This is a genomic window from Sphingomonas sp. BK345 (genome assembly GCF_014193845.1).
Classification (GTDB): domain Bacteria; phylum Pseudomonadota; class Alphaproteobacteria; order Sphingomonadales; family Sphingomonadaceae; genus Sphingomonas.
The window spans coordinates 1-57,361 of the sequence record NZ_JACHZX010000006.1; the positions used below are offsets into that span (position 1 = coordinate 1).

The window sequence follows — 57,361 nt, forward strand, 5'->3', positions numbered from 1 at the left end:
TGCTCTTCCGAAAACTGCTTCCGCTTCATTCCGTCCGTCCCTTCGAGGGGCCGGTCTCTAGTTCCAGATGGATGAAGAAACGGGGGTCACGTCACATCCGCTTAGGCTGGTTTGCTGGCGCACCGACGAGCCCTGCGCGCGAAGGCTGACGAATTCACCACCTCGCCACGATAGCCTTCCGCGGCCAGGCGGCGTAATGGCTAATGCGATCGCGTGTCGCAGCCCGAGCGCAAGGCAGCATGGCACGGGAGCCAGCACCCAGCAGCACCTTGCCCTGGCTCAGCGCATCGAGAAGATCGTCGCCAACTCCGCGTGACTGGGTGTAACCTGGCGCCGATGTCCGGGGATACGAAGCGGAGGATTACAGGGGCGTCGTCCCGGCCGGGTGGCCCGGCCCAGTTACAGCGGCGAGATTACCCAAATGCACGGACTGTCAGCGGTTTAGGTTGAATTGCTTACTTCAGCCCGCGGCTTGTACCGGTGGCCGGTGCCTCGAAGCCGTTGATCATCAGAGTCGCCACGCTGAGGCCGCGTCCGTCCGTCACGTCAATCTGCAAGTGGCCGTCTGCCCAGAAGGAGCCATCGACGATCGCCAGTGCTCGGCTCGCTTCCTCAACCGCCTGAGCCTTTGCGGCTGAAATATCCGGTAGGTCGACAACCTTGTTGCCGACCTCACCTTGGTCATCACGAATGGTGAAGCGGAAGCGTGGCATCGTGCCTCAATGCAGCACAGCTTTGATCGGTACCGCGGCCAGCTTGTATTGTGACGAATGACGGGCACAACCGGTGTTCACTCGAGCGCCAAGCGGCCGGCCACCCTCATCGCGTGCTTCTCGCCTCGCTGTGCCATGCGCTCCCAGCCTTCGGCCGAGTCGATATGGCGCTGACGAACGAAAGGCAGTGTAGCTGTCGAAGCTGCTTGGCGCTCGACCACAGCACGCTCGCGGCAAAACTCAGACGATTCGAGCATCCAATCCCCTCTTCCTATCTGCCTTTACCATGCCGACGCCGCGCGCTGGTACGCCTCGCAGCACTAGCGAGACCAACAACGAGCAAGACCGCGACCAAGGCGGCAATCATCCAGAACGATGTCAGCACGAGAATGAAACGACGAGATGTGACGTATCGGTCCGGGTAATCGTGCTGACCTGCGTCAGGCGGTCAGCCCACGCTGCTTCGGACGCGTCGGCTGCCTTCAGGGGCCCTAATGCACGTTGGCGAGGAAGTCGCGAACATGTGCCAGTCAAAGGACAGGCGTTAACCGAGGTGCACACGTGTTAGGCGGACCGGCAGACCGTCGCATAGAGATACTCGCCGAAGGCTTGCGGACGGCAGCGCGTCTCGCTCGCACGAAGGCGCTCCCTGACCTTGTGGCAGGTGAGCAGGCGGACCACGACCGAGCACTTATCGCCCTGACGCTCGGCACCTTCGCGGACGAGCTGGATGCGACGGCGTTTCGGTTCGAGGAGCTTGCGGACGGGACGTTGGCCGTAATCCGGTGAGCAGAACCCGCTGCGGTAACTAGAGGCGTTTCGGCGGGTGATTGCGGCGGAGGTCCACTCCGCGTCGGCGTCCTATTCGGGCACTCGCGGACGCGAAATCACCGCCGCCCGATCTTTTGGTCAGCCCACCGCAGGAAGGTCTCCATGTTCGGCGCGTCCGTATGCCCGCCCTCGTGCTGACGCCAGGCGAGTTCGCCATCAATCAGCGCGGTGGTCGGCGGCGGGATGACCGCCGCCCGAAAGTCGTTGCCGCGACCGAGATCCCGCTTGCCAAGCAAGGTCCAGGCACGCCCGGCAGCGATCGTCGCCATGTAGCTGCCTTGCTGGTCGAGCCACTCTGCGTCGCCTTGCGCTGGGATGCCGTAGCTTACGAATGCCAACCGCGGCGCGACGAGCGCCAGCAGTTCATGTGCTTCGACCGGTATGTCCGCCGCCGTCTTCCGGCCTAGCCGTCCTTTCTCCGCCCCGTACTTGAGGAAGTTGCCAGCCATCCAGTGATAGCTGCCAGCACCGGTGAGATTCTCGACCTGTTCGCCGAAGGTTCGGCGATGTGGCTTCACCCCACCCTCGCCCGAGGAGCCGATCAGGACCGTCGCGAACCGCTCATCGAATGCTGCGGCGACTAGTGCCGCTTTGCCCCAACGTGACACGCCCTCGACGCCGACGTGCGCCGCATCGACCTCCCGCCGTTTAGTTAGGTAATCCAGAAGTCGGCTGGCGCCCCAGCCCCAAGCCCGCAACGCGCCCCATTGCTCCGGCGTACGAGCGCGCCCCTGATTAGCGAGGCCGATGACGCCTTCGCGCAGGCCTGCGCCATCGTCAGCCTGGATACTAGCGGTATCGAGCAGCGCCACGCCCCAACCGTCGGCTATGAGCGTTGTCACCCGATCATCGCGGGGCGGAGTCGGAGGGAAACTGCCAGGCTCCACGAACGCCAGCCCAGGATGCTTGGCAAAGATCGCTGCGAGCGATGGATCTCGCTGAAGTAGCAGCGCCTTCATCGCTTCGTCCAGGCGAGCGGCGTCGCGCGCGTCGGGCTGCGAAGGCGCGGGGTAACGAGCCGGCGCGAACATGATGAGCAAGGGTACGGGTCCCTTTGCGTTGGCTGGCACGACGAGCGTGGCCCTGATATCGACCGCGATCTGCGGCGCTCCTCGATTGTCGAGATGCCCGATCAGCTGTTGCGCGAGTACTGGCCGGCCTCCGATGAACTCACGATCGGCGCTGTCGACGCGCCAGGTGACCGTTGGCGCAAGGGCGGGTATGCGACCGTAGATCTCACGCTCGAACAGTTCCACCAACTCAGGCCGGCGCTCCCGCTTCCACATGGCCGCGCTGGTCACCGGACGCCCGTCCGCCATCGTCATGAGATCGGGCCAGACCGAATAAGGGTTCGCCTTTGCAGGATCGTAGTTGGCCGCGTTCGGCGCCTCCGGGTCGCCGCTGGGCCCTGGTCGCAATTCCACGATGCCCAATTGTCGCATCATGCCCCGATGGTCCTGTTCGGCGGCGGTGGGTGCGTCACCTGCCGCCGACAGAAACATAGCCGCAAGCAGCAGCCCGCTCGTGCGCCAACCACTTAGCCGCATCCGCTACTCTCCTCGGGTGCTCGTTCCAGCCCAGTGGCACGGTACCGCCCACTTGTGGCGCGGCAAGCCCGCTTGGCGCTCTACAATGCTTTGCCGTCCGACGCCTCGGCATCTGCTCCGCGAGGTTATGTATCCTAGCCGACGGAAGCATAGCTGCACACCCTCGCCGAAAGCAGGTTTCGAGATTGTCGGACGACGTGGTAAGGCAGGCGAACGGCCGAGAATAGCGCACGTGCAGCTGACTTTCGGAGCAGGCCGCGTCGTACTGGATGGGCGAAGGGACGTTGGTGACGGATCGGTCGAAGGTTGTTCCTGAGCGACTTTACATGCAAGTCGCACGCCGTCTGCAACAGTCGATCCGGTTGGGTCACTATCAGGTGAACAGCCGGCTGCCGTCCGAGCGCGAGCTCGCGGATCTCCTCGGCGTAAGCCGACCGACGGTCCGTGAAGCAATCATCGTTCTCGAGCTGCGCGGCGTGGTGGAGATGCGTCACAGCACCGGCGTCTACGTCATCGCAACGGGGCCCGAGGCGACGACACCCGACCTGACGGACAATGTTGGGCCCTTCGAGGTGACGGAGGCACGACGCCTATTCGAAGGTGAGACTGCGGCCTTGGCCGCCGGCACGATCAACGAGGCCGAGCTGATCGAACTGGAAGGCTTGTTGTCGCAGATGGCAGACAACGGATTAGATCCGACGATCCGCGAACGAGCAGATCGCGATTTCCATCTGACCTTAGCTCGATCGACCCACAACGAGGCCATCGTCAGTGTCGTACAATCGCTCTGGGACAAAAGGTACAGCTCGCCGTTGTGCGTCTATCTTTTCTCGCTCGCGAGGCAGATCGGAATCCAGCCGCCGGTGGAAGACCATCGGCGCATACTCGCCGCGCTACGGGCACACGATCCGGATGGGGCTCGTGAGGCGATGCAGGTCCACCTGACACGCGTCACGGAAAGTCTCTACCGCGCGACGGAGCACGATGCCCGGGAGCGTGCGAGACTGAAGATGGATGAACGTCGGCACCTTTTCGCGCGTCGCGCGGGAGTGGCTGAGCCGGCAGAATGATCATGCCAGCATCAACGGGTCCGGTCGCGGAGCGCGCGCGCCTTGAACACTCGAGAGAGATGCCCGTGGCGAGCGGACCGGGGGAGCGCACACGCTTAGGTGCGGACGGTCATTGACGATCGATGCGGAAGGCTCTCGCGATCAAGCCCGTCCATCTAGGTACAACAAACGCTCGCGCGTCGACTTCAAGACCTCGCCGCACATACGCCGGCCTCTCGCCGTCGACGCCGACGTGGTAGCCGCCTCAGCGGTAGCGGTAGAGCCGAAGACGATAAACCTTCCCGTCGCCAGAATCCTTTGAAAATAATCGCAGAGATTGGCCTTGACCCGTCTCGTCGCCGTTCAGCCGACGACCGGTGACGGACTGGCCGTCCCGGAAGATCTGCTCGTCGATGCTTTCGATGCCGACGATTGGTAGGCCAGGGCGATCCGTGGTGAAACTGAGCTGCGCGTCGCCGCTGCCCACGACCAGGAACTCGTCTGGGGCGGTCTGCAGGAACATCGCCGCGACGCGGCTGGTCTGATCGACGTCGCCCTTCGCCCCGCCGGCACGCGTCATGTTGACGACGTAGTCGCCGATGCGGCCGCGTCCGGCGCGCTGCGCTCCGCCCTCCATCAGCACGGTCGTGAGCCCACCTTCCACCTGTTTCTGCAGGATCATGGGCGCGAGAGGGGCAAGCTGGCCGTAGAGCGCCGTCATCGCGGGATCGCCCTCGCCCGCCGCACTGAGCCCGATACTCGCGTCTCCCTGCAACACGACGCCCTCGCCATCGATCCCGAAGGGCGAGAAGCCGACCGCGCCCAGCGTACCGAAGCTGTAGAGCGCGTTCGCCGCCCCGACCGGGCCACCGCGGGCTTCCGGCACGAACAAGGGGTTATCGGGTCGCGTGTATTGCGACGCCCAGCTGGCGTAATCCTCGAAGTAGATGTCGGGCGCCAGAAAGTCGAGCGATGGCGCGCCCGCCTTATAGACATCGATGGCGAAGGGGAGTGGGCCGCCAGAATTGTACTGGCCCGGCTCGTAATTGGGCCGGATCAGCGCCGCGTTGGTGAACATCGGCAGCCGGTACTCCGCCTTCCCCGCCGCAGTGACCCCTTCGATGAAGGTCGCGTAAGCCCATGACATGAACAACGAGTCGGTCATCGACTGATCGCCGAAAACCTCGCGCCACGTTCCCGCAGTGCGGGCTCCAGCAGTCTCCCAGGCGGTCCGCAACGTCGGATGCAACGTGGACCGGTTCGCCGCAAGGTAGCGAAGGAGCGGCTCGGGCACGGCCGCGGCCAGCGCCGCACCGGCGGCCGCCGAATGGTCGCGCGACTCCGGAATGACGCCGACCTCATTCTCGACCTGGACCATCAGGACGGTGTGCTGCGCCCCGTCAACGGCACGAAGGTGCCGCATCAGTTTCCCGAACGCGCGCGCATCCGCGTCCCTCGTGGTCCTCGAGAATGGCGAGAGCCTCTCGGTTCCACGTCCATCGCTGGTCTGCGCGCGCGCGAACCGTGTCTGATCGCGCTTCACCCATGCGGGCACATAGCTCGAGTATGTGTTCTTCCACGCACCAAACCAGAGGAGAACCAGCCGAAGGTTCTGCGCGCGCGCGCCCCTCAGCAAGCCATCGACATTGCTGAAGTCAAAGCGACCCTCCTGCGGCTCGATCGTCTCCCACGCGACGGGTGCGAGCACCGTATTGAGATTCATCGTCTTCAGCCTGGGCCAGATCGGCGCCATATACGCGAGGTCGCTACTGCTCGAATTGTGGAGCTCGCCACCCAGCACGAGGAACGGTTTGCCGTCGACGATCAGCTGCGTTGCCTTGCCGCGCCGCTCAAGGTGCGGTGCGTCCGTGGACTGCGCCTGTGCGACTGTGCCTACGAGCAAGGCGATGCCAGCCAGGATTATTCGGGTAACGGAGAACAGGCTGGACATCGCAGCTCCCTAGGTGGATCTCGCAAATCAACAAAGGGGCCGGCCCCCCGGGGGAGACCGGCCTAGCAACGGCAAATCTCGGAGAAGGGGTCGAGACGCGCCGGAACTGCTTAGAAACTAGCGCGCAGGCCGAAGAGGACCTGCCGCCCAGGATAGTAGACGTTGTACGCGGCATTGTCGTAGCCGAAGGTCGTGCGGATCGGGGCATTGGTGAGGTTGAGCATGTCGAGCGTGAGCCGCACCGCCTTGTTCATGAACGGCAGCTGATAGCCGGCCGACAGGTCGAGTTGGCCGCGCGCGTCCGCCAGCAGCCCGAGCGGGAGGTTGTTCTGCGGCGCGTTGGCCGCGATCACCCCGCCCTGCCAGACGTAATTGAGGCTCAGCGAGAGGCCATAGTTCTCGTAATAGCCCTGGAGATTGTACTGCCAGCGCGGGACGCCTGCGGCGACGAGCCCGCTATCGGACTTCTGCGTGATGTGCGTGCCGTTGGCCTGGAAGCCGAGCCCCTTGAAGACGAAGTCGAGCGGCTGGTTCCACGTGCCCTCGATTCCCTTGATCACGAGGTTGTTGAGGTTGACGGGCAGGTTGACTGTTATCGGCACTGCGGACACCGCCACGCCCGAGGCGGCCGCCCGGTCAAGCAGCGCCTGCCGCTGCGTGGCCTGAAGCGCGTCCACCGGGATGTTGAGCTCGGAGAAGGGCGTCGCCTGCTGGATGGTGGCGGTGAAGCCGTTGATGCTCTTTCGGAAGAGCGCCACGCCGATGTAGCCGGCGCCGCCGGTGTAGAACTCGCCACCGACGTCGATGTTGTCGGACGTGTAGGGCTGAAGCGCTGGATTGCCCGCGGTGGCGATCTGCGCACTAGGATCAGAGAAGGTGACGCCCGGCAGGATCGAGCCCGCGTCGGGCCGCGTCAGCGACTTGGACACGGCGAAGCGAAGCTTCAGATTGTCCAACACGTCGTAGCTGAGGTTCGCCGATGGCAGCACCTCCTCGTAGTTGGAGTCAGCGACGATATCGACGATGGCGGTGCCGATCTGACTGGGGCCGACGACGCGCTGCTTGGTGTAGGTGTAGCGGAAGCCCGCGTTGGCGCGCAGCTCGCGGCCGAATAGCTCGGACGTGCCGTTGATCTCGGCGTAGCCTCCGTAGACCTTCTCGTCGATGTCTCCCGTCGACCCGCCCGTCACGGCACCCCGCGTCTCCGGCGCGGTGTCGCGGAACTGCGCGTAGTTCGTCACCTCCTTCAGGCGATCGAGGTCTGGGACGATGAAGCTCGTCACGCCGAACGAGCCGCGCGACAGATGGCCGAAGTTGCTCGCGGCAGTGCGCATCAGATACTGCGGAATGGCGCTGGTGGGGACGCTGCCGGTGTTGCCGGTGCACGGACTGCCGCACACCGATAGCTGGAACGGGTTGGTGTTGTCATAGGCACGGACGCTGCGCTTGGCTTGGTCGTAGGCCGCGCCGAACTTCACGTTGAGCGTGTCGTCACCGACATAGACGTCGAGGTGTGCGCCGCGCGTTTCGGTCTCGCGACGCACATTCTGGACGTTGACGCGGTACCATTGCCAGCCGAGGTTCGGGTCACCCAGGTCGACGTTGGCAGCGATGATCGGCTGCGGGTTACCGTTGGTGTTGTCGTAGGTGACCTCGACGCCCGAGTTCGGCGCCGTCTGGAACGCGAAGGTCGGCTGCTCGCGAAAGAAGGTGCTCTTGCCGAAGTTGGCCGACAGGTCGACCCTGACCGTCTCGCTCGGCTTCCACGACGCGCTCGGCGTCACGTTCCAGAACTTGGTGTCCTGGTTGAAGATGCTGTTCTCGGAGAAGAAGGAGGAGTTGGCGAACACGCCCGAGGTGACGACGTTGTTCGGATCGACCTCGATGTCGAAGGGCACCATGCCGCCGGTCGACTGGGGTGACGTGCCCGGCCCCGAGTTGCGCACCTGCCAGTTCATATTCGAGCGCAGGTAATCACGCTTCGACCGTGCCCAGATCCCGTCGAGCGCGAAGTGCAGGGCGTCAGAGGGGCGCCACTCGACCGCGCCGACGACCGATATACGCTCGCGGGTGCCCTCGGTCAGCACCGGACGGCCGAGCCGCGGGATGATCGCCTTGGAGAGCTGCGACAGCGACAGCCCCGAAGTCGCCGCGAGGTCCACCGGCGTGCCGGCGACCAGCCCATGGCCGACGTTGGCGGGCGTGATCGAAGCGAAGCTGAAGCCGTTGCTCTCCGGCGGCGAGACGTTACACCCGGCGCCGCAGGCGAGGTTGGCGTCGGTGAAGCCGACCGTGTCATAGCCGTCGACGCGGGTCTTCTGGCGGACGCCGGCCACCCCGAGCAGGACGCCGAACGTGTCGCCGAAGGTGTGGCTGGCAACCAGCGCGCCGCGCGGCCCGACCTTGTCGTTGCTGTCGGTATAGGCACCCTGCGCGACCACGGTGATGTGCGTGCCCGGCTTGTCGAACGGCCGCGCGTTACGGAGGTTGACCGTGCCTGCGATGCCTCCCTCCAGCGTCGAGGCGGTCGGCGTCTTGGCGACGTCGAGCCGGGTGAACAGCTCGGACGGGAAGAAGTCGAGGTCTACCTCGCGGTTGCCGCCGCCCGATCCGTTGGTCCCGCCGTCCGATGCCACCGCGAACTGCGTGCCGTTGAGCAACACCTTGGAGAAGCTGGGGCCAAGGCCGCGGATCGAGACCTGCGTGCCCTCACCGCTGATATCGCGGTTGAGGCGAACGCCCGGGATCCGATTGAGTGTCTCGGCGAGGTTGGTGGCTGGCAGCTTGCCGATGTCCTCGGCGAAGATCGAGTCACCGAACGCGACCGAGTTACGTTTGGCGTTGGTTGCACTCTGAAGCGAGGCGCGGATGCCGGTGACGACGATGTCCGCGCCGGGCTGCCCGGTCTCAGTGACCTGCTCGACGCTCTGCACAGCGGCTGGTGACACCTGCGCGTCCGGGTTGGCGGCGGTATCGACCTGCGTGGCTGGGGAAGGCTGTTGACCACCCGGCCCCGGAGGAACGGCGCTCTGCGCCTGCGCTTCCGCGGCGATTAGAGCCATTCCGGCGGCGGCTGCGAGCAGCGATAGGCGGTTGTTGTGACGACGACGTACGAACACGAAGCCTCTCCTCCAGATTTGATCACGCCTGCTTCGTGCCGGCAGGCTGCGTCGCGCCGTTAGCGCTATCATCCTGTTGGTATGTCGAGTGCGTGCGATCGTCAAGCCGGTAAGATGGTTTTGGCCTGACAATCCCCTTTGCACCTTTTATCCCACGTCGTTCGAAACGTGGATCGCTACGTCTATTAAGTGATCGCTGGGAGTTGCTCGGATGGGTCAGCGAGGGATCCTCGATGCCGGTGATGCGCTGCAACGCCTCGGCGACGTTGCGGCCGGGCAGCTTGCCGATGTCCTCGGCGACGATATGGTCGGCGTTGCGCTTGATCCCTGCGCGCTGCTGAGGCTGGCGCGGACGCCGGTGACGACGAAGTCGCCGCCGCCAACAGCGCTGTTGCCACTGCCGGGATCGGCGGTGCCCTGGTCGTCGCTCGGCACGGTGACGCCGCTGGCGGTGCCTTGTTGCTGAGCCGTAGGCGTCGCGCCCTCCTGCGTCTGCGCAAGGGCGGGGGGCGCTCGCCAGCAACAGCGCCGCTGCCGAGACCGTCAACGCCAGCCGCGCGCACGTGCCGCGCGGTCACAACAAATCAAGCGTTAGGACAGGGCTGTTCTACTGTCCAAATGGGCCCCAGATCGGCCAATCAGGACCTTCCGACGCCCTTCCAATTTACCACGATGCCGATGCCCGACCAGATGGCGTAGGCGATGCCCATAGGACTGAGGCACAGCGCGACGGACAGACAGTAGAAGGCCGCGACATAGCGCAGGACCACGGCGACGGAGAAGAGCGGCCGCGTGAATTCGGCCGCGGCCTTCAGCGTCGAGGTGACGACGATCTCGAACCCGTCCGGCACGGACTTGAGCGGAGGCGCGCCGCCGAGCGTGACGAGGACGATGTGCTCGACTCCGAGTTCGCTTCCACGAGGCGGTGCTACGCGTTACCGAAAATCCCTTCTTTGTACAGTTTCGCGACCTTGTTGCGGCCGCACCGCGCGTCTCCATCAAGTTGACCGACAGGATCGCAGGACACACCGCGCGTGTCGACGAGCATGCCACTGTGTACCAAGCCATCCGGAAGGCGACGGCGTCGCAGCCGCCAATAACATGCGAGCCGTGACCGACGACGTCCTGCTGACAATCGATCAGGTAGACTCGTGATCTGGTAACTGGAGACACGCTATGGGGCGGTCGATCCGCTGTTCTTGCACCCTCGAACCCTCATCCTGTAGCAAGGAAGGCAACAAGCGCGGTGGCTAACCGCGCCCGGCGTTGGTTGTTGCGGCCATCTGAAGGTGCGATCGGAATAGCTCGTGTTCGAGGTGGCCGTGTCCGTTACCAAGCCCCTACTCCAGACAGCCACGACCTCTCTGCCCGTCCGCGTTTCCAGACATCCTTTCATCTTCACCTCTCGCACTGCTTATCTGTTCACTCGCGGAGGTCGTCGCCGGGAGGTTCGCTCACCCGCCATGACTGCTCGATATGGCAAACAGGCCACCCACGCCGAGGGCATAGAGGGTGAGCACCGCGACGGAGTCCACGCCCATCCGCCAGATCTGCCGCTTGGGTCGGAATATCAGGCCAGCAGCGTAGACGCAGGTCAGAAGCACGCCGAGACCCGCCAGATATATGTCGCTCGCCTGCGCATCGGGCAGCACCGCCTTGCCGGAGATGACGACGGCGAGGAGGAAGAGAACCGGGAGGAAGGCGTTCCCGCCGAAGATGTCGCTGACGGCGAGCTGATAATCCTTCATCCGTACTGAGGTGATCCCTGTCGAGAGCTCTGGTAGCGACGTGGCCGCCGCAAGCACCGTCGCGCCGAACAGGACGCCACTGAGACCGATCTGCTGGGCGATAGCATCACCGCTCCGCTCCAGGAGCACACCGGCGGCCAAGGTCGCCAGTGCCGCCGCGCCGAACACCAGTGCGACACGCACCGTGCTTTCGCCGCGGCGCTCGGACGTATCATCCTTCTTGGCCTGCGAGTGACCCTTCGGTTCCTCCTGCCCATCAGGCGCCGTGCCGCTCGCATCGTGCCACGGCAGCCCCTTGCTGGCTCGGCTGGAGAGCCACACGCCGATTATCCATAAGACGGCGATCAACACGGTCCCAGGCGTCAGGCGGACGGCAATCAAGGTGCCGGGCAACTGCGTCGCCATGATCGACACGATCAAGACCGCCACTACTAGCACCGCTTCCACGACCAACGTGAGGCTGGCGGCGCGATAGGTCAGCGGCACCTTCTCCCTCATGGCGATGTCCATCGCCACCAGCACGACCGTCTGGATCGCGATGCCGCCGAGGATGTTGCCGACCGCCACCCCCAGATCGCCCGCGAGCGCGGCGCTGACGGTGATTGCGACCTCGGGCAGGTTGGTGGCCACCGCGAGCACGATGATGCCGCCAAGCGCCTTGCCGAGATGGAGACGCGAGGAGAGGATGTCCGTCGTGTCGGCGAGCTTGACGCCTGCGATCCAGATGACGCCCGCGCAGGCGGCGAAGATCGCGAGCAGGATCGGCAGAGAGAAACCGTTGAACATGCGCGTCCCTCAGATCGCCAGTGAGCCGGTGAACCTGAGCGGTTCATCTCGTCACGCGTTCCATGGCGTTTCACCGCTGAAAGAGGACTGATGGCAGAGATAGGGCTGACCGAGCTCGGCACGATGCTGATCGTGGCTTCGCTGGTGGCGAGGCTATCGCGGTGCATCAGCCTCCCCTACACCGCGGGCCTCGTCCTCGCCGGCATCCGCCTCGCCTATGTGCCGGTCGGCGCCGATCTCCCGCTATCGCGCGAGCTGATAGGCAACGTCCTTCTGCCGCCGTTGCTTTTGAAGCGGCGACGCAGCTGCGGTGGTCATGGTTCCGAACGGAGATGCCGCTCACGGCGGGGTGGCCTTCTCGATCTTCGCTCAGGGATTGACGATGCCGCTACCGCTTCGCCGCTGGGGCCTGACTGTAGCGGCCGACGCAGGACGTTGAGAAGGCTATTCCTGGAACCGGCGCAGCTCGCTACCGCTTGGACACCCGAAGGGGAACGGCATTGACGCGGTGGCAATGGCTCATCCGCCTGCTGACACGCAGGATATGGTTCAGAGCGGCGTTGGTCAGCGCCTTCGGCGGCGCACTTGCCCTCGCAGGTGCATTGGTCGGACACACCATCTCCTACCAATTCGCCGCGACGGTCGGCGCGAAATCGGTCGACGGCATCCTGACGATCCTGGCGTCGAGCATGCTGGCCGTGACCACCTTCTCGCTGACCGCGATGGTGTCGGCCTACTCGGGTGCGACCAGCACGATCACGCCCCGGGCGGTTCAGCTGCTGATCGACGACAGCACGGCACAGAACACGCTCGCCACCTTCCTCGGTAGCTTCCTGTTCGCCATCGTCGGCATCATCGCGCTGTCGACCGGCCTGTATGGCGAGACTGGACGCGTCATCCTTTTGGCCGGCACGATCGCCGTCATCCTCTTCATCGTCGTCACCCTGTTGCGCTGGATCGAACACATCGCGCGGTTCGGGCGCGTGTCCGACACGATCGATCGGGTCGAGCGGGCGGCCATGGCGGCGATCGACACGATCGCCGTCCCGCTGGCACTCGGCACCGAGCAGGCGCAGCCGGACGCCCGCGGCATGACGCCGGTCATGCCGAAGACGATGGCGCGGGTGACCCACGTCGACGTCGCGGTGCTCGGGAAGCTGGCACAGGCGATCGGTGCTGATATCGAGGTCGTCGCGCTGCCCGGCAAGCTGGTCGAACCCGACCGACCGATCGCCCTGATTGCGGGCGGTTGCGATGACGACGCGGTCGCCAAGGTTAGACAGGCCTTCACCCTGGCCCACCACCGCACGTTCGATCACGATCCCCGCTTCGGCTTGGTGGTGCTATCCGAGATCGCCTCTCGCGCCCTCTCGCCGGCCGTCAACGATCCCGGAACGGCGATCGCCGTAATTGAGGCGAGCACCCGCGTGATGTTGCGCCTGATTGATCACCGGACGACAGACGCTACGCCACTGCCCGCCAGGGTCCGCGTCCCGCCGATCCAACTGGCCGAGCTGCTCGACGACTGGTGTCGCCCAATCGCGCGCGACGGCGCCGCGATCGTTGAAGTGGGCATCAGGCTTCAGAAAGCTCTGGTGGCGTTAGCCCGACATGCTGAGGCGGTGCAGTCGCTCGCGAAACAAGAAGCTCGCGATGCGGCAGAGCGCGCGACAGCGGCATTGACGTGTGAGCGGGACCGAGCTGTTATGGAGCAGACGTACCGCGGCCACTTTGCCGCCACGGATCAGTAGGCACTATCGAGCAGGCGAGCCTGACCCAGTATCGGTCGCTCAGGAGCCCCGGCCGGCGCCCGTTGTCCATCCCCCACTTCAAGGCCTCCGGGCAATCTGCGGCGCGGTTCGGTTGGCCCTGCCCGGACCGCGCGCGCTGAACGGCCCGACAGAGATGGTGCGATATGAAGACGCCGCGGGACGGATCGCGGCAGAGATGATCGCCCCGGCACCGCCGCGCGTCCCTCGGCTCGTTCCAGGCCAGCGTATCTCGGCCGAGCACGTCGCCTGATTGGTGGCGCAGCGTGATGCGGGTGCCTTTATCATGGCCCCGGTCGATCCGACCGAGGCTACGCTAAGGGTCGCCAGCTAAGGTGAAGCTTCTCGTCGATCGACCGGGTACCTAGCATCCGAGCTTCGCTGGCATCGCACGCGACGCCGGCAACGCTTGTGGCAGATTCTGGTCCTGATGAGGGGCAGGCGCGCGAATCGGCTGCAGCCGAGCGCTTGTGCAGACTGACTTCAGTAAGCCGTTCGTCACCTGCATCGTGCCGCGGTGGCGACGCGCAGCCTCATCACCGCCTCGCCACACGCCCCACCCTCGGCCCGAACGACGGCGGCCTGGTACGCGTCGCCCAGGAGCGATCCGGCTGACGCGCCATGGTGAAGGAGAGCGTGGCGCCGCGGGTCACCGCATCGGCGGGCAGCCAGGCGCGGTCGCTGGCATGGCCGTCGACGCGCAGCCCGGTGACGTACGGCGCGTCGGGCGCAGCACCGGGCGCGTCGATCACCAGCCGAACGCCGCCGGGGCGCTCGACCGTCGCGCGCGGGAACAGCGGGCTGCCGATCACCAGCTCGGCGCGGCCGGGATAAAGCGGGTACAGGCCCAGCGCCGACCAGACGTACCAGGACGACATCTGCCCCAGGTCGTCGTTGCCGGAAATGCCGGCGGGCGTGTTCGTCCAAATCTGACGCATCGCCGCGCGCACCGTCTCCTGCGTCTTCCACGGCTCACCGGTGAACAGGTAGGTCCAGGGCGAGGCGATCGACGGCTCGTTGTCGAGCTCGGCGTGGAGCGGCCCCGCCTTCGTCACCGCCCAGCCGCCGTCGGGCGCGCGGAAGAAGGCGTCGAGCCGGCGCGACGCCGCGGCACGGCCGCCGAGCACGTCGATCAGCCCCGCCGGATCGAACGGCACCATCCAGAGATATTGCGCCCCGCTGCCCTCCACCATCTCCTCGTCGGACGACGGATCGAAGCGCGGCCAGCCGCCGTCGGCGCGCCGCGGCTGGAGATAGCCGCCCACGGTCGTGGCCGCGGGATTGTACAGGTTTCGCCACCAGCCCGAGCGCGCGCGGAACAGCTTCTCGCCGGCGCGGTCCCCGGCGTGGTGGGCCAGCTCGGCGAGCCCGAAGTCGGCCGCGGCGAGCTCGAACGTGTCGGACACCGTGCCCCAGCCCGGCGCGCCGACGGGCATGTAGTGCAGCTTCAGCCACTGATCGAGCCCGGGCCGCTGCCCGACGCACAGCACGGGGCAGCCCCTGCGGTCGAGGTCCTTGGCGCTGGGTACCGTCGCGGCGCGACGCAGCGAGGCATAGGCGCGCTTGAGATCGAAGGAGCGTCCCCCGAACGCGAAGATGGCGGCCAGCGACGGCGGCGACGGGTCGCCGTTCATCACGCCGGTGGCGCCGGTGAGGTGCGTCCAGCGGTCCCACGTCCCGCCGTTCTGCTCGGCCTGGTTGAGCAGCGACTGGGCAATGTCCGACCCGCGCTGCGGGTCGAGCAGCGTAACGAGATGTAGCTGCGAGCGATACACGTCCCAGCCCGAGTAGTTTGCATATTGCGCCTGCTGCCGCGGCGCGAGCGCGTGTACCGCGGCGTCGAAGCCACGATAGCGGCCGTCGACGTCGCTGTAGAGGTTGGGCGTCATCAGCGCGTGGTACAGCGCGGTGTAGAAGACGGTGCGCTCATCGCGCGCGCCACCCTCGACGCGGATACGGCCTAGCGCCTGCTTCCACGCGGCGCGACCGGCGGCCTGTACCGAGTCAAGGCTGGTGCCCGCCGGGCTCTCGCGTTCGAGGTTGCGGCGAGCACCCGCCTCGTCGACGTACGACACACCGACGCGCATCGTCACCGCGCGCGCGGCGTCGGACCCGAAGCTGATCCAGCCGCCCGCCCCGCGCCCCGCTGGCGGGTGACCGCGGTCGCCGTAGCTGGTGCCCCCGCCCCCGCTCGCCGCGCCCGCGCTGACGCGGTCGTCCCGCCACGTCCCGCCGACGGTGAAGGGCTGGTCGAACTGCGCGACGAAGTGGAGCGTGTAGTAGCTCTCGCGTCGATCTTCCGCGAGATAGCCGCAGAAATTGCCCGAGGTGACGGTGCCGCTGACGGTCTGGGTCGCGGGATCGATTCGGATCGTGGAATCACTGCTGCCGACCTCGCTGTCGGAGGTGCGGAACAGCAGACTGGCGGGCTTGTCCGCCGGGAAGGCGAAGCGGCCGATCGCGGTGCGCTCGGTCGCGCCGAGATCGACCGCGACGCCGTTGTCGAGGGTGACATGGTAGGCCCCGGGCGAGGCGCGTTCGGCGGCGTGGTCGAGCAAGCTGGCGTAGCTCAACCCCGCCTCGACGGAGGCGGGCGAGCGCTCGACCGGGATCGTCACCGGCATGATCGGGACGTCGCCGCTCGCGCCGGCGCAGCCCGTGCCCGAGACATGGGTCAGGCTGAACCCGCGCACGCCATTGCCGCGCCACTCGTAGCCGCCGGGCGCCGCGATCGGCAGCCGCTTGCCCGGCAGCGGCGTGAGCTCGGGGCTGAATGCGACCATGCCGAACGGCCGTGTCGCGCCAGGGAAGACGTTGCCGCCGTTGGTTGTGCCGATGAAAGGATTGACGTCGGCGACGGGCGTCGATGGCGTGCCCTGCTGCGCGACGGCGAGGCCGGTGAGGCTCAGGCAGGTGGCAGCTGCCAGACCATAGCGGAACATCACCGTCTCCGAATAATATGGAAAGACGGTTATCTTAAGTATGGGACAGGCTTGGTCAACCGAGCTCGATTGCCCTGAGACGGTGTTGCTATTCGACGTAGCTCGCTCGCGAACGGACCCGCTGCCACGCCCTCGCGCTAGCCTCAACGCCGTCACCTAAGCTTGGCCGCTCAGCGCTTGCGCTCAAGTCCCGGAAGCGATCGCTCGCTGATCCCGCTGAGGCTTCGTTTCGCGCACCCAGCATGGCAACGCGACAGGACGCGAACGGGCGAGCCTTAGCCGCTTCGTGACGCCGCGCCGGACCAACGCCGGTCACCGGCGCTGCAGGCCAGCACGACCCAGCGTCCGGTTCGACGCACGACGCGCACCTGCCAGCGGCGACCCGTCGCGCGAAGAAAGGCACGCTGCAGATGCGGGGCATGCTGCGCGAAGTCGGGATAGTCGACGCGGTGGTGTGCCAAGACCAGCAAGCCGCCTGGCCGGAGCGCGGTGGCGACGTCCCGTGCGGTGCGCGCCATGTCGCGTGCGGACAGATAGTAGATGACTTCCGCCACGACGGCGATGTCGTAGCGCAGGCGTGGCAGTGCCGCGGGAACGATCAGCTTCAGCGCACGCGCTCGCCGCTGCCCGCTCAGCGCCCTCGCCACCAGGGTCGTGCCGCTCGCGGTGCCCTCGGTCGCGTCCAGACGCAGAGCGCGTGCAGCGATCGCCGCGCTGTTGGAGCCGTTTCCCGCCGCCAGCTCGAGTACGCGGCCCCAGGGGCCTGCCCCCATGGCGTGCAGGATGGCACGACGCTTCAGCGCCTCGTCCCGATTCGTGAACGTGGACCAGGGATCATCGTCATCGACGAACTTGCGATCGAACCCGGTCAGCGTGATCGGTCTCATCGCCGCACTTCCACGAACACTTCCTGCTGGAGCGTGAAGGCCGCGATCTGGCGGCGGGTCATCGCGAAGCCCGCAGGATCGTCCATGATGCGACCGGCCTGGGTGCGATAGCTGCGCACCGCTTGTCGTTTCGCGAGCCGCTCTTGCGTCGTCAGGAAGAGGCAGCGAGCGCCGGCTGGCTGCTGGCCCGCCGGCCACACGGGATAAGCAAGTCGGCGGAGATGGGGGCGGTGCAGCGCCGCCACGCACGCCGCGACCGTGCGATGGTCGGGATGATCGTCACTCGCCGCCGGCGCTGCGATCAACGCCGAGCCGACATGGCCCAGCGCACGCGAGAGGCCACGGCGGGCCGCGGCGGTGCGCGTGTGGAGGCGACCGTCGGGAAGATCGAGGAACGTCACGGCCCCCGCAGCCACGCCGATGCGGCGCATGGCACGACGGCTCTCCCGCTGCCGCTCCGCCACCAGCCGCCGACGCGGCCACCTGAGGCTATTCGGGTGCGATGCAGCCCCGTCGGTCACCACGACCACCCGCACCGACACACCGTGTCGGCGCAGTCGGGACATCAGCGCATGGGCGCCGATCGCCTCATCGTCGGGATGGGGAGCGATGACCAGCAAACGCCGGGGCCCGCCGATCCGGAGCCTCACAGGCATGGCGTCAGCGTCCCCGCCGCCACTGCGGCGCCAACGATCATCCGCTGTGCGTCCGGCGCGGGCTGGCGCAGGTACATCGCCAAATCGGTGATCGCTGCCGCCAGCGGGTGATCGGCGAACAGCGATTGTACCCCCACCGCCTGTTGGGCGAGTTCGATCGCCGGGCCGCCAGCGGCGTAGACGGCCGCACGCGCAGCCGCGACCAGCGGAAGGCGCTTCGCCTCTTCGGCGAACCAGCCGGCCGCGGCGGTCCGGATCGCGCCCGTCGCCGTCTCGGCCAGACCGTATAGGGCGGCGAGGCGTCCCGCTTGGTGCGGATCGCCCGCTCGGTCTGCGGCGGCGAGATGCGCGGCGCTATGGTCGAGCAGCGCCGCGATGCCGCCTGCCTGAACCGCCGCGAAGCGCAACGCGCCGCCGCTGAACCACGGCTCGCGTATGTAGTCGCCCGGTGCGCCGATCAGGTCGTCCGACGCGACCTTCGCGGCGTCCCATCGAACCGAATGCGTTTCCGACCGCTGCATGCCTGCCACTCGCCAGAAAGATCGATCGATCGCCGGCGGGGTGCGCTCGAGATCGAGGAGGAGCAACTGCCGCCCACCCTCGACATCAACACTGACTAAGGCATGGGACAGCAGGCCGGCACCGCTGGCGAAGCTCTTGCCTCCGGTCAGCCGCCCACCATCAAGTCGCAGAGGCTCGCCCGTCAAATCCGCGTTCCAGACGCCGAACGCAGCGCCGCCAGCGACCGCCGCGGCCGCGCGGGCACGCTGTGCCGCATCGCCGTAGCGGTGGATGATCTGCGACGCGTCGACATGCCCCTCCAGCAGTCGCCCGAGCGGCAGGTCGGCTCGACCGACCGCGTAGAGAAGGCGGAGCAAGCGCAGCAGCGTATCGGCATCGGCGGGATCCGCGAGGCCGGCCAACAGCGTCGATCGCGCAGCCAGAGCGCGGCGCAGGTCGCTCATGCCGCGCGCCGCCCGGCGGGGATCGCTGCCAGCTCGACCTCGGCGATCCCCAACGACACCCGCCGCATCCCTCCCGGCGGTGTCGGCACGACCCGCATGGCGAACGACTCTGCGTTGGGACAGTCGCGGGCGACGCCGACGAGATGGTCGATGGTCAGTTCGACGGCCACTGCCAGGCTAGCGAAGTCGGCCTTAGCAAAGGCCAGACGTGCGACCCCGTGACCGCGGTACTGCCAAGCGGCGTCGCGAGGATCGGCTACGTCGATCGCCTCTCCATCGCGATCGAGCGTGCGAAGCGTGCCGGCTAATCCATGCGCGACGCGGCCGAGGCGGCGGTCTGAGGTGTGCACGACACACGTCGCATCGCGCCGCACGCGCAGGCCCGCACGCGCCGCGTCGTCAACCAATCGTCCATCCTCTCCGTTCGCCAGCGGCTGGAAGCCGCCGAGGCTGCGGTAGCTGGCGACACGCAGCCCAAGGTTCGCGCCGCTTGCGTAATGATGCGCTGGCTTGCCCTCCCAATCAACCGGATCGAGTGAGCGTCGCAGCGCGTGAAGCGCGTCGTAATAGGCCTCCAGGCGGTCCAGCAACGGGTTCGACTGAGTGACGGTCCGCACCACCTTTCCAGCCACTACATCAGCCTGGCGCAAGCCCGCTACCATCGCCTGCAACCAGTCGCGTGATGGGATACTGTCCGCGTCCGTCGTGAGCAGTACGCCGTCACCGTCCAGGCTGCGATCGCCCAGCATCATGGCACGGTGCCGTGCGCGGCCCGCGTTTGCGTCGGATGCTGCCACCTCCTCGACGATCACCGGCATCGAGGCGTTGGCGGCATGGTCGCGTACTAAAGCGAGACTTGCGTCATCGCAGCTATCGAGCAGCAGGCAGAGCCTAGGAGCAATGCCCGTTCGCTCCAGCCGCTCCACAGCGGCAAAAAGCTGCGGAAGCACCGCAGCTTCGTTGCGGACGGGCACGCAGATGGCGAGCGGAAGCGCCTTTGCACGCGAAGCCGACGTAGGATTGATCTCGCTCACTTACCTGAATTAGCGGGATCGCGGACGCGTTACGTTGATCTTGATCAGGTTGGAAAGCCCCCTTGCCGCGGCGGGCAGCAGAAGGAGGTCTGCGCACGACCCGTTTGCAAGCGGACCAAGTCTGAATGAATGGGGTGGATGGCCCCCGCTCACGGGATCGAGGTGCCAAAGTGCGAAGGCTGTCAGGCATTCGCGAGCATATGGAAGCCACTCATTATGGAGATTAGCACGATCGATCTTGATCTGGCCAAAGAACGATTTGGCGATACGTGCTCGGCGACAATCAGCTTCGCGAGCGACCAGCCCGCCCACTTAGGTGACATAAGAAGTGTTGGTCACCTTGGAAGATCTAAGGATTTTGCCTTTTGGCCGTTTGCCTACCTATTTGGCGGCGAATTCGCCAGCAACCGCACCATGATGCTGCTTTGCGAAAGCTCGCGCAGCGTGAGCGCTCTCAAAGGTCTCCGGCTGAAGCGCCGACATGACGATCGGATAATGCTGGGAGTTGTATCGAACCTGCCGCAGCGTAAGCCGAAATGCACCTTCGTCATCTTTGGCGATCAGAAATGGCTTGGGAATGCTTCTCGACATGACTCGTGCCTCCAGGTGGTCGGGTGGATACAGAAATTGCAGACTGAAGCGTCTCACACGCACTCAGGTAGCCGGGCTGTCGCCCGGCCACGAGCTTTCTAGGCACCCTGCAGGTTCACCGCTGAGGCCTTACCCCGTCGATCAGTCTCAAGTTCGTAACTGACCCGCTGATCCTTGTTGAGCGTCGGCATGCCTGCACGCTCGACAGCCGAGATATGAACAAAGGCATCGTCGCCGCCACTCTCTGGCGCGATAAATCCATAGCCCTTGTCGTTGTTAAAGAATTTGACCGTTCCGATGATCATAGCGATGTCCTGCCCAATCGTTGACGGGCCTGCGCCAAGAGCGGCACATCCCGGCCTCAGTAATGCTAGAAAGGGACAAGGAGGCGACAACGTCAGCTCGCATATCCGTCACACGCGACGTCAGCCATTTTGATATAAGCTTTTCATCATAGAATGGAAGCGGGAATTGGCTCTTCACCCTACGTATTTATATACGCCCAGACCTCACGGCAGAGACCTAGATCTAGCCGCTAGTATTTCTGACGGCGTCGCAGGCGTTTACATCGTGCAAACCCTTGTGGAAAGCACGCCAAATCGCCATATAACGCTGATCGGTGGTACGTATTCGGTAAGCACCACCGGCTGAGAGTCGCAGCGCTCCCGCTTACGTGTGGAGAATAGCGATGGATCTCATCGAACTGCACCGACGCCAGCAGATCTCAGTCGGCATGGCCGCAGCTGCCGTCACCCCGGAGGCACGATCGTCGCATAGCCGACTTGCCTCGGGCTATGCCGCTCGCATCAAGAATTATGATGCGAGCGCTGAAGAGCGTTTTTCGGCCATACGGGCGAACGAGCACGTGGCAAGTTTGCGTGCTGATCATGCCGGTAAGCTTATCGCCAATGAAAATGCGGCCGGGGCGTCGCCTACAGCGTGAGGCCGTTTTATCCGTTGCGGCGGACACGTAGGTCCCTCGGGATAACAATCCGCCGCACACGATAGCAGCAGGAGGTAAGGGCCGGTGCTGGGTCAATTGACAGTCATGGCCTACGGCGGCCCGGCCGCCGGCACACTGGTGTCGCTGGATGAAGGAGCCGTTCGCCATGTCGTCTACGACGAGCGCATCACGGCCCCCTTCGTCGCTCCTCACCACCAGGCGCCTGCCATGTCACAATTTCCGTACGTGCTCGTACATACATCCGATGGCATCAGCGCGCTCGTTCCAGAACGCGACAACGATTTGCTGCTGGCGTTCCAGCAGAATGCCGCCAGTCTTGGCGCGAGAGAGAGCGACGTACTCTCGGTCGAGGTACATAGTCGAGGCCTTGATTTCTCAGGCGCTGCCTACTGAAATAGATCGACCGCTTCTCGCCGGTGCAGACATAGAGTCTATTGTGGTCGCCGCTCTCGAATACAATAAATAGAAGTCCGAAAAAAAACGACGGCTCTGCCACGCTTGTGGCACGAGCGCTCACAAACTTTTTTGCCCTTGCGTTCTTCGTCTTGCGGTTGCCACCTCTACCTACCTCGCCCATGACGCCTTGAGTAGTCGACGGGAACCTACCAGACGAAGTGCAGGTGGATTTCCTGCCGGAGTGACCATGCCGAGCGCTCGTGCGTTGCTCGTTCAGCCGATTCCTGTTCCTCTTTACACACTGAGCAACGTCAATCCCGCTTTCGTTCATGCACTGGCCTTCACGGAAACGCTCGCCTCCATGCTGACGAAATCGTCGGCATCACCTAGAAAGCCGCCGACCACGGGCAGCACCGCTTCGCTGGTCACGCCGAACGCGGTCGCGACCAGCCCGGCGCTGCCCATCCGACGCTGGGTAGGATCGAAGGCGATCCAGCCCGCCCCTGGAAGGAAGACTTCGCACCATGCATGGGTCGCGCCGACGTCGCCGGCCGAGCTTCCGGGATCGAACAGGTAGCCCGACGCTGCCCGTGCCGCGAAGCCCAGCCGCCGCGCCGCCCACAGGAACAGCGCCGCCAGGTCGCGACACGAACCGCTGCGCAACGCAAGGGTGAGCGACGGCGGCTGGGTGCCTTCCTCGTCGCGGGTACGATACGCGATAGCGATGCCGACAGCCTCGTTGAGCGCGTTCAGCAGCATCAGCGTGTCGTCGGGCGCGGTCGCGCGAAAGCCGGCGAGCCATGCTGCCGCCGCAGGATTGCCTCCTGCCCCCGGATCGAGCAGCCCGGCGCCGAACAGCGCCAGATCGCCCGATGCGTATGCGAATGGATGACGAAACGCGGACGGGTCGAGCCGGAAGATCGGATAGGGGTCAGCGGCATGGAGCACCTCGTGCTCAGCGAGGATCGTCAGCGCCGGTGCGGCATCGGCGATCGGCGCCAGCGCGACCGTATTGCCGGCAGCGTCCTCGCTCCAGACCAGTTCAGACCCGGGGTCGATCGTCACGGTCGAAGAGATCGTAGTGACGTCGCGGCCCGACCTCGGGGTGATCAGCAGGCGATGATCGAGGAAGTGGACCGATCGGGCATAGCGGTAGATGGTGACATGCCGGATCCGCAGCCTCACCGCCTGATCAGCCCGGCGGCGAGCAGCGCGTCGTTGATGGTCGCCGCCGGGTCGAAGCGCGCGGGCGACGCGGGCGCGGTGACGGGCGTCTTCATCGGTCGGGTCGGCGCAGTCGCTGGAACGATGCCCCACGCGGCCGCGATGCGGTAGGTGGACGAGATGCCAGCGTCGAGCATGTGCGGCCCGGGCGTGCCACACGCCTCGTCACCGCGGGTCGCTAGCGGCGTGCCATGTCCCATGCCGACGACCACATACTCCTCGACGACCATGCGGCCGGCGGCGTCGTGCCAGGCCCGGTAGACGCATCCCCCCACCTGCTTGGTCGCGTCAGGTTCGCCGACACCGTGGAGCTCAAGCCACTGCTCGACAATCATCGCGGCGTTGACCACGTCGACCGTCGTGTCGCTGCTGCCGTGCCAGACCGACACGGCCGGCCATGGTCCGCGATGCGACGACGCCGCCCGTACCCGGTTGGCGAGATTTGCGCGATCATGGCCGCGGCCACGCATCCGCTCCAGCGCCTCGGGCACGCCGCATGCGATGCCGAACGGCAGCCCGGCGATGATCGCTCCGCCGGCGAAAAGCTCGGGATGGCAGGCCAGCATCGCCGAGGTCATCGCCCCGCCTGCCGACAGGCCCGTGACGAACACTCGCGCGGGGTCGAGCCGGTGGCGCTCGACCGCGGCAACGACCATCTCGCGGATCGACTCGACCTCGCCGCTACCGCGCCGCGTGTCCGCGGGCGAAAACCAGTTGAAGCAGAGGTTAGGATTGTTCGCCCGCTGCTGCTCCGGAAACAACACCGCGAAGCCAGATTGATCGGCGAGCTCGGACCAGCCCGAGCCGTGATCGTAGCTTGCGGCAGTCTGCGTGCAGCCGTGAAGCACGACGACCAGCGGCGAGCCGGCTGGGAGTCCGGGTGGCACGTGCAGCAGCGCGCGCAAAGCGCCGGGATTGCTGCCGCTACTCTCCACCGGCGCTAGATCCCTACGCGATCCGCCGGCACGAACCATCGGCAGCAACGGCTTCTTCAAGCGGGCGATCGTGTCGGAAATCGAGCGCATACCATGCTCCTAGCCGGCAGTTAGGAGCGACAGACCTGCGATGCGACTGCCGCACACGCGATCATTGTGCGTTGCAGCATAGATGGGGTGTCCGCGATAGTCCTGCAAGAGGAATGACAGATGGTGCCGGCGCAGCGCGTCCGTACGAGCGGCTTCATCGCCGCCAGCTGAGGGCCGCGGCGACCATAACGAAGCGGCGCTCTCGCTCTGTCAGATGCGGCGCTCACCTAGCCCCACGTCCCGTGCTTTCCCGTATAGGATCAAGTGCCAGTGCTTAGCGCTCATCAGGCGCCGTGATGATTCGCTCGTCCGTTCAGCTCGGAGCGCGCAAAGCTATTCGTCGCCGGTCCTGCTGCTGCCGCGAGGCGCTGCGATCGCTTGGTAGATGCATCCACCTCCTCGGGCTTTTGAACGAGCAGCGACCAGATAGCACGCGCCCCCGGCAGCTTGCTCGGCTCTCAGCGCGGCGTACCTACGGCTGCGGCTTTCTCGCCCCGCTTTGAGCGACGGGGTTCACGCTATCCAGCTTAGCCAATAGGTCGTCGAACACGGCGTCGTTCGGGACCGGAAACAGCCGCTTGAAGCCTTTTCCTAGGACAGCCACGTCCTCCTCGGTCAGTAACCCAACCGCTACAATCCGCTCAGACGTCACACCGATCTCCCGTCGGTGTACCAACCGTCGGTTGCGGGTTCAGTGCCTTAGCCGACTTGTCGATTTAAGCCGCTGGTGTCCCGAAAAAAGTAGTGGTGCAGATCGGGAGAGAACCGCTCCAGTCGGCGACGCAGGCGCCAGATGGCTTCGTCTGACGGATGCTCGGGGTCGCACAACTCCATGCTCCAATAGGCGAAATCGCGCTCCGCCACCTCGCGATCGCTAATGACCACGAGGCTATGATGCCGCGGGTCTTCCATAACCCTGGCGAAGGTTGCAGCAACGCTCGTCGCAGGGCCTTCCAGCACCTGGAGGAACGAGTGACCATCAAAGAACATCACGCCAGTAATGCCATCCATGCCGTTGTTCCGCTTCGCGGAGGCGATGATTTGGTCGATGTCCACGTCCTGGCCGTCTACAGCCTGGCTATGATAGAAAATTTGGCGAAGAGGGTCGTCCTGCACGAGGTGCTCATAGCCTCTGCATTCGTGCGCGGCAAGCGGCGGCCACCTACGGCGCCAGCGCAGTCTAGCCAGAACCATGCTAGTGCTGCGACGCCGCGGCAGAATGTCACGATCAACGGCCACCGCGAGAGCAGTTCGCACGATCTAGCGGTCGCACCGTCCGCGTTTCTGAGCTGCAACGCGGGCGCCGCATCGCCGCATCGCAGCGCTTGATCCACCTGCCCGGTGTCGAAGAAAGGACGCTTTCTGCTGATGCCGAGGCGAGCTCAGCTCGACACGATGCGGCGCGCGACGGAAGCGCGGACACGGCGGGACATCCGCTAATGATCTGATGCCGCGACTAATCAGGATCAACATGAGATGTCCGAGCCACTCTTCCTGCGATCTAACGCCGGGATAGAGACGCACAATTTGGGTGCCCCAAGGGTGGCCGCCAACCGCCATGAATCGCGAAGTCGCTGATCTCGTCTGACCGCGACGTCTTTGCGCGGCTACTTAATTTTTTTAGCTACATCAGCGATATCGCGGTTAGACAAGCCGGCATCTTCATCGCGAAGAAAGCGAACCAGCTCGTCCACTTCAGCCGGACCGTAGCTGAGATCGAGCGCATCCATCTTGATCGACGCGGACGTGCGCTCGTCCTGCGGCATGCCCTCAACGATCGCTACGCATTCGCTCAGCGAACCCTGGAAGAGCGGCTTTGAGATGGCGTTGCCGTCGTTATCGCCGACGTAAGCAGTGGCAGGCTCGCTCAAAGGGTAGGTCGTCATGGCAAATCTCCGTATGTTCTTAAGAAACGTTCGCGCTGAGACGTCGGGCTCAGACCGGGAGGGTCGTAATGGTGGGTCGTCCAAGAAAAATTATGGCCCAAGCAAACCGGGCCCGACAGAGGATGTCGGCCGTTCCGTTCTCTCCATCAGGAGGATACCCGCATGACACAGCAAAACGATCACGACCACGTCGAGGATGGCGGCACCAACGATCCCGGTGAGAACGGCGAAGACAGTGATATCCTTGGCAAGGAGCAGGAGGACCTTACCGCCGACGACCTCGAGGGCGACAGCCGCACGGAGGATGGCACTTCTGACCTGCCCGACGCGGAGACCAAGTACCTCGGTGACTTCGCCTAGGCCGATCCTTCGCTCGCCAGAGGCGGCAGCTAGGATGCCGACGGCAGGGCTGCGCCGCCGAAATGGTTCAGACGCGTCGGCGCAGCCTGCCCGCCGGTTCCAAGCCGACAGTTGCGACCTACAAACCAAGGATTCAGTGTCGGCTGAGAGGAAGAGCGTTTACGCTTGTGAGTAACGTCGATGGATCCGATCCTGCGCATTAAACCTGATAAGGACATGATCAGTGGATATTGCATGCTGTTGCTTAACCTACTGGAGGCCCGATCCTTTGACAGCTGGCTTGATTGCCGTTGATCTAGAGCTTGACAATCGGGCGACCAATGTCGCCCGGGTTCGGTGGGTTCCATGACAGGGGTTCGCACCACGAGAACGACAGTCACCTTCGGGTCGCCCTTCCAACTGGCAGGTTTCGAACGGCCCGAGCCTGCTGGTACGTACGACTTAGAAGTCGATGAAGAAATAATTGAGGGAAATGATCGGACCGTATATCGGCGAACCGCCACCCTCCTTATCCTACGCAGCGGCAGTACCACACGTACAATAACAGTAAACCCGGCGGACTTGGAGGCCGCGCTTGCCAGAGATTGCGAATGAAGAACAAGAAGACCCGGCTTGTGCAAATATCGACGTGTCAAGTATCGATCGTGACAAGCGGCTGGGCGCGAAATACCCAGCGAGCGGTTACATTGTTTTTCAATAACGCATAAGGGAAGTCGACCATGACCAATCAACAAGATAGCTCGGGCAAACAGGACCATGTCGCCGATGACAAAGCTGGTAAAGGCATCATGTCACGCGTAAATGCCGCGTCCGATCAAGATACGGATTGCATCCGCCGCGCGCCAGACGCTGCTGATGCCAAGCCTTCCGGCGCCGCCGTCCATGTGAAGTAACTGCTTAAAACGCTGTTGGCGCGACTCCGACAGCAGCGCTTTTTATCAACTTGTTGTATATACGCGTTATCTAATACGACACGGTAATAAATCTTCGGCCCTTCCTCTGACAACCGCGATGTCAACCTATGCCGTAAAATCCGACCGGTCCACTTCCTCGATCATCGCCTGCTGATCACCCCGAGGTCGGGCCGCGACGTCACTACGATCTCTTAGACCGTGACGATCGCGAAGCGGCGCTGCTTTCAGGTTCGGCGGTCGACGAGGTGGCGTTCGTGATTGATGTGGTTGTGGACGTTGGCGTGAACCGAGGCGAACTTCTGTAACGTGCGCATCTGCCGGAAGCGCAGCGTCGCCCGCTCTCATCGCCTGAACGGCAGGTGCGAGTTCTCCACCCGGTTGTTGGCCCAGCGACCCACCTCCTGCTTCTCGCGCGTGCCGAGTTCGCTCAGAGCAGCGCCGTAGGAGCGCAGACCGTCGGTGGTGAGCGCCTCGGGCGAGCCGTGCCGCTTGAGCGCCTTCTTCATGAAGGCGAGCGCAGCCTTCTTGTCGCGCGTTCGGGTGACGTAGCTCTCAAGGATCTCGCCCTCATGATCCACCGCTCGCCACAGGTAGACCATCTCGCGGATCAGCTTCACGTACATCTCGTCCAGGTGCCAGCGCCAATGACGAAAGCCGCGCATGTGGCTCGTGCGCTGCCGCCGCACCTCGCCCGCGAACAGCGGACCGAACCTGTCTCACCAAAGCCTCACCGTCTCGTGGCAGATGTCGATACCGCGTTCCAACAGCAGGTCTTCCACGTTCCGCAGCGACAGCGGGAAGCGCACGTACATCAGCACCACCAGCCGGATCACCTCCGGCGACGAGTTGAAGTAGCGGAACGGCGAGGCTGGCTTGCGCGGGCGGGGCATGCCCCTCTCCTACCCCGGCGAGCTCCGGAGGTGCCTAAGCTTTGACAGAGCCGTGTGGTACGTTCTTCCTTCAACACATGACTGGCTGCTGCTCGCCGCGCTGGCGCTCTTCCTCCAGTCGCTCGCGCCGAACAAGCTGGCGGGTTGGGGATATATGGTCTTCTACCTGATTTGCTCGCTCGCGCTGAACAAGCTTGGCTGGCAAGACCCGCACTACCGCTACGGAGCCTATCCCGGCGCGCCACTGCCCCCGGCCTTGAGCGGGGCGCACGGCGTAGGATGGTATCGCCTCAGCTGGGGAACGGCGGCTGCTACCATGATCACGCTGGCGTGCATGCGTGGTCCTCCGCAGCCGCGTTCGGTCCCGTAGCCCTCTTCTGTATCACGCCAAGCTCGAACGCACACGGGTGACTGTGCCGGAGACCACAACCTTGCACCTTGACCGACCGGCGCCGATCGCGAGGCGCCTAGCTAGGCGCCGAGCCGCAACAGACGATAGAGCCATCACACCGCGAGCCTGGGAATCTCTTAACGAAGTCCGCTCGCTCATTTTGAGCGCAAGCTCACCCAGACATAGCCAGGACGCGCTTTCTTCCTTGCGCCTCCAGCTCGGGCAGCGTCATGGTGATTGAGGATGCGCGGCGGAATTCCTCTTCCAAATGGCTTCTCGCCATCAGGGCATATCGCCATCATCACGGCGCCGCTGGCCGGCCACGTCAATCCCGTGCAGGTTCTCGCGAGAGCGCTGGAGGCTCGGGGCTGGCGTGTGTCCTTGGTGCACATGGCAGCTGCCGAAGGCCTGGTGACAGATCCCGCGCTTGGCTTTTCGGCGCTTCCGGGCGGAGCCGCGGCCATGTTCGATGCCTATATTGACACCTTAGTCGAGCCGACCGGACCCGTTCGACTTACCCGCATGATCCGCGCATCAGCAGCGATGACCGGTCGTTTACTGGACGAAGCGCCGGCGGTTCTGGAGCGGACCGGCGTCACCGCTGTCCTAGCGGACGCGGTCGAGCCGGCCGGCCCGCTCATCGCGCAGAAGCTCAACCTTCCTTATGCCGTCGCCACGACCGGCCTGCCCCTACTTGGCGAGCCCGATGTGCCACCAGCCTTTCTTGGCTGGCGCTACCGTTCGGATCGATGGGGCAGATTTCGCAACCGCGGCGGCTATGCGGTGACCAATCTGCTGATGCGACCAATTACCCGCGTGGTCGAGACGCGTCGCCGCCAGTGGGGCTTCGAAGAAGGCGCCGCACCCCGCGTGCAGGTCGCCCAATGCCCGCGGGGACTGGACTATCCCCGACGCTCCTTGCCGTCGACGTTCCTCTACGGTTCACCGTGGCGATCGGAGGAGTCGCACGAACCGGATCTGCCGGACGACGGACCACCGCTGGTCTTCTGCTCGCTCGGAACGCTCCAGGGATCGCGCCGGGCGCTGTTCGCGACCATGGCGCAAGCCTGTGCGGCGATCGGCGCACGCGCCGTGATCGGCCATGGCGGCGGGCTGTCGCGCGACGAGGAGTCCGCCCTGCCAGGCGATCCGCTGGTGCGCGCCTTTTGGCCGCAGACAGCCGTGCTGCGGCGCTGTTCCGCCGCGGTGCTACATGGCGGCTTCAACACGGTGCTCGACGCGTTGGCGGCCGGCGTGCCGATCGTGGCGTTGCCGATCGGCTTCGAGCAACCTGCTACTGCCGCCCGCATCGTCCGACTCGGGGCAGGCCAAACACTTTCGCCGCGTCGGCTTAGTTCGCGCACGCTGGCCAACGCCTTGCGGGAGGTCATCGATCAGCCCAGCTACGCACGTGCCGCGCGCGGCATCGCCGCCGAGATCGCGGCCGGAGCGGGCGCCCCCGGCGCGGCGGACGCCATCACCGCTGCGCTAGCGACTCCCGCCTGAAGGTCGGCAAGCGCCACCACGGCGTGCCGGGACTGAGATGATGTTCGTGGTGGTACGCGCCGAAATGGAAGCACGTCATCAACGAGAAAACCGGCCGCAGCGTGCTGCTGCGGGCCTGATGAGCGTCGGCGAAGGGCTGGTCGCCGTGCCGGTGGGGGAGATAGGTGCCGAACACGAACAGCTGCCCCAGCGCGAGTAGCGCGGGGACCGCCCAAAAGACGACTATGTTGAGAAGTGACGCGCCCAGCAGCAGGTAGATGATCGCGGCGACGGTGATACGCAGGATCTGTCCGTGGGTGTAATAGTTGCGGAAGAAGGAGCCGAACCATGGCAGCGCGCGACGCGGCGCAGCACAATGAAAATCCGGATCGCTCTCGGTTCCTGGTGCAGCATGGTGCGCGTGGTGCTTGGGCAGCAACGCGCCGTAGGACAAGCCGGCATAGGCGCCGAGGCAGAGCGTCCCGACAACCCTGTTCAGTCTTGGCCAGCCAGGTGCCAGCGATCCGTGCATGCAGTCGTGCGCGATGATGAACAGTCCGGTACTGAGCCATGCCTGCGCCACGATGACGATCACCGCCAGGAACGCGGTGCCAACGCTCCATCGCCAGAAGAAGATACAGCCGATATGCACTGCAATCCACGCGAGACCGATGGCCGTGGCCAGCATTACGCCGTGCTTCATATCACTTCTGTGCTGACTCCGGCTCACCGCCCGTTACGCTCGGCCAGACGCCGTTTCAGCCGCACGGGATCAGGTGCGAACAGGAAACCAAAGCTCACCCCGCCTTCCTTGCCTTTGACCGCGTGATGCAGCCGGTGCGCCTGGTGCAGCCGCTTAAAATAGCCGCGCCGCGGCACCCAGCGCACGCCGAACCGCTGATGCACCAGCATGTCGTGCACGAAGGCGTAGATTGCACCGTAGACAGTGATCCCCAGAGCCATCCACCACACCGGCTCCCACACCGTACCCAGCGCGAACAGCGCGATTACGATCAAGGCAAAGGTTACGGCATACAGATCGTTGCGCTCGAAAGCGCCGTCATGTGGTTCATGATGCGAGCGGTGCCAGCCCCAACCCCACCCGTGCATCACATATTTGTGCGTCGCCCAGGCGAAGACTTCCATGAACAGCACCATGGCCAGCACCAGCAGCAGCTTCTCGTACCAGCTCAACGAATCACCTCGACGCCGTGCATGCGGCCATTAAGCCCGCTCGTCCGCACCGCTTCCGTAGCACGACGCCCGCGTCGGCGCATCCCGTCGCGATCGGTCACCGGCGTGGCTAGGCCGCGGGCCACGCTCAACGCGACGATCGCCAGCAGCAGGCCCGCCAGCACGTCGACAGCGTAATGACCGCCGAACAATGGCGTCGCCAAGATCGTCAGGCCGGCCCAGATCGCTGCCGGAACGCGCAACCGGGCAAGCGGGTACAGCCCCCACAACAAAATAACAGTGAGCGCCGCGTGATAGCTGGGAAAGCTGACAATGCCGGTCATGTGCGACAGGTCGAGCTGGCGGATTGAGCCGTCGCGCAGCCCCCGTACCAAGCCGCGATCGCCCCAGGCGACCGAACCCCAAAGCTGCCGGTAATGATCGGGATCGAACAAGTTGCCCGTGGCGGGCAGCAGTCCGGAAACGAGGACTGTCACCCCACCTGCCAGGATCGCCGCGGCCATGGTTCTTTGCAGTCTCGCTAGCCTACCCGTTCCGGCGAGCACCAGCACGCACGCGACCATCTGCAGCACCAGGCTGTGATAGGCGATCCCGGCGATCAGCAGGATCGGCTTCGGCAGTTTGTCCGCTAACGCAAAAATGGCAGGCCAGTCGAAGCCCAATCGTTTATCCACTACTGTCAGCCAATTATCACACAGCGGACCGCTCGCTGCAGCCAGGAGATAGGCAAGCACCACGCCCAGGATGGTGAACAAGGTTATCTGCAGAAACGACGTGGCTCCTGCGACCAGGCGTGCATCGGCTCGAACCCGCCCAATCACCAGCGCACCCACCAGCGCGGCTACTCCTAACGTAGAGAAGACAGCGTGTGCAGGCGATAGGCTGAAACCAAGCACCTGGCTTAGCAGCACACAGCTCAGCGCCAAGCCTCCGATGACAGACCATGTGACGGCATCGGCATAGAGAGTGGTCGTGGTAGGCGGACGCATCATCCCATAACGCGACTTTACCCGAGACGGGCCCGTGACCATCCGATAGGGTTCAACGCTATGGCGTTCCTCGGGTTAGCCGGAAACGCCACCCGATGAGGTTGAGCGCGCGCGATCCTGACTCTCAACGCCGCTGCGCTGCTCGAACGGACGAGCGATTAAGCAACTGACAGGGTATCCAGCCGCTCGGCTATCCGCCACATCGAAGCTCAAGAGCGTATGATCCGTGGAACGCAGTGTGCCGAAATCCAGAAGCGGCGGGCCAGGGCGATCTGGCGCCCTCCCAATTTCGGACGCTTATCCGTGCCCGCGTTCGCGTCATCTCAGAGGGAACGCTGCGGGACCCAGGCCCCCCGGTCTGCAGTTCTCGACAAAGCGACAGATCGCCATTCTTAGCCGCTGTTTAACGCTCCATGAGGTACGATCGGATGTTCGAGGGAGGCCGTTCGTGACGATCGAAGAAACGTGTTTCGAAGCCGTTAGCCTGCACGATCTCGAGTGGATGAGCACCGCGGAGCAGGACGCCCTGCCTTTCGGCGTCGTGGGCTTCGGGCCTGATACGGATGTTCAAACCTACAATGCCACCGAAGCGAAGATGTCGGGGCTAGACCCGTCCACCGTGCTCGGCGTGCCCTTCTTCGATGCAGTCGCACAATGCATGAACAACTTCATGGTCGCGCAGCGCTTCGAGGATGAACCTCGCCTCGACGACATCGTGCCCTATGTTCTGACTCTGCGGATGCGACCCACGAAGGTCCGGCTGAAGCTGCTTGCCGCGCCGGACATGCCTCGCCGCTACGTTCTCATCGAGCGATGAGACCGCGGCGATGAGCGGGAAATCCAGCGAGGAGCAGCTCCTCGAGTTCCTCTATGCCTGTCCGGTCGGCTTGATCGAGTGCGATCTCGCCGGCGATATCGTCATGATGAACCCCCATGCCATGCAGCACCTGCTGCCGCTCGCGGGCCCGCGCGATGCCGGTAACCTGTTCGCGGCGCTGGAACACCATGCGCCTGAACTGCGAAGCATGGCAACAGCCTACCAGGCCACGATGGGCCGGGTCTGCGACGGCCATCGCATCTTCGTCGATCTGGGGCCGGGGCCGCGCACGAAGGCTCCTCGCGTTCTCGCATGTACGATGGTGAAGCTCGGCGCCGATCGCCTGATGGTGACGCTGTCGGACATCAGCCAGCAGGTCGTGCAGGAGGAGCGGCTACGCCAAGCTGATACCTGGTTCGCGACCCTGCTGGACGGCGTCAACGACTACGCGGCGGTCGCGATCGATGTGGAGGGGGTGATCACCGCAGCAAACGCCTGCTTCACGCGTCAGACGGGCTTCGATAGCGCAGTGACAATGGGCCGCAACCTGGCCGAGGTGCTTCAGTGCGACAACACGGGCGGTGATCTGCGGCTCGGCGAGCAGATCGAGATCGCCGGTCGAGACGGCTGGCACCTGCAGGAAGGATGGCAGGCGAGAGCGAACGGCGAGCGCTATTGGTGTCAGCGCCTCGTCGTGGCTCGGTCGGAGCTGGATACATCGCCGTTCACTGGCTTCTCCGTCATCCTGCGCGACGTGCCACGACGCGAGGCGGCCGCTGAGGACGTGAGGCGCCTGTTGACGTGCGACCATCTCACCGGGGCCGCTAATCGACGCCATTTCAGCCAGGCCTTGGAGCGTGAGCAGGCCCACTGGCGTGAACTGCGTCACAGCCTGTCGCTGATCGTCCTCGATCTCGACCATTTCAAATCGGTGAACGACACCTATGGCCATCCGATGGGTGACCTCCTCCTCCGCCGGGTCGCCGAGGTCTGTGCGACGCTGCTCCCTCCCCGTGGGATCTTCGCGCGTCTCGGCGGAGAGGAATTCGGCGCGCTACTGCCCCGATATGACCGCGAGCAGGCGCTCGGACTGGCCGAGCAGATGCGCCAACGCATAGCGGCCATCTCGATTGAGACGCCGGACGGTGCTCTGACGGCGACGGCCAGCCTCGGCTGCGCTACGCTGGACGAGGCGGGCGGCTCGATAGACTCGTTGATCAAGCTGGCAGACGAGCGACTGTACGCCGCCAAGCAGGCCGGGCGGAACCAGGTCCATCGTCTGACTGCCGACGCTGCATGACGTCTTGTCCCTCACGCGAGGCGATGCACCGGATCGCCTGCGCCGTCGTCGCGGCGGAGATGCGCCGCCTGCGCGGCGGCGACCTGCCGATGCCGCCCCCGTGGGCGAGCACGACGGCCATCGCCGACGAGGGGCTTGGCCTCGACTCGCTCGAGCGGCTGGCCGCCCTCGGAGCGCTCGCGGAGGCGTTCGAGCTGGACGATGCCATGCTCGGCCTTGAACCGCCTGGCACCGTCGGCGCGTGGACAGACTGGATCATGCATCACCACGGCGCAGGCGAAGGTCGGATAACTGTCAGGTCATCGGGCTCGACGGGCGAACCCGTGCTGTGCTCGCACGCCGTCGTTGACCTCGCTGAAGAGGCGCGGTTCATGGCGTCCCAGCTGCCAGGGCGGCGTCGCGTGGTGGCGCTTGTACCGGCACATCACATGTACGGCCTCATCTGGACGGCGTTGTTGCCGGACGTGCTTGGTGTGCCTGTCGTCTCCCCGACGATCGGCACGGCGCTTGACCTGACCCCCGGCGACCTGGTCGTCGGCGTGCCCGATCAATGGCAGGCGCTATCGCGCCTGACGCGCCGCTTTCCTGCCGATGTCATCGGTATCAGTTCGGCCGGACCACTCGACGCGGTCCTCGCAGCCGAGCTCGAAGCCTCGGGGCTTACCCACCTTCTCGACGTCTATGGCTCGTCCGAGACCGGCGGAATCGCCTTCCGCCTCCACCCGGCGACCTTTTACGACCTCCTGCCCCGATGGCGGTTGCTGCCACAAGGCGACGGCGAGTGGGGGCTGGTTGACGCTCACGGCGGCCGCTACCCGCTGCCCGATCACATCGAGCGGGTCGGCGAACGCCGCCTGCGCCTGATTGGTCGACGCGATGGCGCGGTCCAGGTAGGCGGACAGAACGTCTGGCCTGAGCGGGTGGCGGCCATGCTGCGTGGGCTTGACGGCATCGCCGACGCGGCAGTGCGCCTGAACGGCAATGGGCGGCTTAAGGCGTTCATCGTCCCAGCCGACGGCCACGACGTCGCGAGCTTGTCCCCGCTGGTCGATCGCGCGATCTCCGAGCGGCTGTCGGTGGCGGAGCGCCCGCGCCTTCTGCGGTTCGGCACCATCCTGCCGCGCAACGCCATGGGCAAACTCGAAGACTGGTCATGATCCACACGTCAATCTCGGCCAAGAACGTCGCCCGATCGTCCGCGTCACCGCTTGTCAAACCCTGTCGCGACTGCCGCAGCGGCGCCGCGCTACCAATCGATATCACGATGGCGTTCCAGCCCATCGTAGATATCCGCACAGGCGATGTCTTCGCCTATGAGGCGCTGGTGCGTGGCGTCGACGGCCGATCTGCGGGTGACATATTGTCCGCTGTCTCGCCCGAGCTCATCTACCGGTTCGATCAGGCATGCCGGGTGAAGGCGATCGAACTGGCCGGTCGCTTGTTCGCTCCCGACGACGGCGCAAAGCTGTCGATCAACTTCATGCCGAACGCCGTGTACGAGCCCGACGCGTGCATCCGCGCGTCACTATCCGCGGCGCGACGTGTCGGCTTCGACCCTGGTCGGCTCATGTTCGAGTTCACCGAAGATGAACGGATGCGCGACGTGCCGCATGTCCGCCACATCATCGACGCCTACCGGACACGCGGGTTCACGACGGCGATCGACGATTTCGGCGCGGGCTACGCCGGGCTGGGGCTTCTCGCCGACCTGCACCCCGACATGTTAAAGCTGGACATGGCTCTGATCCGCGGCATCGATGCGTCGACCGCGCGCCAGATCATCGTCGCAGGTGTGGTGCAGATGGCAGACGCGCTGGGCGTCCGCTGCATCGCAGAGGGCATCGAGACTGCCGCGGAACTTCGTACGGTCCGCGAGCTCGGGATTACTTTGTGCCAGGGATACGTGCTCGCCCGTCCAATGATCGAGGCTCTACCCTCCTTGTCATTGCCCTCGTGACCCGCCCCAAAAGCGGTCACTCCCGGCGTCCTGCTATGCCGCCAATTCCGTCGGGCAGCGAGTCGAGCGCGTGGTCGAGCGCAGCCGGGTCGGTGACATCGAACACGGCGGTGTGGACGCGGCCGCCGTGCTCGGCCGCCAGTCGCTCGAGCCGCTCAGCGCGGCGGCCGGTGGCGATCACCTGCCAGCCGGCGCGCACCAGCGCGCGGGTGGTCGCCTCGCCGATACCGGAGGTGGCGGCGGTTACGATCGCAGTCTTCACGTTCACTTCTCCTGAGGGCTGGGCACGCGGTCGATGTTGCCGTCGAACGCCCGGGGTTCCAGGCTGACGAAGCCGTCGCGGTTGGGCATCCTGACCTGCGACAACGTCGCCGCGTCGATCCGAACGTCAGCGCCAACGATGCCGTCGATCGAAAGCAGATAGGCGGCAAGACCATAAACTTCGTCGTCGGTCAGCGATTGCGGCGCGGTGAGCGGCATGGCGCGGCGAATGTAGTCGAACAGCGTTGGCGCATAGGGCCAGTAACTCGCCACCGAGCGGACCGGCTGGGGCGCGGCGAGCGTGCCGATGCCGCCGGTCAGTCGCTCCGCCGCTCCGCCCACCCCCGCCTCGCCGTGGCAGGCGGCGCATTTCGCGCTGAAGGTCGCGCGTCCCTGCGCCACCGTACCCGAGCCGGGCGGCAGTCCGGTGCCGTCGGACAGGATCGAGATGTCTTCGCGGCGCACGACATCGGCCGGCGCGGGACGACCGAGGTGAGGCGTGGCATCCGGGCCATCGTCGCCGCCGCTGCACCCGGTGGCACCGAGGAGTGCGGCGAGCAGCAGCGCGGCTTCACGCATAAACATGCGTGATCCGGCCGCGGGAGTCGACCGCCCAGCTCTGGACGGCGTTGGCATGGTAGCGCTGGCCTGGAGCATAGCGCGCGCGCCAGGCGGCGCGTGTGGGCTGCACCGCACCGGTCTCATCGGTGGCCCGGCTCATCAGCGTCGTCGGAGCGCCGCTCCAGCGCCACGGAATGCGCCACGCGGTGAGCGCCTGCGGCAGCGCGGGGCGGTCGAGCGCGGCATCGGCCCAGCTCCTGCCACCGTCCGCCGACACCGCCACGCTGCGCACGCGCCCCCGCCCCGACCATGCGAGCCCGCTGATCTCGATCGCGCCGCGCGCGCGGAGATCGTGGCCGAACGACGGGCGCAGTATGATCGACTTGGCGCCCATGCGCAGCGAGAAGGCGTCGGCCGTGCCGTCCGCGTGCAGGTCGGTGTATTTCGACGTCTCGTCGCGCGAGAAAGCGGGTGCGGCGAGCAGGCGCAGCCGACGCAGCCACTTGACCGAGGCATTGCCCTCGACGCCGGGCAACAGCAGCCGCATTGGATAGCCCTGCTCGGGACGCAGCGGCGCGCCGTTCTGCAGCAAGGCGATCATGGCGTCGTCGCGCAGCGAGAGCGGAATGCTTCGCGTCATCGCCGCGGCGTCCGCGCCCTCGGCCTGCATCCAGCGCGCGGCGGGATCGACCCCGGCCTCGTCGAGCAGGGTCGACAGCAGCACGCCGCTCCATTCGGAGCAGGAGAGCAGCCCGTTGATCTGGCCGGCGCTCGCCTGCTCCGGCTCGGGCGCGGCGATCGAGCCGCTATTGCCCGAACACTCGATGAAGAGGGTGCGCGTGTGTCGCGGATAGCGCAGCAGGTCATCGTAGCGGAACAGGAGCGGCCGGCGCACCAAGCCGTGGATGAGCAACGCGTGCCGATCGGCATCGATCGCGGGTACGCCGTTGTGATGACGCTCGAAGTGCAGCGCGGACGGCGTGATCGTCCCCGCCAGCAGATCGATCGGGGTGCGCGACGAGCCGCTGCCGGCGAAGGGAAGGTCGGGCACGAGCCGCGTGATGCCGTCGCCGCTGCCGCCGCGCGAGAGCGGCGCTCCCGGCGTCAGCATCCATGCCGGCGAGCGCGTGCCGACCTCCGCTGCACCACCCAGCAGCGCGCCCGCCGATGCCGCGCCGGCGGCCAGCAGGGTGCGACGGTGGAGCAGACCCCCGCCTGCTACCATCTCGTCATCCGCTCTGGCTCGATGGGTCACGCGGCCTGATGGGCAGCGAGCGGGGGCGCCGCGGGCACGTCGCGCAGCAGCGGGAGCAGCTGGTCGCCCTGGCGTCGGATCTCGGCGAGATAGGGCGTGTCGGAGAGGATGAAGCTGTTGATTCCCAGATCGCGATACTTGCGCAGCGATGCCGCGACGTCCGCGGCCGAGCCGACGAGCCATGTCGTGCCGGCCCCACCCCCGCCGTAGCGACCGGGCGCGGTGTAGAGGTTGCCGTCGAGCACCTCGCCGCGGGCGTGGAGATCGAGCAGACGTTGCTGTCCCACCGCCTTGAAGGCGCGATGTTGGTCGACCTTGCCCTGGCGCGCGGCCATCTCGTCGACCTTCGCCTCGGCGTCCGCCCACGCCTGTTCGGTGGTGTCGCGCACCAACGTGGTGATGCGCAGCCCGAACTCGAGTGGCGGCAGGTCGCGATCGAGGTCGCGGCTGAGGCGCTTCAGCCGCTCGATCCGTTCGGCCACGTCGGCGAGCGGCTCGCCCCAGAAGAGCTGGACGTCGGCCTCGGCCGCCGCCACGCGCTCGGCCGCTGCGGACGCGCCGCCGAAGTAGAGCCGCGGGTGCCGGCGCTCGCCGCGCGGCGTGATGCGCGGAACGACCGTGGAGTTGGCGACGTGGAAATGCTCGCTCTCGAACGTCACGTCGGTCTCGGTCCACAGCCGCCGCACCAGTCGCATGAAGCTTTTCGTCCGGTCGTAGCGGTGCGCCTGATCTCCCTCGCTGTCGCCGTACGCGGCTAGATTGTCCTGGCCGGACACGATGTTGACCCGCACCCGACCGCCGCTCAGCGCGTCAAGCGTCGCCGCGGCGGAGGCAAAATTGGCCGGGCGCCAATAGCCCGGCCGGACCGCGATCAGCGGCTCGAACGTGGTCGTGCGCGCGGTGAGCGCGGCGGCCACGGTGAAGGTGTCCGGTCGCCCCCAACCGGTACCGATCAGCGCGCCCTGCCAGCCATGCTCCTCGAGCGCGCGCGCGTGCGCGGTCAGCGTCTCGAGGCCGGACGAGTCATGATCGCTCACGTCGCCGCGGTGGCCGCCCTCGACCTGGTTGGGGATGTACCAGAGGAATTCGGAGGGGTTCGTCATGGGGATCTCCGGCTGAAGGGTCGCGGATCAGTCGAGGCGGAAGCCGAGACCGTGGAGCACGTCGCGCAGCAGGTGGCGGCCGGCGAGCGAGTCGATGCCGCGCACGCGCTGGCTCGCCTGTTCGCTCCAGTCGCGCTCGGGCATCGCCTGCTCGCGCTGAAAGCCGCGCAGCCGCGCGTCATAGGCGGCGATCAAGCCGGCGTGGTCGCTCGCGCCGTAGCGCTCGCGGAACAGCACGGCCTTCTGCGGCAGTCGCGGCTTGACCGAGGCGGGCGCGGCGGGATCGGGATAGCCGACGGTAAGGCCGAACAGCGCGAAGGATCGCGGCGGCAGCGCGAGCTCGGCGGCGACCTCGGCGGGCTTGTTGCGGATGCCGCCGATATAGCAGCTTCCCAGCCCGATCGCCTCGAGCGCGACGACGGCATTCTGCGCCGCCAACGACGTGTCGACCGCTCCGAGCAGGAAGCTCTCGAGGAAGTGCAGCCCTTCCGCAGGGGTGCCGACCCGGTCACCGATCCGGGTGAGGCGCTGATGGTCGACGATCCACAGCAGGAACAAAGGCGCCTGGAGGATTTGCTTCTGGTTGCCCGCGAGCGCCGCCAGCCGAGCCTTGCGGTCGGGGTCCGCGACCGCGATGACGGTCCATGGCTGAAGGTTGGATGAAGTCGGCGCCGACTGCGCGGCAGCGACCGCGAGCTCGACCGCCCCCGCAGGCACCGGATCGGGGCGATAGGCGCGCACTGAGCGATGCGCCGCGATCGTGTCGAGCGTCTCGTTCCATGCCACGGACAGGTCGAGCGGCGTGCGGTAGCGATCGTACAGCCGCGTGTCGCGCCGTCCGGCGGCCACATCGGTGCGGTACGCGAGGGAGGTCGCGTCAGCCATATCGTACCTCCGTGGCGGGAGGAGGTGCAGCCTCCGTATGATCTTCGGCCACGTCCTCGACGCCAAGCAGGCGGTGGAGCGTCGCACGCAATTCGGCCATGCGCGCGCGCCGGGCGACGCCGGCACCAGGCAGCGCGACCGGCAGGTCAGCTGCGAGCCGGCCCTGGTCGAGCAGCACGATCCGGTCGGCGAGCAGCATCGCCTCGTCGATGTCGTGCGTCACGAGCAGCACCGCGGGGCGATGCGCGTCGACCAGGCGCCGCAGCAGCGCGTGCATCTGCACCCGTGTCAGCGCGTCCAGCGCACCGAACGGCTCATCTGCCAGGAGCAACTTGGGCTCCCGTACCAGCGCGCGCGCCAAAGCGACGCGCTGCTGCTCGCCGCCCGACAGCTCGTGCGGCCAGGCACGCTCGCGCCCGGCGAGACCGACCTCGGCGAGCACCTCGCCGGCCCGTGCGCGCTGGCCCGAGACACCGAGCAGCACGTTGTCGAGCACGCGCATCCACGGCAGCAGCCGGGCATCCTGGAAGATCACCGAGAGTCGCTCCGGGAGGCGGATCTCGCCCGAACCCTCGGCCTCGTGGTCGATCTCCGCCAGCGCGCGCAGCAGCGTGCTCTTGCCCGATCCGCTGCGCCCAAGCAGCGCCACGAACTCGCCCGGCGCGATGTCGAGGTCGATGCCGTTCAACACGCCCTTTGCGGTGAAGGAGCGAGTGAGCGCGCGCACCTGCACCGCGGGCGATGGCCCCCAGCCGCTCATCGGCCGAGCGTCCGGCGCCAGCCGAGCAGGCGACGTTCGAGCTGGCGTACCAGCGCGTCCGAACCGAAGCCGAGCAGCGCATAGACGACGAGGCCGACGAGCATGACATCGGTCTGCGCATAGTTGCGCGCAAGCGTGACCATATAGCCGATGCCGCTCGTCGCGTTGAGCTGCTCCACCACCACCAGCGCGAGCCAGGACGAGGTGACGCCGAAGCGCAGACCGGTGAGGAAGCCGGGCAATGATCCCGGCACGACGACATGGCGGAGGAACTGCCACCGTGTCAGCCGCACCGTCTCGGCGAGTTCGACATGGCGGAGGTCGATCGCGCGCAAGGCATTGTGCGTGTTGATGTAGACGGGGACGAAGACCGCAGTGGCGATCAGCGTGACCTTCATCGTCTCGCCGATGCCGAGCCACAGGATCATGAACGGGATCAGCGCCAGGATCGGCACGCCGCGCTTGATCTGCACCAGCCCGTCGATGACATAGCCGCCGAGCAGCGACAGGCCCGACAGCAGCGCCAGCGCGGTCCCGATCGCGACGCCGACGCCCAGTCCCGTCATCGCGCGACCGGCGGACACGGCGAGATGCTCCTGAAGCCGGCCCTCGCGGATCAGCTCGGCCCCGGTCGTGATCGCGGTCCAGGGAGCGGGCAGGATGCGCGGGTCGAGCCAGCCCGACATCGACAGGACCGACCAGTAGAGCAGCAACAGACCTGGCCCGAGCAGGCTGCCATAGCGCGCCGGCGCGCCCGGGCTCAGCGATCGCCGCGGTACGCGCGCGCTTCGCGGCAGGTAGGCGACCGGCGGGTCGATGGGCCGCCGCTCCTCCGCCTTACCGATGCTCAGATCTTGCGAGATGGCGTTCATGACGGATCTCTCCTGTCGGTCGCTGCGGCGTCACCAGCGATCGATTCGAAGCGGCGGTCGAACAGCGTCGCGGCGTCGAGACGCGGACGGCCGGTTTCCGGGCCGAGCGTGTCGATGGCGGCCTGCTCGTAGGCGATCGCGCCCTTCCAGCGACGCGGCACCGAGACGTTGGTGATGTACTTGGCGAGCATGCGCGCGTCATCGAGTGGCAACCCTCGCTGGCCGGCGTAATAGCCGCGAGCCAGATCCTCCGGATGCGCGTTGATCCACGCCTGGGCGCGGCCCCAATAGGCGGCGAAGAGGCGCAGCGCGGCCGCCTTGCCTGGGTCAGTGAGCGCTGCCTCGGGCACGTAGACGTTGCCGCCGTCGTCGCGGAACGGCGGGTGCTCGAGCAGCCGCGCGCCGCGCGCGCCATTGTCGCGCAGATACCGCTGCGCGACCAGATCGTTGCGGATCGGTGCCGCATCGACCGCGCCCGATGCGAGCGCGTTCGAATAGACATCCCCGCCGATGCTGGACGGCAGCTCGACCAGCGTCACCTGATCGCGCGGGATGCCCGCGGCCCTCAGCGTCTCGATCACGACCTGCGCCTGCACCTGGCTGGGGCTGAAGGCGATGCGTTTGCCGCGCAGGTCGGCGATCGTCCTGATCTTAGCGCGCGGCGCGATGCCGAAGACATAGGCCTGCCGCCCCGAACGCTCGGCATATTCGCGAAAGGCGATGATACGCACGGGTATGCCGGTCCACACCGCGTGGATCGGCGGCACGCTCGCGCCGAAGCCGACATCGAGCACGCCGGCGTGGAACGCCTCGGTCACGTCGGGGCCGCCGGTGATCTCCGCCCATTCGATGCGGAACGGGAGTTCCTTCTCCCAGCCGTTGTGCTCGAACACCCAGCGTGTGACGGGATCGCCGACCCGCAGCACCACGTCCGGGGGAACGCGCTGCGGCAGCGGCGCCGCGAGCGGGAGCCCCACTGCGGCCTGCGCCGCCCGGCGCGCGGGCGCGAACAGTATCAGCAGCGCGACCGACACCGCCACGAAGGCGGCGAGCGCGGCCGAGCCCCGAGGCATGCGGGCCGCGGCCTGCGCCATCAGGCGGGCACCGGTGCGGTCGTGAACGACGCGGTCTGTCCGGGATATGTGTCGCCGGGCAGAGAGCGCGGCGCGACGGCGGGCTCGAGCGCGGCGCGGCCCTCATCGCTTGACACGCCCGAAACGCGACGGCCCAGGCGGCGCCCCCGCCAGGCTCTCCTCGGCGCCATATCTGCTCCCTCGCTAAGCCGACCCGGAGAGTGCGGCGGCGGGTCGGACCGTGCGATGCAGAAAAACTTCATACCGTTGAAACAATGCCTACTTTATCGATCTGAATGCAACCAACTACGAAACCCTACTAGATCGATCGGGATTAAGTCGGCAAGTGGGGAAAAAGATGAAAAAGAACCGCCGCGTTCTCGTCCGCGCGTTGCTGGCGACCGCCTCGCTGCTCGCGCCCGCCATGGCCCGGGCACAGGAGGGTCCGTCCGGCCGACTGCCTGAAGACGGCATCGAGCTGGCGCGGGCGGGATCAACCGCGCCGCCCGCAGCCCGCGACGGCGAGGTCGTGGTCACGGCGCGGCGACGCGCCGAGAACATCCGCGACGTGCCGATATCGGTGCAGGCGATCAGCGGCGAGACGCTCGAACGCAAGGGCACGATCGATCTGCAGAGCCTGATCGACCAGACGCCCGGCCTCAACTCGACCGGCGGCAACCCGCGCAACTTCTCCGTGACGATCCGCGGCATCGGCTATGCGCCCACCGCGGCCGACGGGCTCGACAATGCGATCGGCGTCTACTTCGACGGCGTGTACCAGGCGCGCCCCGGCCAGGTGCTGCAGGACCTCGTCGACGTGCAGAGCTTCGAGGTGTTGCGCGGGCCGCAGGGCACGCTGTTCGGCCGCAACGCCGCCGCGGGCGCGCTGAACATCACCTTCAACAAGCCAAGCTTCACGTCCGGCCAGACGGTCGAGCTGACTTATGGTCGCTACGATTTCGCGCAGGCCAAGGCGATCGTCACGGGGCCGATCACCGACAATCTCGCCTTCCGCACCGTGGCGTTCGGCACGCGCGCCGACGGCTGGATCGCGACCCCCTTCCGCCCTGCCTTCAAGGCGGCGGCCGAGCGGCAGGGTATTGACGCGCCCACCGCGACCGCCGAGGGCACGACCGCGGGCACCAAGCGCTGGGGCGTGCGCCAGCAGTTCCTGCTCACCGCGGGCGACCTGACGCTCAACCTGGCGGGCGACCTCAACGTCGAGAACGATAGCGCGGCGGGCTTCAGCTCGGGCGGCGGCATCATCGAGCTGTTCGGCCCCGGCAATTGGGGGATCAACGCCACCGCGGCGCAGCGCACGCGCGTGTCGAACGCGTTCGCGGCGCTCGGGCGCCTAGCCGACTTCGGGGGCGTGCAGAACTGGGCGCCGGCGGTCGACCCGCGGACCAGCATCATCAACAACTACAACCGGACCAAGACCAAGAACGCCGGCGTCTCGCTGACCGCCGATTATGATTATGGTTGGGCGACGCTGACCTCCATCACGGCGTGGCGCTTGTGGACCTTCGATCCGCCGCAGGACAGCGACACGTCGCCGCTCGACATCTACCAAAACATGGCCATCAGCCACAGCGACCAGTTCAGCCAGGAGGTGCGTCTCGCCTCCAGTCGACGCGGCCCGCTCGAGTGGCAGGCGGGAGTGTTCCTCTATCATTCCAAGCTGAAGGATCACTACGTCGTTCACCAGTTCGGCGCCGACGTCATACCCTGGTACAATGCCTTCAACACGGTCGCGGGCGCCAACTTCACGCCCATCCCGCTCTCCTTCCGCTCTCAGCTGACCGGCGTGCAGATCATCGAGGACACGACGGTCAAGAACCGCACCGCCGCGGCGTACGGACAGGCGACCTGGCATGCCACCGACCGGCTCGATGTGACGGGCGGGCTACGCTACACGTACGATCGCAAGAACGGCTCCAGCCCGGTCGATGCCAGCCAGATGCCCGCGACGCTGCCGGCGGGGATCACCAACGCGCAGCTGCTCGCCTTCTACACCGCCATCGACGCGGTGCAGCGCAATCCCGGGGTCACCTATCGCATCCCCGGCTATCCGACTGCGGCCGCGACGAGCGGCTATCCGCTCAACCTGGAGACGTCGAACGATAATCTCTCGGGCACGCTCAGCCTGTCGTACAAGATCGCGCCCGATGTGACCGGCTACGTCACCTACGCGACCGGTTTCCAGGCCGGCGGGCTGGATCTCAACAATCGCTCGCTCAGCCCGTCGGCGCCGGCGATCCAGCCGACGACCACGAAGAACATCGAGGTGGGCCTCAAGGCGTCGCTGCTCGACCGCCATCTCACCTTGTCGCTCGCGGTGTACCAGGAGCAGCTCAATGGCTTCCAGACGTCGATCTCATTCGTGCTGCCCGATGGCACGCCGCAGCGCGGCGCCACCAACGTGGGGGACATTCGAGCGCGAGGGCTCGAATGGAGCGTGGCCGCGAACGTCGGCGGCGGCTTCCGCCTGACCTTCGACGGCAATTACAACGATGCGAACTATACCCGAGCGCCGTCGCTCCCGGCACCCGCCGAGCTCAGCTACAACGGCATCGCCAACATCGACGCCGAAGGCCAGCGCGCGCCCTACTCGCCGAGATGGGCGCTTTCCGCGACGCCATCATGGGACGTGCAAGTCGCGTCGGGCACCGAATTCTACAGCTACGCGCAATTCTCCCACACCACTGGGTACGGGACGGGGGTCACGCAGTCGATCTACACGCAGGTGCCGAACCAATCCAACCTGAATCTGCGCGCTGGCCTTCGGCTGAACAGCGGCCGCTACGACATCTCGCTCTTCGCCAACAACGCCACCAACGAGCGCAACATCATCTCGCAAGCGCTGCTCGCGGCGCCCTCCGGAGCAGGCGTGACCGCTTATCTGGGACGAACGGTGAACTACAACCAGCCGGCACGCTATGGGATCACACTGCGGGCTCGGTACTAACGTTCGCTTCGCTGAAGCAAGGTAGAGGTGATCAGGCGTCAAGAGAGCACATGACGGATCGATCTCGGCTTATTTATTCTTGCGCCAACTCACTTGTCGCGTGAACAGCAGCTTTACCCGGTTGTTAGCCCAGCGGGCCACCTCCTGCTTCTCGCGCATGCCGAGCTCGGTCAGCACGGCACCGTAGCAGCGCAAACCATCGGTGGTGATCGCTTCGGGCGGGCCGTAGCGCTTGAGCGCCTTCTTCATGAAAGCGACTGCCGCCTTCTTCTCTCGTGTTTGGTGACGTAGCGATTGGGGATCTCACCGGCTGGTCCGACGACCGGCGCGACCGTGCCGGGATCACCGCGAGCACGTCGCTTTCAGGATGGATCAGACGTCAGAAGCTGAGCCCCACGCGGATACCGCCGAAACGTCGGAAGTCGCGCGGCAGCAGCGCCGCGGTGGCGACGTGGCCGCCGAAGTTGTTCGCGTTGTTGACGAGCGACGTATAATGCCGCTGATCGAAAACATTGTCGACGAAGACCGCGGCGTCCCAGTGTCGATCCGCGTCGCGCAGCCCCAGACTGACGTTGGCGATGTGATAGGCACGCTGCCACAGCTCCGGATCGCGCGGCGCGTACGACAGCGCGCCCTGATATTGCCACGCCGCCTGCATCACGCCGCGATAATGCTGGCCGAGCTCGGGCGCGTATTCGGCGCTGGCGTCGAGCCGCCAGGTCGGCGCCTGCGGCAGGCGCTCGCCCGAGAGGTCCTGCCGCGCCGGCGTACCGACGCAGCCCTGTGCGACCGTCTGTAGCGGGAAGCAGGGCGCCGAGGGGAAGGAGAGATAGCGGGCGCGCAGGTAGGTGGCGTTGGCGGCGAGGGTGAGGTCGCCGGTCGGCCGCGCAGCGGTCTCCACCTCCACGCCGCGCGTGACCAGCCGGACGACGTTGGTCAGGCGATTGCGATAGCTGCCGTCGGGGTAGAATTCGACCGTCTGCGCCTGCAGGTCGCGGTAATGCGTGTCGAAGAAGGTGAGGTTGGCGGTGAGGCGCCGTTCGAACCACTGGCTGCGGACCCCGATCTCCTGGTCGCGCGACCGTTCCGGGCGGATCGGTCCGCCATCGGCCCGCTTCTGGTCGAAGCCGGTGGTAAGGTCGTAGGCCTGGCCCTTGTAGCCGGTCGCATGATTGGTGAAGAGCATCAGGTCGCGCGTCGCCTGATACGCCAGGCCGAGCCGGTAGGTCGCGGCGTCGTCGCCGTCATGGCCGGCGTAGTGATGCGTCGCCTGCGGATCACGCTGGGCGACGAGCAGGTCGTCGAACGTGTAGCGAACGCGCTCGTTCTGGACGCGACCGCCGGCGGTGGCGGTGAGCGTCGGCACGAACTCCCAGTCCAGCTGCCCGAAACCGGCGATCTGGCGCGAGCCGGCGGTCGCGTAGAGATGGGAGAGCGCGAAGCCGGAGCCGCGCTCGAACGGTCGCTCGAAGCGGGTGTCGGCATAATAGAGGCCGAGCGCGTAGCGGAAGGCGGAGTCGCCGGGCGAGAGGACGCGCACCTCCTGCGTGAACAGGCGCGATTCGAAGCGCCCGATCTCGCGCGCGTTGCTATGGCGCTCGGACGAGGCGGTGTCGTCGAAGTCGAGATAATCGTAGAGCTTGAAGCGATCATAGTTGGTCAGGCTCAGGAAGCTGAGTTTGCCGAGATCCCATTCGCTGCGCAGCAGGGCGCCGCTGCCGTGATAGTCGGTCCCCGACCTTGCGTTGTACGCGACCGTCTGATTGCCGGGGCCGACCTCGACGCCGGGAAGGACCGCTGCCGGGGTGAGCGCGGGGTCGCTGCGCAGCCGGGCCGCGGGATCCAGCCGGATGAACGGCCGGCCGAAGTCCGTGCTGCCCTCGACGTAATTGCCGGAGAGCGTGAAGGTGAGGTCCGGCGTCGCGCGCCAGCGCAGCTTGCCGCGGGTCGTGATCGTGTCGCGCCCGCCGACGCGCTTGTCCCTGACGGTGTCGCGGAGGTTGCCGTCCCAGTGCGTGAAGCCGCCGGTGACGACATAGCCCAGCGTGTCGGTCAGCGGTCCGGTGAGGCTGAGCTGCTCGGCGAACTCGTGATCGTCGGTGAGGCGCGCGGTGGCGCGGACGTGCAGGTCGTTCGTCGGCTGCGTCGTCATGATCTTGATCAGGCCCGCCGAGGCCGCCTTGCCGTAGAGCGTGCTCTGCGGCCCGCGCAGCACCTCGATCATCGCGACGTCGGGCAGATCGCTGATGGCGCGCGCGAGAAAGGCGACCGGCGCGCCGTCCACCGTGACGGCGACGCTCGACTCCACGCCGATCGCATAGGCGAAGGTGCCGACGCCGCGGATCGAGACGTTGGTGTTCACCGGCTGGTTGGCGGGGCGGACGATGAGCGAGGGCATCACCCGCTCCAGCTCCTGGAAGTGGTGGACACCCTGCGCTTCCAGCTGCGCGGGATTGACGACCTGGACCGCCAGCGGCACGTCCTGGATGTTCTCGAAGCGCTTCTGCGCCGTGGTGGTGACGACGACCTCGCCGTCCGGCGCTTCGGTGACGGTGCCGGGCTTGGGTGGGTTGGTCGGGGTTTGGGCGTTCGCCTGGGCGATGCTCAGCGCGGTCGCGGCGACGGCGGTCAGATGATAGCCGGCGCCCGAAGCCCTGTAATGCATGTGCCTCTCCCCCTGATCGCCTGCGGACCTGAGGGCTTTGTAGAGGTTCGACGCGCGCGCCCGTCGAAGAAGGCATCTTTTATCGAGCGGGCGAGGCCGCGGCGGCGAGCCGGCGATCGATCTGTGGACGAAGCACGGTGCCCCCCCCCCCCGCGGATCAGGCCTTCCCGACCCCGCTCCCGCCACGGTGAGGGCGGTCGCCGGGCGGCCCGTCACATCGCCTTCAGCGCCTCCGCGTGGCGTGCCACCATCGCCGCGATGCGCGCCGCTGCCGCCTTCAGTGCCGCCGCGCTGCCACCCGCGGCATAGGCCTGATGCAGCGACAGCGCCCGCGCGTGCGCGGCGCGCTGCTGCGCGACATAGGTGGCGTCGCGCGCCAGGCCGGTCTCGGCGCGCAGCTCGACGATCAGCTCGGTCTGGAGCGGCGTCAGCGCCGCCGCGGGCACGCGCACCCTGGCGCGCGCCGCCGCCGCGCGCCGCGTCGCGCTGCCACGCGCGTGATCGGCCAGCATCATGCGGGCGAACTCGCGCACCTTCGCGTCGGTGGTGGACTCGAGCACCATCTGGCTCGCCGCGCGCTCGTACAGGTCCGCCGCGCCCGCCGCCTCGAGGTAGCGGGCGGGCGACATCGCCTGCGCTCCCGCGGGAGCGGTCATCATCGCGGCGGCCAACGTCATCAGCCCGGCGATCGCGCGCATCGTCCCTCTCCTCACAGGCCGAACGCCGACTTGAGCCGCGCGACCGCGAAGAGCTCGGCGTCATAGGCGCCGCGCACCAGCCGACCCATGCCGAAGAACTCGTGCGTCACCCCGTTGTATGTCCGCTGCTGCACGCTCACGCCGGCGCCGCGCAGCGCCTGGGCGAGCGTCTCGCCGTCGGAGCGCAGCGGGTCGATCTGGGCGTTGACGATCGTCACCGGCGGCAGCCCGCGCAGGTCGGCCTTGACCAGGTTGAGCCGCGAGTCGGCGGCGTCGCCGGCGTTCGCGCTATGATAATGCGCGAACCAGCCGAGCATCGCCGTGTCGAGCGGGGTCGCGCCGGCCGAATCGCGCCGGGACGGCAGCGCGGGGTCGCTGTTGGCGATCGGGTAGATCGCGAGCACGTGCGCCGGCCGCGCCAGTGCATGGTCGCGCGCGTAGATCGCGGTGTTGAGCGCGAGATTGCCGCCCGCGCTCTCGCCCGCCAGCGCGACGCGCGCCGGGTCGGCCCCCCAGGCGGCGGCGTTCTGCACCGCCCAGCCATAGGCAGCGGCGGCGTCTTCGTGCTGCGCCGGGAAGCGGAACTCGGGCGCGCGCCGATACTCGACCGAGACCACGATCGCGTTGAGCTGCTTGGCGAGCAGCCGCGGGGTCGCGTCATAGGCGGTGAGATCCGCCAGTACCCAGCCGCCGCCGTGATAATAGACCAGCAGCGGCAGCGGCGCGCCCGTTCCCGCCGCCGCACCCGGCCGGTAGAGGCGCGCATATTGCATCGGGTCCGTGCCGTAGGCGAGATCCTGCGTCGTCACCGTCGCATCGGGCGCGACCGACATGCCCGACTTGCGGATGGCGGCGTTGTACGCGTCCGCCGCCGAGGGCTCGAGCCGCGCCTCGACCGGGGTGAGCGTCGCGATCGGTCGTGCGCCGAGCAGCGGCAGCTGCTCCAGCACGCCTCTCATGTCGTCCGCCACAGCGGTCGGCGGGCGCGTGGCCGCGGCGGGCGGCGGAGGCGGCGCATCGTTGAGCGCGGCCGACGATTGTGCCGCCGCGCCGACACCCCATGCCAGCGCGACCGCCGCGGCCGCACACCATCCCCGTCGCATTCCTGCCCCCCCCACGCTCACTCGCGCCGCAGCGCCTCGACCCCCGTGTTCGTCACGCCATTCCGGCGGTGAAACGCGACCTAGGTCAATAATCGCGCGACACCCGCACGTTGGCACTTTGCCGCCCCAGCGTCGAGATCGACGACAGCAGCGACAGCCAGCGTGTCACCTGGAACTCGACCCGGGTCGCCGAGTAACCGGCGCCGTCGGTGATGATCTCGGCGTAGATCCGCCGCGTCACATATTTGCCCGCGGCGATCGAGGTGCCCTGCCCGGTCTGCGGGTCGGCGGGCAGGATGCGCAGCCGGTCCAGCCCGGCGGCGCGGCGCACCGCGTTGATCGGGTTGAGCCCGCCGCCGCCGTCCTGCAGCGCCGCCACCGCCGCCGCCAGCTGGAGCGCTTCGGGCGCGGACAGGTTCGTGATCGAGGTGCCGAACAGCAGTCGCGACAGCAGCTCGTCCTGCGGTAGGGCGGGCGTGCTGGTGAAGCTGATCTCGGGCTTGAGCGCGACGCCGGTGACTCGGATCGTCGCGTTGAGCCCGGTGGTGTTGGCGCTCGCCTCGATGTCGAGCGCGGGATTGGCGGGCACCTCGCCGGCGAAGCGGATGATCCCGCGCGACAGCTCGAACTCGCGCCCGGCGAACTCATAGTCGCCGCGCACCAGGTCGGCGCGGCCTGTCAGCGCCGGGTCGGTCGGCGTGCCCGCGATCTGTACCTGCGCGGTCCACTCGCTCGACAGGCCGAGGCCGGTGACCATGAGCCCGTTGCGCGCGCGCGCGCGGACGTCGAGCCGCCACGGTGCCGCCACCTCGTCATCGGCATTGTCGCCGCCGGGCACGTTGATCTCGCGCACCGCCACCTGCGGCAGCGCGCTCGCGACCGTGGCCTGGCCGAACTTGTAGCGGCTGGTGTCGAGCCGCACGTCGCCGCCGATCACGCCGCCGTCGCCGTCGGAGCGGAAGGTGATGGGGCCGGTGACGGTCGCGCCGATGTCATCGCGGTCGATCAGCACGGCGTGGTCGGCATCGACGCTCAGGTCGAGCGCGACGCCGGTCGGGCGGAGGTCAAACCAGCCGCTGCCCGACACCTTGCCGCCGCGCGCGGTGTCACCGGTGAAGCGATCGAGCTGGAGCCGCGAGCCGCTGAAGCGCCCGCTCGCCGCGACGTTGGTGATCGAGGTGCCGGTGGTCGCGCTCTGGATCCGCGCGCCCGACGCGCGCACCACGCCGCGCAGCTGCGGCGCCTGGGTGGCGCCGGTGACGTCCGCGGCGAAGGCGACCGGCCCGGTCAGGTCGAACAGCTCGATCCGGGTGAGCCGCCACAAGGTGTCGGCGGGGCCGCTGTAGCGCACCTGCGCGAACAGCCCGGCGCGCGACAGCCGCTCGACCAGGCTGCCGCTGCCGAGCGGCTTGAGCTGCGCCTGCGCGCGCCCGACGATCCTGCCCGCCGACTGCATCACCACGCGCACGCCGGCATGGTCGGGCGCGAGCACCGCGGCCAGCCCCATGTCGACCGGCGTCGACGAGGTCACCAACCCCGATCTGGTCAGCCCGCGCACGGTAAGGTCGGCGCGCCCGGTCGGCGCCGCGCCCGCGCGCGCGTCGAGCCGGAGCGAGCCGCTCGCGCTGCCGCCGAGGCCGAGCCCGCTATAGCCGATGTCGAGCACCGCCAGCGGCAGGTTGGCGAGCGTGGCGCGGACGCTCGTGTCGTCGTCGCCGAGCCGTCCCGACACCTCCGCCGAGCCGCCCGCGAAACTCAGCTTGGTCGAGGCGAGCGTCCAGGCGTCGCCATCGCGGCGCAGCACCGCGGGCGTGTCGAGCCGGATCGGGCGCTGGCCGATGCTGCCGCTGGCGCGCACGGTATAGCCGTCGGGGGTGACGGCGGTGACGGTCTGGACACGGAAGCCGACCCCGCGCGAGCCAGCGATCGCGGCGCGGATCTCGCCGGTCTCCCCCGCCAGCGCGACCGTGCCGTCGAAGCGCGACACCGACAGCGCGCCATGGCGCAGCCCGGCGCCGCGCGCGCTGGCGTCGAGCTTGGTGCCGGCGGGATCGAGCAGCGCGGTGAACTGCAGCTGGGCCACGCGCACCGCGGCGACGCCGCCGATGCGGGCGTTGCGCGCCTGGAGCTGCGCGGCGATGCGCTGCACCTCGCCGACGGGCGCGAAGTCGAACGCACCGCTCCACCCGCCGCCGTTGACGCTCAGGCGGCCGCGGAAACCCCCGTCGACGATGTCGAGCGCGCCGGTCGCGCGCGTGCCGCTGACGTCGAGCCGCTCGACCAGGATCCGCGACTGGCCGTCGCCCGGCGGCAGCACGATCTGTCCCGCGCCGGTGAAATCGCCGAGCCGCGATCCGCCCGCCGCGGTGAAGGCGAAGCCCTGCGCGCTGGGATCGAGATGCGCGCGCACCGCGGCCAGCCCCAGCGTGGCATTAGGACGCGCGAAGACGAGATCGAGCGTCGGCCGCTCGATCCGGCCGTCGAGTCGCAGCGTCACCGGGCCGTAGGTGCCCTGCGTCCCCGCGCCCTCGAAGAAGAAGGTGCCGTCGCGGCGGCGATAGCCGTTCCCCGCCAGCCGCAGCGTCGGTGCGGTGAGCACCAGGCGGGTAAAATGGAGGATGCCGTCTGGGGTGCGCTCCAGCTCGGTCTCGATCCGCGGGAGGCCGCCGGTGAGCGAGCGGAAGAAGGCGTTGTCGAGCCGCAGCACGCGCGCGGTGCCGCGCCCGATCACGCGCGTGCCATGGCCGTTCGGCCCCGGCACTGCCTGAAGGCGCGAGTCGACCTGCACCAGCCCGATGCCGGGAATGAGGTACCGCCCGAGCCCCCCGCTCAATGCGACGTCGTAGCGCCCGGTGCGCAGGTCGAGCCGGAGCCCGATCTCGCCGGCGAGCTGGTCCGAGCGCAGCCGCAGCCGGTCGCCGGTGACCTGCGTAGCGGTGACCTTGAGCAGCCCGTCGACGCTGAGGTTGCGCAGGATGCCGCCGGCGACGTCGCCGACGCCGGTGACGCGAGCCGCGGTGAAGCGCGCCGGCACCAGCACCGGGGTGCGCGACCAGCGCCCGCGTCCGGCCGCGCGCGCCTGCTCGAAGCCGGTGTCGTCGAACGCGAACCGGTCGGCGCTGAGGCGATAGTCGAAGGTGAAGGTGCGAAAGTTGCCGTCGAGGATGGCGCGCAGCCGCATGTCGCGCGCGGTCATGTTGCGGAACAGCGCCGCCGGGCGCAGCAGCCGCGCGCTGACGCGGACGTTGCGGAACGCGCTGGCGCCGAGGTCGACCATCCCTTGCACCTCGGCGGCGATCGCGGGCGAACGCAGCGACAGCGCGCCGTCGAGCCGCCGGTTGGCGAAGGTGGCGTTCCCGTCGACCGCCACGCGCGGCGCGGTGAGCGACTGGAGCTTGCCGCCGATCACTGCGCTCGGCGCCACCGTGCCGATCAGCCGGTAGCGCCCGTCACGATTGGCGAGCGCGAGGTCGATCACGCGCGCCGCGCCGGCCTGCGCCACCGCGCGCCCGTCCCAGCGGTGCCAGTCGCCGTCGCCCGCGACATCGAGCGCGAGCGCGCGGTTGAGCCCGGTCAGCTTCGCCAGCACGCCGCGCGCGGTGCCGCGCGCGCGCGCCTCCAGGTCGAACCGGCCCGCGTCGGGGCGCGAGTCGAGCCGCAGGTCGAGCGAGTCGCTGCCCTGCACCACCGCGGCAAGGTCGACCAAGGCGTGGCCGTCGCGGATATCGGCGCGCCCGCGCAACCGACCGTAGCGCACCACGCCGGTGACCCGCGGCGCGACGATCAACCGGTCGACCGCGAGCCGTCCGATGGCGATGTCGAACTTGGGCAGCAGCGGCCCGCTGCGGCCGGTGTCGCGCGGCTCGGGCAGCTTGGCGAGCGTCGCGTTGGCGATGTCGAGCGCGGTGATGTCGAGGCGGTTGTGCCACCAGGCGAGCGGCGACCAGTCGAGCCGCGCGCGTGGTACCGTCAGCACGAGCCCCTTGGGATCGTACAGCCGAAAGTCGACCAGCTCGGCGCGCCCGTAGAGCGAGCCGTCGATCCGCCCGATGCGGAAGCGCAGCCCGTTGTCGGGTCGCAGCGCGTTAACCCGGTCCGCAACGAAACGGTGCCCGACGCCGGTGTCGAGCACGAACACGACGAGCAGCGAGAGCGCGACCAGCCCCGCGAGCGCCAGCCCAAGATAGCGCAGCAGGCGGGTCAAAAGGCCTGCCCCAGCGAGACGTACACCGCGAGCCGGCTGTCGCCCTTCTGCGGGTTGATCGGGGTTCCCAGGTCGACGCGGATCGGGCCGAAGTTCGAGTAATAGCGCACGCCGATGCCGGCGCCGTAACGGAAGCCCGTGAGGTCGGGCAGCCCGCCGGTGTAGATGTTGCCGCCGTCGAAGAAGGGCACCACGCCGAAATTGCCGAACGCCCGGATCCGCGCCTCCACCGCGAACTCGGCCAGGCTGCGCCCGCCGATCGGATCGTTGTTGGGGTCGCGCGGGCCGATCGACTGGAAGCCGTAACCGCGCACCGAGGCACCGCCGCCGGCGTAGAAACGCCGCGACGGCGCGATCTGGTCGCGCGGCGCGCCCAGGATCGTTCCTGCACGGACTCGCCCCGCCAGCACCGTTCCCTTGGTGACCGGCCGGTACGCGCTCGCGTCGAGCTGGACGCGCGTATAGCCGAAGGCGCGGTTCTGCAGCGACAGCTCGGGGCTGACCCGACCGGCGAGGCGGAAGCCGCGCGTCGGGTTGAGCAGGTCGTCCGAGCCGTCATAGCCCAGGCTGGTCGGCAGCGCGCCGATCAGGAAGGTGCGGCGGCGCGGCTCGCCGGTGGAGAGGATCACGTCGCGCTCGTCCGAGGCGACCAGCTCGGCGCCGAGCGACCAGGTCCAGGTCTTCTGGAAGAAGATGTTGGTCTGCCGCTCCAGCGCCGCGGACAGCGAGAGCGTGTTGGCCTCATAGGCGTCGCGCAGCAGGTGCGCGGCGGCGAACTGCGCGGTGAGCACGCGGTCGCGCGCGTGGAAGTTGTTGCGCCGGAACGTGACCTGGCCGAGCTGCTCGCGCGTGCCGGCAACGCCGCGGAGCGTCACCGCGCCCTCGGGCGGGAACAGGTTGCGATGCGTCCAGCTGACCTCCGAGCGCGCGCCCTCGCCGGTGCCATAGCCGAGCTCAACCGCAACGGTGCGCGGCGGCGCCGGTTCGAGCCGCACCGCCACGTCCACCACCGACGGGTCGTCCGCCGCGACCGCGCGCACCTCGGCGGTGGAGACCAGCCCGGTCTGCACCAAAGCGCGGCGCAGGTCGTCGAGCTGCGACGCCTCGTACGAGTCGCCGCTCTTGAAGCGCGCGATATCGGCGACGTGCGCGGCGTCGAACACGCGATTGTCGGGGTTGGCGGTGATCCGCCCGAACCGCCGCGCGGTGCCCGGCGCCACCTCGACCGACACGGTCGCGCTCTGCGCGGTGCGGTCGACCACCACCTGCGCGTCGCCGATCCGCGCGAAGGCGAAGCCCTCCTCCCCCGCGCGCGTGCGCAGGTTCGCCTCAGCCGCGGCGATGGCGTCGCTGTTGACCGGGTCCTCGGGGCGCACCGCGAAGGCGTCGCGCAGCGTCTGCGCCTTGGCGCCTGCGGCCTCGACGCCCGCGAGCGTCACGCCGGCGAAGCGGTAGAGCGTGCCCGGCGTCGCCACCAGCACCACCACGGGGCGCTTCTCGGCGCGCTCGAAGCGGGTCGCCACCGCGGCGTCGTAGAAGCCCTCGCCCTTCAGCAGCGTGAGCAGCAGCTCGGCGTCCTGCCGCGCGCGGCGGTCGAGCTGCGCCGGATTGGCTTCCTTCCCCTCGTTGCCGGCGAGCACCGACAGTTCCTGGAAGCGCTGGCGCAGCAGCGGCGTGCCCGCGGCGTCAAGCCCGTCGATGCGCCAGGCGTAGCGCGTGGTGGCGCCGATCTGCGCGCGCTCGGCCACCGGCGCGGCGGGGGCGGCGCTGAGATCGGGCCAGTCGACACCGATGTCGGGAAGGGCGGCGAGCGGTGCGGTCGGGTCGACCTCGTCGAACGCGGTCGGCGCGGCGCCGGAGTCGGTCTGAGACGGCGACGGCGACGCGGTCGCCGGCGCCTGCTGGGCGCGCGCCGGTACAGCTCCTGTCATCACGCCGACCACGGCGCAGAGCAGCGCGCCGCGCCGCCCCACGTCCGGCCTCATGTGCTCGGTCTAGCCGCCGCAGGTGGAGAGAAGAAGGGGGGAAAACCGACTGATCGCGGTTGGGATCGCGCGTCCGGCACGGTCGGTCGCGACTGGCGTGCGCGGCGGCGGCGTGGCAGAGCGCCCCGATGCCTCCTTCCCGCTCCCCGCTCGCCGGCGGCTTCCCCATCGCCGCCCTGATCCTCGGCGGCACGATCCTCGGTCTGATGGCCGGCGAGCCGACGATCGGCTTCCTCGTCGGCCTGACGCTGGGGGTGGCGATCGCTCTGTGGGTCTGGTGGCGCGACCGCTAGCCGATCACCTCGACCTACCCGCCGTGTTCCTGCGCTAGCGCGAGCAGAAGCGGGACCGCGCCTCCCGGTGCACCGAGCTACCCAAAGTAGCGATATCGCGCCGGAAAGTACGCGGTCGTAACGAAAACGTCGCGAAAACGTCGCGACGTTTACATCGAGCCCCCCTAGCGGCCCGCGCCGAGACGGCACTCATGCCGCTTTGGGGGTAATAGATCATGGTATCGTATGTCGGCCTGCTGCGGGCGTCGGCCGCGCTCGTCACCATCGCCGCGCTGACCGCGACCGCGCACGCACA

At 67.1% G+C, this 57,361-nt stretch carries 52 protein-coding genes and 2 pseudogenes (1 of these 54 cut by a window edge); 18 read left to right on the top strand and 36 right to left on the bottom strand.

Translation table 11 applies throughout. The features are described 5' to 3' along the window. Positions 1-455: 455 nt before the first annotated feature. Complete coding sequence (locus FHY03_RS17025; RefSeq protein WP_183931790.1) at positions 456-713, bottom strand: DUF6894 family protein; 258 nt, start codon at positions 711-713, stop codon at positions 456-458. 887 nt (positions 714-1,600) lie between these two features. Next, positions 1,601-3,046, bottom strand: coding sequence for an acetylxylan esterase (locus FHY03_RS17030; protein ID WP_183931791.1), 1,446 nt, complete (start codon positions 3,044-3,046; stop codon positions 1,601-1,603). 371 nt (positions 3,047-3,417) lie between these two features. On the opposite strand from FHY03_RS17030, the gene FHY03_RS17035 reads away from it, so the two are divergent. Beyond that, positions 3,418-4,161 (top strand): FadR/GntR family transcriptional regulator, encoded by a 744-nt coding sequence (locus FHY03_RS17035; RefSeq protein ID WP_221190303.1) that lies wholly within the window; start codon positions 3,418-3,420, stop codon positions 4,159-4,161. Between the two features lie 244 nt (positions 4,162-4,405). On the opposite strand, the gene FHY03_RS17040 is transcribed toward FHY03_RS17035, so the two are convergent. Then, positions 4,406-6,091, bottom strand: coding sequence for a DUF5597 domain-containing protein (locus tag FHY03_RS17040; protein ID WP_183931792.1), 1,686 nt, complete (start codon positions 6,089-6,091; stop codon positions 4,406-4,408). A gap of 110 nt (positions 6,092-6,201) precedes the next feature. Next, positions 6,202-9,153, bottom strand: a complete 2,952-nt coding sequence (locus tag FHY03_RS17045; RefSeq protein ID WP_183931880.1) for a TonB-dependent receptor — start codon at positions 9,151-9,153, stop codon at positions 6,202-6,204. Between the two features lie 268 nt (positions 9,154-9,421). Here FHY03_RS17045 and FHY03_RS17050 point away from each other — a divergent pair, with 268 nt between their 5' ends. Then, positions 9,422-9,676, top strand: a complete 255-nt coding sequence (locus tag FHY03_RS17050; protein WP_183931793.1) for a hypothetical protein — start codon at positions 9,422-9,424, stop codon at positions 9,674-9,676. 172 nt (positions 9,677-9,848) lie between these two features. Here the strand turns inward: FHY03_RS17050 and FHY03_RS17055 are convergent, their stop codons facing one another. Further along, complete coding sequence (locus FHY03_RS17055) at positions 9,849-10,061, bottom strand: SMR family transporter (protein ID WP_311722101.1); 213 nt, start codon at positions 10,059-10,061, stop codon at positions 9,849-9,851. A gap of 53 nt (positions 10,062-10,114) precedes the next feature. Here FHY03_RS17055 and FHY03_RS21430 point away from each other — a divergent pair. Further along, positions 10,115-10,324 (top strand): annotated as a pseudogene (locus FHY03_RS21430) (hypothetical protein); the annotation flags it as partial. A 340-nt stretch (positions 10,325-10,664) separates the two neighbouring features. Here FHY03_RS21430 and FHY03_RS17060 read toward each other — a convergent pair. Then, positions 10,665-11,744: a sodium:calcium antiporter gene (locus FHY03_RS17060; RefSeq protein WP_183931794.1), complete on the bottom strand. Its 1,080-nt coding sequence runs from the start codon at positions 11,742-11,744 to the stop codon at positions 10,665-10,667. Positions 11,745-12,244: 500 nt separating this feature from the next. Here FHY03_RS17060 and FHY03_RS17065 point away from each other — a divergent pair, with 500 nt between their 5' ends. After that, positions 12,245-13,495, top strand: coding sequence for a DUF2254 domain-containing protein (locus tag FHY03_RS17065; protein WP_260159367.1), 1,251 nt, complete (start codon positions 12,245-12,247; stop codon positions 13,493-13,495). Beyond that, positions 13,431-13,766 (top strand): hypothetical protein, encoded by a 336-nt coding sequence (locus FHY03_RS21365; RefSeq protein WP_311722105.1) that lies wholly within the window; start codon positions 13,431-13,433, stop codon positions 13,764-13,766. Before FHY03_RS17065 ends, FHY03_RS21365 begins: the two co-directional genes overlap by 65 nt. Positions 13,767-14,049: 283 nt before the next feature. Here the strand turns inward: FHY03_RS21365 and FHY03_RS17075 are convergent, their stop codons facing one another. The 7 genes from FHY03_RS17075 to FHY03_RS17105 all read right to left on the bottom strand — a co-directional run bounded on the left by FHY03_RS17075 (position 14,050) and on the right by FHY03_RS17105 (position 20,893). Continuing rightward, positions 14,050-16,455 carry a GH92 family glycosyl hydrolase gene (locus FHY03_RS17075; RefSeq protein ID WP_183931795.1) on the bottom strand — a complete coding sequence of 802 codons (2,406 nt, stop codon included), beginning with the start codon at positions 16,453-16,455 and terminating at the stop codon, positions 14,050-14,052. 275 nt (positions 16,456-16,730) lie between these two features. Next, the gene (locus FHY03_RS17080) at positions 16,731-17,342 is read right to left on the bottom strand and encodes a class I SAM-dependent methyltransferase (protein ID WP_183923660.1); all 612 of its coding nucleotides are present in this window, start codon (positions 17,340-17,342) and stop codon (positions 16,731-16,733) included. Next, positions 17,339-17,962: a PIG-L deacetylase family protein gene (locus tag FHY03_RS17085; protein ID WP_260159369.1), complete on the bottom strand. Its 624-nt coding sequence runs from the start codon at positions 17,960-17,962 to the stop codon at positions 17,339-17,341. Before FHY03_RS17085 ends, FHY03_RS17080 begins: the two co-directional genes overlap by 4 nt. 26 nt (positions 17,963-17,988) lie before the next feature. Further along, positions 17,989-18,963 (bottom strand): acyl-CoA dehydrogenase, encoded by a 975-nt coding sequence (locus tag FHY03_RS17090; protein ID WP_183931797.1) that lies wholly within the window; start codon positions 18,961-18,963, stop codon positions 17,989-17,991. Beyond that, positions 18,960-19,997, bottom strand: a complete 1,038-nt coding sequence (locus tag FHY03_RS17095; protein ID WP_183931798.1) for a glycosyltransferase — start codon at positions 19,995-19,997, stop codon at positions 18,960-18,962. Before FHY03_RS17095 ends, FHY03_RS17090 begins: the two co-directional genes overlap by 4 nt. Before the next feature lie 381 nt (positions 19,998-20,378). Further along, positions 20,379-20,588: a hypothetical protein gene (locus tag FHY03_RS17100; RefSeq protein WP_183931799.1), complete on the bottom strand. Its 210-nt coding sequence runs from the start codon at positions 20,586-20,588 to the stop codon at positions 20,379-20,381. 98 nt (positions 20,589-20,686) lie between these two features. Further along, a complete protein-coding gene (locus FHY03_RS17105) occupies positions 20,687-20,893 on the bottom strand; it encodes a cold-shock protein (protein WP_183924701.1) in 207 nt (68 codons plus the stop codon). 383 nt (positions 20,894-21,276) lie between these two features. Here FHY03_RS17105 and FHY03_RS17110 point away from each other — a divergent pair, with 383 nt between their 5' ends. Then, positions 21,277-21,531 carry a hypothetical protein gene (locus tag FHY03_RS17110; RefSeq protein ID WP_183931800.1) on the top strand — a complete coding sequence of 85 codons (255 nt, stop codon included), beginning with the start codon at positions 21,277-21,279 and terminating at the stop codon, positions 21,529-21,531. 84 nt (positions 21,532-21,615) lie between these two features. Then, positions 21,616-21,945, top strand: coding sequence for a hypothetical protein (locus FHY03_RS17115; RefSeq protein ID WP_183931801.1), 330 nt, complete (start codon positions 21,616-21,618; stop codon positions 21,943-21,945). 330 nt (positions 21,946-22,275) lie between these two features. Here the strand turns inward: FHY03_RS17115 and FHY03_RS17120 are convergent, their stop codons facing one another. The 4 genes from FHY03_RS17120 to FHY03_RS17130 all read right to left on the bottom strand — a co-directional run bounded on the left by FHY03_RS17120 (position 22,276) and on the right by FHY03_RS17130 (position 26,083). Then, a complete protein-coding gene (locus FHY03_RS17120; RefSeq protein ID WP_311722237.1) occupies positions 22,276-23,133 on the bottom strand; it encodes a transglutaminase family protein in 858 nt (285 codons plus the stop codon). After that, complete coding sequence (locus tag FHY03_RS21155; protein ID WP_311722111.1) at positions 23,130-24,107, bottom strand: PHB depolymerase family esterase; 978 nt, start codon at positions 24,105-24,107, stop codon at positions 23,130-23,132. Before FHY03_RS21155 ends, FHY03_RS17120 begins: the two co-directional genes overlap by 4 nt. Before the next feature lie 789 nt (positions 24,108-24,896). Then, on the bottom strand, positions 24,897-25,313 hold the full coding sequence (locus tag FHY03_RS17125) for a BLUF domain-containing protein (protein ID WP_183931803.1): 417 nt from the start codon (positions 25,311-25,313) through the stop codon (positions 24,897-24,899). A gap of 491 nt (positions 25,314-25,804) precedes the next feature. Continuing rightward, positions 25,805-26,083 (bottom strand): hypothetical protein, encoded by a 279-nt coding sequence (locus FHY03_RS17130; protein ID WP_183924689.1) that lies wholly within the window; start codon positions 26,081-26,083, stop codon positions 25,805-25,807. A 162-nt stretch (positions 26,084-26,245) separates the two neighbouring features. Here FHY03_RS17130 and FHY03_RS17135 point away from each other — a divergent pair, with 162 nt between their 5' ends. After that, a complete protein-coding gene (locus FHY03_RS17135; RefSeq protein WP_183931804.1) occupies positions 26,246-26,443 on the top strand; it encodes a hypothetical protein in 198 nt (65 codons plus the stop codon). Between the two features lie 719 nt (positions 26,444-27,162). After that, positions 27,163-27,336 carry a hypothetical protein gene (locus FHY03_RS17140; RefSeq protein ID WP_183931805.1) on the top strand — a complete coding sequence of 58 codons (174 nt, stop codon included), beginning with the start codon at positions 27,163-27,165 and terminating at the stop codon, positions 27,334-27,336. Positions 27,337-27,698: 362 nt separating this feature from the next. On the opposite strand, the gene FHY03_RS21160 is transcribed toward FHY03_RS17140, so the two are convergent. Both FHY03_RS21160 and FHY03_RS21165 read right to left on the bottom strand, forming a co-directional pair. Then, on the bottom strand, positions 27,699-28,019 hold the full coding sequence (locus FHY03_RS21160) for a transposase (RefSeq protein WP_260159371.1): 321 nt from the start codon (positions 28,017-28,019) through the stop codon (positions 27,699-27,701). 54 nt (positions 28,020-28,073) lie between these two features. Next, positions 28,074-28,247, bottom strand: coding sequence for a hypothetical protein (locus FHY03_RS21165; RefSeq protein WP_260159372.1), 174 nt, complete (start codon positions 28,245-28,247; stop codon positions 28,074-28,076). Positions 28,248-28,299: 52 nt separating this feature from the next. On the opposite strand from FHY03_RS21165, the gene FHY03_RS17150 reads away from it, so the two are divergent. Both FHY03_RS17150 and FHY03_RS17155 read left to right on the top strand, forming a co-directional pair. Then, positions 28,300-28,617 (top strand): hypothetical protein, encoded by a 318-nt coding sequence (locus tag FHY03_RS17150; RefSeq protein WP_183931806.1) that lies wholly within the window; start codon positions 28,300-28,302, stop codon positions 28,615-28,617. A 264-nt stretch (positions 28,618-28,881) separates the two neighbouring features. Continuing rightward, entirely contained in the window at positions 28,882-30,144 is a 1,263-nt protein-coding gene (locus tag FHY03_RS17155) for a glycosyltransferase (RefSeq protein ID WP_183931807.1), read from the top strand. On the opposite strand, the gene FHY03_RS17160 is transcribed toward FHY03_RS17155, so the two are convergent. From FHY03_RS17160 to FHY03_RS17170, 3 genes are read right to left on the bottom strand one after another with little or no spacing between them, the layout of a single operon-like run. After that, on the bottom strand, positions 30,116-30,826 hold the full coding sequence (locus FHY03_RS17160) for a fatty acid desaturase (RefSeq protein WP_183924679.1): 711 nt from the start codon (positions 30,824-30,826) through the stop codon (positions 30,116-30,118). The two genes, FHY03_RS17155 and FHY03_RS17160, sit on opposite strands and share 29 nt — an antisense overlap. 23 nt (positions 30,827-30,849) lie before the next feature. Continuing rightward, complete coding sequence (locus tag FHY03_RS17165) at positions 30,850-31,317, bottom strand: sterol desaturase family protein (protein ID WP_221190304.1); 468 nt, start codon at positions 31,315-31,317, stop codon at positions 30,850-30,852. Further along, the gene (locus FHY03_RS17170; RefSeq protein WP_183924677.1) at positions 31,314-32,150 is read right to left on the bottom strand and encodes a phosphatase PAP2 family protein; all 837 of its coding nucleotides are present in this window, start codon (positions 32,148-32,150) and stop codon (positions 31,314-31,316) included. The genes FHY03_RS17165 and FHY03_RS17170 overlap by 4 nt, the downstream gene beginning before the upstream one ends. 604 nt (positions 32,151-32,754) lie before the next feature. On the opposite strand from FHY03_RS17170, the gene FHY03_RS17175 reads away from it, so the two are divergent. From FHY03_RS17175 to FHY03_RS17190, 4 genes are all read left to right on the top strand, one after another. Beyond that, the gene (locus FHY03_RS17175; RefSeq protein ID WP_311722118.1) at positions 32,755-33,123 is read left to right on the top strand and encodes a phosphonate transporter; all 369 of its coding nucleotides are present in this window, start codon (positions 32,755-32,757) and stop codon (positions 33,121-33,123) included. A 10-nt stretch (positions 33,124-33,133) separates the two neighbouring features. Further along, positions 33,134-34,423: a sensor domain-containing diguanylate cyclase gene (locus tag FHY03_RS17180; protein WP_183931808.1), complete on the top strand. Its 1,290-nt coding sequence runs from the start codon at positions 33,134-33,136 to the stop codon at positions 34,421-34,423. A gap of 23 nt (positions 34,424-34,446) precedes the next feature. Beyond that, positions 34,447-35,580, top strand: coding sequence for an AMP-binding protein (locus FHY03_RS17185; protein WP_183931809.1), 1,134 nt, complete (start codon positions 34,447-34,449; stop codon positions 35,578-35,580). 107 nt (positions 35,581-35,687) lie between these two features. Then, on the top strand, positions 35,688-36,380 hold the full coding sequence (locus FHY03_RS17190; protein ID WP_221190305.1) for an EAL domain-containing protein: 693 nt from the start codon (positions 35,688-35,690) through the stop codon (positions 36,378-36,380). 16 nt (positions 36,381-36,396) lie between these two features. Here the strand turns inward: FHY03_RS17190 and FHY03_RS17195 are convergent, their stop codons facing one another. From FHY03_RS17195 to FHY03_RS17230, 8 genes are read right to left on the bottom strand one after another with little or no spacing between them, the layout of a single operon-like run. Beyond that, positions 36,397-36,642 carry an SDR family oxidoreductase gene (locus FHY03_RS17195; RefSeq protein WP_183931810.1) on the bottom strand — a complete coding sequence of 82 codons (246 nt, stop codon included), beginning with the start codon at positions 36,640-36,642 and terminating at the stop codon, positions 36,397-36,399. 2 nt (positions 36,643-36,644) lie between these two features. Then, on the bottom strand, positions 36,645-37,226 hold the full coding sequence (locus FHY03_RS17200; RefSeq protein WP_260159373.1) for a c-type cytochrome: 582 nt from the start codon (positions 37,224-37,226) through the stop codon (positions 36,645-36,647). Continuing rightward, positions 37,213-38,427: a sulfite dehydrogenase gene (soxC, locus tag FHY03_RS17205; protein WP_183931811.1), complete on the bottom strand. Its 1,215-nt coding sequence runs from the start codon at positions 38,425-38,427 to the stop codon at positions 37,213-37,215. Before soxC ends, FHY03_RS17200 begins: the two co-directional genes overlap by 14 nt. A gap of 26 nt (positions 38,428-38,453) precedes the next feature. Further along, positions 38,454-39,560: an LLM class flavin-dependent oxidoreductase gene (locus FHY03_RS17210; RefSeq protein WP_183924665.1), complete on the bottom strand. Its 1,107-nt coding sequence runs from the start codon at positions 39,558-39,560 to the stop codon at positions 38,454-38,456. A 27-nt stretch (positions 39,561-39,587) separates the two neighbouring features. Next, the gene (locus FHY03_RS17215; protein ID WP_183931812.1) at positions 39,588-40,445 is read right to left on the bottom strand and encodes an NADPH-dependent oxidoreductase; all 858 of its coding nucleotides are present in this window, start codon (positions 40,443-40,445) and stop codon (positions 39,588-39,590) included. Beyond that, positions 40,438-41,205, bottom strand: a complete 768-nt coding sequence (locus FHY03_RS17220) for an ABC transporter ATP-binding protein (RefSeq protein WP_183924661.1) — start codon at positions 41,203-41,205, stop codon at positions 40,438-40,440. The genes FHY03_RS17215 and FHY03_RS17220 overlap by 8 nt, the downstream gene beginning before the upstream one ends. Beyond that, entirely contained in the window at positions 41,202-42,077 is an 876-nt protein-coding gene (locus FHY03_RS17225; protein ID WP_183931813.1) for an ABC transporter permease, read from the bottom strand. The genes FHY03_RS17220 and FHY03_RS17225 overlap by 4 nt, the downstream gene beginning before the upstream one ends. Continuing rightward, positions 42,074-43,171, bottom strand: a complete 1,098-nt coding sequence (locus FHY03_RS17230; protein WP_183931814.1) for an ABC transporter substrate-binding protein — start codon at positions 43,169-43,171, stop codon at positions 42,074-42,076. Before FHY03_RS17230 ends, FHY03_RS17225 begins: the two co-directional genes overlap by 4 nt. Positions 43,172-43,508: 337 nt before the next feature. On the opposite strand from FHY03_RS17230, the gene FHY03_RS17235 reads away from it, so the two are divergent. Next, on the top strand, positions 43,509-46,118 hold the full coding sequence (locus tag FHY03_RS17235; protein WP_183931815.1) for a TonB-dependent receptor: 2,610 nt from the start codon (positions 43,509-43,511) through the stop codon (positions 46,116-46,118). 69 nt (positions 46,119-46,187) lie between these two features. Here FHY03_RS17235 and FHY03_RS17240 read toward each other — a convergent pair. The 6 genes and pseudogenes from FHY03_RS17240 to FHY03_RS17265 form a co-directional block, all read right to left on the bottom strand. Next, positions 46,188-46,388, bottom strand: a pseudogene (locus FHY03_RS17240) (DDE-type integrase/transposase/recombinase); the annotation flags it as partial. 109 nt (positions 46,389-46,497) lie between these two features. Continuing rightward, positions 46,498-48,783 carry a TonB-dependent receptor gene (locus FHY03_RS17245; RefSeq protein WP_183931816.1) on the bottom strand — a complete coding sequence of 762 codons (2,286 nt, stop codon included), beginning with the start codon at positions 48,781-48,783 and terminating at the stop codon, positions 46,498-46,500. Positions 48,784-48,995: 212 nt separating this feature from the next. Beyond that, a complete protein-coding gene (locus FHY03_RS17250) occupies positions 48,996-49,481 on the bottom strand; it encodes a DUF4142 domain-containing protein (protein WP_260159374.1) in 486 nt (161 codons plus the stop codon). An 11-nt stretch (positions 49,482-49,492) separates the two neighbouring features. After that, positions 49,493-50,584, bottom strand: a complete 1,092-nt coding sequence (locus tag FHY03_RS17255) for an alpha/beta hydrolase (RefSeq protein ID WP_183931817.1) — start codon at positions 50,582-50,584, stop codon at positions 49,493-49,495. 85 nt (positions 50,585-50,669) lie between these two features. Next, entirely contained in the window at positions 50,670-54,779 is a 4,110-nt protein-coding gene (locus FHY03_RS17260; RefSeq protein ID WP_260159384.1) for a translocation/assembly module TamB domain-containing protein, read from the bottom strand. Positions 54,780-54,784: 5 nt separating this feature from the next. Continuing rightward, the gene (locus tag FHY03_RS17265) at positions 54,785-56,773 is read right to left on the bottom strand and encodes an autotransporter assembly complex family protein (RefSeq protein WP_183931818.1); all 1,989 of its coding nucleotides are present in this window, start codon (positions 56,771-56,773) and stop codon (positions 54,785-54,787) included. 128 nt (positions 56,774-56,901) lie between these two features. Between FHY03_RS17265 and FHY03_RS17270 the strand changes: the two genes are divergently transcribed. Both FHY03_RS17270 and FHY03_RS17275 read left to right on the top strand, forming a co-directional pair. Next, positions 56,902-57,066, top strand: coding sequence for a hypothetical protein (locus tag FHY03_RS17270; protein WP_183924644.1), 165 nt, complete (start codon positions 56,902-56,904; stop codon positions 57,064-57,066). A gap of 215 nt (positions 57,067-57,281) precedes the next feature. Further along, on the top strand, positions 57,282-57,361 hold the start of the coding sequence (locus tag FHY03_RS17275) for a TonB-dependent receptor (RefSeq protein WP_183931819.1). The gene runs 2,608 nt beyond the window's last position; the window shows 80 of its 2,688 coding nt (coding positions 1-80); the start codon lies at positions 57,282-57,284; the stop codon falls past the right edge of the window.

Bases quoted from the DNA above. Each gene is read 5' to 3' on its own strand.
- FHY03_RS21160 (WP_260159371.1), bottom strand. From the start codon at position 28,019: ATGCGCGGCTTTCGTCATTGGCGCTGGCACCTGGACGAGATGTACGTG.
- FHY03_RS17255 (WP_183931817.1), bottom strand. From the start codon at position 50,584: ATGCGACGGGGATGGTGTGCGGCCGCGGCGGTCGCGCTGGCATGGGGT.
- FHY03_RS17040 (WP_183931792.1), bottom strand. From the start codon at position 6,091: ATGTCCAGCCTGTTCTCCGTTACCCGAATAATCCTGGCTGGCATCGCC.
- FHY03_RS17190 (WP_221190305.1), top strand. From the start codon at position 35,688: ATGGCGTTCCAGCCCATCGTAGATATCCGCACAGGCGATGTCTTCGCC.
- FHY03_RS17265 (WP_183931818.1), bottom strand. From the start codon at position 56,773: ATGAGGCCGGACGTGGGGCGGCGCGGCGCGCTGCTCTGCGCCGTGGTC.
- FHY03_RS17225 (WP_183931813.1), bottom strand. From the start codon at position 42,077: ATGAACGCCATCTCGCAAGATCTGAGCATCGGTAAGGCGGAGGAGCGG.
- FHY03_RS17235 (WP_183931815.1), top strand. From the start codon at position 43,509: ATGAAAAAGAACCGCCGCGTTCTCGTCCGCGCGTTGCTGGCGACCGCC.
- FHY03_RS17030 (WP_183931791.1), bottom strand. From the start codon at position 3,046: ATGTTTCTGTCGGCGGCAGGTGACGCACCCACCGCCGCCGAACAGGAC.
- FHY03_RS17140 (WP_183931805.1), top strand. From the start codon at position 27,163: ATGACCAATCAACAAGATAGCTCGGGCAAACAGGACCATGTCGCCGAT.
- FHY03_RS17245 (WP_183931816.1), bottom strand. From the start codon at position 48,783: ATGCATTACAGGGCTTCGGGCGCCGGCTATCATCTGACCGCCGTCGCC.
- FHY03_RS17155 (WP_183931807.1), top strand. From the start codon at position 28,882: ATGCGCGGCGGAATTCCTCTTCCAAATGGCTTCTCGCCATCAGGGCAT.
- FHY03_RS17090 (WP_183931797.1), bottom strand. From the start codon at position 18,963: ATGAGCGACCTGCGCCGCGCTCTGGCTGCGCGATCGACGCTGTTGGCC.
- FHY03_RS17220 (WP_183924661.1), bottom strand. From the start codon at position 41,205: ATGAGCGGCTGGGGGCCATCGCCCGCGGTGCAGGTGCGCGCGCTCACT.
- FHY03_RS17060 (WP_183931794.1), bottom strand. From the start codon at position 11,744: ATGTTCAACGGTTTCTCTCTGCCGATCCTGCTCGCGATCTTCGCCGCC.
- FHY03_RS17215 (WP_183931812.1), bottom strand. From the start codon at position 40,445: ATGGCTGACGCGACCTCCCTCGCGTACCGCACCGATGTGGCCGCCGGA.
- FHY03_RS17100 (WP_183931799.1), bottom strand. From the start codon at position 20,588: ATGTCGAGAAGCATTCCCAAGCCATTTCTGATCGCCAAAGATGACGAA.
- FHY03_RS17080 (WP_183923660.1), bottom strand. From the start codon at position 17,342: ATGAGACCGATCACGCTGACCGGGTTCGATCGCAAGTTCGTCGATGAC.
- FHY03_RS17210 (WP_183924665.1), bottom strand. From the start codon at position 39,560: ATGACGAACCCCTCCGAATTCCTCTGGTACATCCCCAACCAGGTCGAG.
- FHY03_RS17180 (WP_183931808.1), top strand. From the start codon at position 33,134: ATGAGCGGGAAATCCAGCGAGGAGCAGCTCCTCGAGTTCCTCTATGCC.
- FHY03_RS17130 (WP_183924689.1), bottom strand. From the start codon at position 26,083: ATGACGACCTACCCTTTGAGCGAGCCTGCCACTGCTTACGTCGGCGAT.
- FHY03_RS17025 (WP_183931790.1), bottom strand. From the start codon at position 713: ATGCCACGCTTCCGCTTCACCATTCGTGATGACCAAGGTGAGGTCGGC.
- FHY03_RS17135 (WP_183931804.1), top strand. From the start codon at position 26,246: ATGACACAGCAAAACGATCACGACCACGTCGAGGATGGCGGCACCAAC.
- soxC (WP_183931811.1), bottom strand. From the start codon at position 38,427: ATGGTAGCAGGCGGGGGTCTGCTCCACCGTCGCACCCTGCTGGCCGCC.
- FHY03_RS17105 (WP_183924701.1), bottom strand. From the start codon at position 20,893: ATGATCATCGGAACGGTCAAATTCTTTAACAACGACAAGGGCTATGGA.
- FHY03_RS17075 (WP_183931795.1), bottom strand. From the start codon at position 16,455: ATGTTCCGCTATGGTCTGGCAGCTGCCACCTGCCTGAGCCTCACCGGC.
- FHY03_RS17250 (WP_260159374.1), bottom strand. From the start codon at position 49,481: ATGCGCGCGATCGCCGGGCTGATGACGTTGGCCGCCGCGATGATGACC.
- FHY03_RS21165 (WP_260159372.1), bottom strand. From the start codon at position 28,247: ATGCCCCGCCCGCGCAAGCCAGCCTCGCCGTTCCGCTACTTCAACTCG.
- FHY03_RS17045 (WP_183931880.1), bottom strand. From the start codon at position 9,153: ATGGCTCTAATCGCCGCGGAAGCGCAGGCGCAGAGCGCCGTTCCTCCG.
- FHY03_RS17185 (WP_183931809.1), top strand. From the start codon at position 34,447: ATGCACCGGATCGCCTGCGCCGTCGTCGCGGCGGAGATGCGCCGCCTG.
- FHY03_RS17110 (WP_183931800.1), top strand. From the start codon at position 21,277: ATGGATCTCATCGAACTGCACCGACGCCAGCAGATCTCAGTCGGCATG.
- FHY03_RS17160 (WP_183924679.1), bottom strand. From the start codon at position 30,826: ATGAAGCACGGCGTAATGCTGGCCACGGCCATCGGTCTCGCGTGGATT.
- FHY03_RS17200 (WP_260159373.1), bottom strand. From the start codon at position 37,226: ATGTTTATGCGTGAAGCCGCGCTGCTGCTCGCCGCACTCCTCGGTGCC.
- FHY03_RS17050 (WP_183931793.1), top strand. From the start codon at position 9,422: ATGGGTCAGCGAGGGATCCTCGATGCCGGTGATGCGCTGCAACGCCTC.
- FHY03_RS17035 (WP_221190303.1), top strand. From the start codon at position 3,418: ATGCAAGTCGCACGCCGTCTGCAACAGTCGATCCGGTTGGGTCACTAT.
- FHY03_RS17270 (WP_183924644.1), top strand. From the start codon at position 56,902: ATGCCTCCTTCCCGCTCCCCGCTCGCCGGCGGCTTCCCCATCGCCGCC.
- FHY03_RS17230 (WP_183931814.1), bottom strand. From the start codon at position 43,171: ATGGCGCAGGCCGCGGCCCGCATGCCTCGGGGCTCGGCCGCGCTCGCC.